This window comes from Pseudomonas sp. SCB32 (assembly GCF_009189165.1).
Taxonomy (GTDB): Bacteria; Pseudomonadota; Gammaproteobacteria; order Pseudomonadales; family Pseudomonadaceae; genus Pseudomonas.
In genome coordinates, this window is sequence record NZ_CP045118.1 from 54,822 (window position 1) to 110,494 (window position 55,673).

General features: G+C 64.6%; 53 protein-coding genes and 2 pseudogenes (1 of these 55 only partly in view). 25 read left to right on the forward strand and 30 right to left on the reverse strand.

Going from position 1 to position 55,673, the window contains the following annotated elements; all coding sequences use genetic code 11:
- The first annotated feature begins 21 nt into the window (after positions 1–21).
- Positions 22–309: a DUF2218 domain-containing protein gene (locus tag GA645_RS00270; RefSeq protein ID WP_152218835.1), complete on the forward strand. Its 288-nt coding sequence runs from the start codon at positions 22–24 to the stop codon at positions 307–309.
- A gap of 244 nt (positions 310–553) precedes the next feature.
- Here the strand turns inward: GA645_RS00270 and GA645_RS00275 are convergent, their stop codons facing one another.
- Entirely contained in the window at positions 554–835 is a 282-nt protein-coding gene (locus tag GA645_RS00275; RefSeq protein ID WP_152218837.1) for a type II toxin-antitoxin system RelE/ParE family toxin, read from the reverse strand.
- Complete coding sequence (locus GA645_RS00280; RefSeq protein ID WP_152218839.1) at positions 832–1,059, reverse strand: CopG family ribbon-helix-helix protein; 228 nt, start codon at positions 1,057–1,059, stop codon at positions 832–834. The genes GA645_RS00275 and GA645_RS00280 overlap by 4 nt, the downstream gene beginning before the upstream one ends.
- A gap of 262 nt (positions 1,060–1,321) precedes the next feature.
- Here GA645_RS00280 and GA645_RS00285 point away from each other — a divergent pair, with 262 nt between their 5' ends.
- The 5 genes and pseudogenes from GA645_RS00285 to GA645_RS00305 all read left to right on the forward strand — a co-directional run bounded on the left by GA645_RS00285 (position 1,322) and on the right by GA645_RS00305 (position 5,825).
- Positions 1,322–2,707, forward strand: coding sequence for a sodium:solute symporter (locus tag GA645_RS00285; RefSeq protein WP_152218840.1), 1,386 nt, complete (start codon positions 1,322–1,324; stop codon positions 2,705–2,707).
- Positions 2,708–2,734: 27 nt separating this feature from the next.
- A complete protein-coding gene (gene speB / locus GA645_RS00290) occupies positions 2,735–3,691 on the forward strand; it encodes an agmatinase (RefSeq protein WP_152218842.1) in 957 nt (318 codons plus the stop codon).
- Between the two features lie 74 nt (positions 3,692–3,765).
- Positions 3,766–4,693 (forward strand): annotated as a pseudogene (locus tag GA645_RS00295) (LysR family transcriptional regulator).
- The gene (locus GA645_RS00300) at positions 4,690–5,409 is read left to right on the forward strand and encodes a phytanoyl-CoA dioxygenase family protein (RefSeq protein WP_152218844.1); all 720 of its coding nucleotides are present in this window, start codon (positions 4,690–4,692) and stop codon (positions 5,407–5,409) included. The pseudogene GA645_RS00295 and the gene GA645_RS00300 overlap by 4 nt, the downstream one beginning before the upstream one ends.
- 14 nt (positions 5,410–5,423) lie before the next feature.
- Complete coding sequence (locus tag GA645_RS00305) at positions 5,424–5,825, forward strand: GFA family protein (protein ID WP_152218846.1); 402 nt, start codon at positions 5,424–5,426, stop codon at positions 5,823–5,825.
- A 346-nt stretch (positions 5,826–6,171) separates the two neighbouring features.
- Here the strand turns inward: GA645_RS00305 and GA645_RS00310 are convergent, their stop codons facing one another.
- From GA645_RS00310 to GA645_RS00330, 5 genes are all read right to left on the reverse strand, one after another.
- Positions 6,172–8,130: a DUF4105 domain-containing protein gene (locus tag GA645_RS00310; RefSeq protein WP_152218848.1), complete on the reverse strand. Its 1,959-nt coding sequence runs from the start codon at positions 8,128–8,130 to the stop codon at positions 6,172–6,174.
- The gene (locus GA645_RS00315) at positions 8,127–8,462 is read right to left on the reverse strand and encodes a DUF2388 domain-containing protein (protein WP_152218850.1); all 336 of its coding nucleotides are present in this window, start codon (positions 8,460–8,462) and stop codon (positions 8,127–8,129) included. The genes GA645_RS00310 and GA645_RS00315 overlap by 4 nt, the downstream gene beginning before the upstream one ends.
- Before the next feature lie 37 nt (positions 8,463–8,499).
- Entirely contained in the window at positions 8,500–8,793 is a 294-nt protein-coding gene (locus GA645_RS00320) for a DUF2388 domain-containing protein (protein ID WP_152218851.1), read from the reverse strand.
- Positions 8,794–8,893: 100 nt separating this feature from the next.
- Positions 8,894–9,214 carry a DUF2388 domain-containing protein gene (locus GA645_RS00325; RefSeq protein ID WP_152218853.1) on the reverse strand — a complete coding sequence of 107 codons (321 nt, stop codon included), beginning with the start codon at positions 9,212–9,214 and terminating at the stop codon, positions 8,894–8,896.
- Between the two features lie 90 nt (positions 9,215–9,304).
- Entirely contained in the window at positions 9,305–9,499 is a 195-nt protein-coding gene (locus GA645_RS00330; protein WP_152218856.1) for a DUF1127 domain-containing protein, read from the reverse strand.
- Between the two features lie 285 nt (positions 9,500–9,784).
- Here GA645_RS00330 and GA645_RS00335 point away from each other — a divergent pair, with 285 nt between their 5' ends.
- The 11 genes and pseudogenes from GA645_RS00335 to GA645_RS28930 form a co-directional block, all read left to right on the forward strand.
- Entirely contained in the window at positions 9,785–11,227 is a 1,443-nt protein-coding gene (locus GA645_RS00335) for a glycosyltransferase (protein WP_152218859.1), read from the forward strand.
- Positions 11,224–12,762: a glycosyltransferase gene (locus GA645_RS00340; protein WP_152218861.1), complete on the forward strand. Its 1,539-nt coding sequence runs from the start codon at positions 11,224–11,226 to the stop codon at positions 12,760–12,762. The genes GA645_RS00335 and GA645_RS00340 overlap by 4 nt, the downstream gene beginning before the upstream one ends.
- A 72-nt stretch (positions 12,763–12,834) precedes the next feature.
- A complete protein-coding gene (locus tag GA645_RS00345; protein ID WP_152218863.1) occupies positions 12,835–13,665 on the forward strand; it encodes a bifunctional 2-polyprenyl-6-hydroxyphenol methylase/3-demethylubiquinol 3-O-methyltransferase UbiG in 831 nt (276 codons plus the stop codon).
- A gap of 85 nt (positions 13,666–13,750) precedes the next feature.
- Positions 13,751–14,905 (forward strand): acyltransferase, encoded by a 1,155-nt coding sequence (locus GA645_RS00350; RefSeq protein WP_152218865.1) that lies wholly within the window; start codon positions 13,751–13,753, stop codon positions 14,903–14,905.
- Between the two features lie 78 nt (positions 14,906–14,983).
- Positions 14,984–16,204, forward strand: coding sequence for an acyltransferase (locus tag GA645_RS00355; protein ID WP_152218867.1), 1,221 nt, complete (start codon positions 14,984–14,986; stop codon positions 16,202–16,204).
- 671 nt (positions 16,205–16,875) lie between these two features.
- Positions 16,876–17,847: a GDP-mannose 4,6-dehydratase gene (locus GA645_RS00360; RefSeq protein WP_152218869.1), complete on the forward strand. Its 972-nt coding sequence runs from the start codon at positions 16,876–16,878 to the stop codon at positions 17,845–17,847.
- A 3-nt stretch (positions 17,848–17,850) separates the two neighbouring features.
- The gene (locus tag GA645_RS00365) at positions 17,851–19,287 is read left to right on the forward strand and encodes a mannose-1-phosphate guanylyltransferase/mannose-6-phosphate isomerase (protein WP_152218872.1); all 1,437 of its coding nucleotides are present in this window, start codon (positions 17,851–17,853) and stop codon (positions 19,285–19,287) included.
- On the forward strand, positions 19,287–20,084 hold the full coding sequence (locus GA645_RS00370; protein ID WP_152218874.1) for an ABC transporter permease: 798 nt from the start codon (positions 19,287–19,289) through the stop codon (positions 20,082–20,084). The genes GA645_RS00365 and GA645_RS00370 overlap by 1 nt, the downstream gene beginning before the upstream one ends.
- Positions 20,084–21,346 carry an ABC transporter ATP-binding protein gene (locus GA645_RS00375; protein ID WP_152218876.1) on the forward strand — a complete coding sequence of 421 codons (1,263 nt, stop codon included), beginning with the start codon at positions 20,084–20,086 and terminating at the stop codon, positions 21,344–21,346. Before GA645_RS00370 ends, GA645_RS00375 begins: the two co-directional genes overlap by 1 nt.
- Positions 21,343–22,713, forward strand: coding sequence for a glycosyltransferase family 1 protein (locus GA645_RS00380; protein WP_178119464.1), 1,371 nt, complete (start codon positions 21,343–21,345; stop codon positions 22,711–22,713). The genes GA645_RS00375 and GA645_RS00380 overlap by 4 nt, the downstream gene beginning before the upstream one ends.
- Before the next feature lie 115 nt (positions 22,714–22,828).
- Positions 22,829–22,960 (forward strand): annotated as a pseudogene (locus GA645_RS28930) (glycosyl transferase family 1); the annotation flags it as partial.
- A 79-nt stretch (positions 22,961–23,039) separates the two neighbouring features.
- Here the strand turns inward: GA645_RS28930 and GA645_RS00390 are convergent.
- The 10 genes from GA645_RS00390 to GA645_RS00435 all read right to left on the reverse strand — a co-directional run bounded on the left by GA645_RS00390 (position 23,040) and on the right by GA645_RS00435 (position 33,023).
- Positions 23,040–23,246: a DUF1127 domain-containing protein gene (locus GA645_RS00390; RefSeq protein ID WP_015474893.1), complete on the reverse strand. Its 207-nt coding sequence runs from the start codon at positions 23,244–23,246 to the stop codon at positions 23,040–23,042.
- A 356-nt stretch (positions 23,247–23,602) separates the two neighbouring features.
- Positions 23,603–25,099, reverse strand: a complete 1,497-nt coding sequence (locus GA645_RS00395; RefSeq protein ID WP_152218880.1) for an acetyl-CoA hydrolase/transferase family protein — start codon at positions 25,097–25,099, stop codon at positions 23,603–23,605.
- A 188-nt stretch (positions 25,100–25,287) separates the two neighbouring features.
- Positions 25,288–26,724, reverse strand: coding sequence for an NAD(P)(+) transhydrogenase (Re/Si-specific) subunit beta (locus tag GA645_RS00400; protein ID WP_152218882.1), 1,437 nt, complete (start codon positions 26,722–26,724; stop codon positions 25,288–25,290).
- Position 26,725: 1 nt separating this feature from the next.
- Positions 26,726–27,040 (reverse strand): NAD(P) transhydrogenase subunit alpha, encoded by a 315-nt coding sequence (locus GA645_RS00405; protein ID WP_015474896.1) that lies wholly within the window; start codon positions 27,038–27,040, stop codon positions 26,726–26,728.
- 68 nt (positions 27,041–27,108) lie between these two features.
- Positions 27,109–28,227, reverse strand: coding sequence for a Re/Si-specific NAD(P)(+) transhydrogenase subunit alpha (locus GA645_RS00410; protein ID WP_152218885.1), 1,119 nt, complete (start codon positions 28,225–28,227; stop codon positions 27,109–27,111).
- A 614-nt stretch (positions 28,228–28,841) separates the two neighbouring features.
- Positions 28,842–29,477 carry an SCO family protein gene (locus tag GA645_RS00415; protein ID WP_152218887.1) on the reverse strand — a complete coding sequence of 212 codons (636 nt, stop codon included), beginning with the start codon at positions 29,475–29,477 and terminating at the stop codon, positions 28,842–28,844.
- A gap of 118 nt (positions 29,478–29,595) precedes the next feature.
- Positions 29,596–30,498 carry a heme o synthase gene (gene cyoE, locus GA645_RS00420; RefSeq protein WP_152218890.1) on the reverse strand — a complete coding sequence of 301 codons (903 nt, stop codon included), beginning with the start codon at positions 30,496–30,498 and terminating at the stop codon, positions 29,596–29,598.
- Positions 30,499–30,566: 68 nt separating this feature from the next.
- Positions 30,567–31,640: a heme A synthase gene (locus GA645_RS00425; RefSeq protein WP_152218892.1), complete on the reverse strand. Its 1,074-nt coding sequence runs from the start codon at positions 31,638–31,640 to the stop codon at positions 30,567–30,569.
- A gap of 71 nt (positions 31,641–31,711) precedes the next feature.
- Positions 31,712–32,278 (reverse strand): hypothetical protein, encoded by a 567-nt coding sequence (locus GA645_RS00430; protein WP_152218894.1) that lies wholly within the window; start codon positions 32,276–32,278, stop codon positions 31,712–31,714.
- Positions 32,253–33,023, reverse strand: coding sequence for an SURF1 family protein (locus GA645_RS00435; RefSeq protein ID WP_152218896.1), 771 nt, complete (start codon positions 33,021–33,023; stop codon positions 32,253–32,255). The genes GA645_RS00430 and GA645_RS00435 overlap by 26 nt, the downstream gene beginning before the upstream one ends.
- Positions 33,024–33,068: 45 nt before the next feature.
- On the opposite strand from GA645_RS00435, the gene GA645_RS00440 reads away from it, so the two are divergent.
- Entirely contained in the window at positions 33,069–33,278 is a 210-nt protein-coding gene (locus GA645_RS00440; RefSeq protein WP_152218898.1) for a twin transmembrane helix small protein, read from the forward strand.
- 102 nt (positions 33,279–33,380) lie between these two features.
- Here the strand turns inward: GA645_RS00440 and GA645_RS00445 are convergent, their stop codons facing one another.
- The 4 genes from GA645_RS00445 to coxB all read right to left on the reverse strand — a co-directional run bounded on the left by GA645_RS00445 (position 33,381) and on the right by coxB (position 37,662).
- On the reverse strand, positions 33,381–34,268 hold the full coding sequence (locus tag GA645_RS00445) for a cytochrome c oxidase subunit 3 (protein ID WP_152218901.1): 888 nt from the start codon (positions 34,266–34,268) through the stop codon (positions 33,381–33,383).
- A 22-nt stretch (positions 34,269–34,290) separates the two neighbouring features.
- Positions 34,291–34,848 carry a cytochrome c oxidase assembly protein gene (locus GA645_RS00450; RefSeq protein ID WP_152218903.1) on the reverse strand — a complete coding sequence of 186 codons (558 nt, stop codon included), beginning with the start codon at positions 34,846–34,848 and terminating at the stop codon, positions 34,291–34,293.
- Between the two features lie 83 nt (positions 34,849–34,931).
- Positions 34,932–36,527, reverse strand: coding sequence for a cytochrome c oxidase subunit I (gene ctaD, locus GA645_RS00455; protein WP_152218905.1), 1,596 nt, complete (start codon positions 36,525–36,527; stop codon positions 34,932–34,934).
- A 10-nt stretch (positions 36,528–36,537) separates the two neighbouring features.
- Positions 36,538–37,662, reverse strand: coding sequence for a cytochrome c oxidase subunit II (gene coxB / locus GA645_RS00460; protein WP_152218907.1), 1,125 nt, complete (start codon positions 37,660–37,662; stop codon positions 36,538–36,540).
- 423 nt (positions 37,663–38,085) lie between these two features.
- On the opposite strand from coxB, the gene GA645_RS00465 reads away from it, so the two are divergent.
- On the forward strand, positions 38,086–38,724 hold the full coding sequence (locus GA645_RS00465; protein ID WP_152218909.1) for a hypothetical protein: 639 nt from the start codon (positions 38,086–38,088) through the stop codon (positions 38,722–38,724).
- 145 nt (positions 38,725–38,869) lie between these two features.
- On the opposite strand, the gene GA645_RS00470 is transcribed toward GA645_RS00465, so the two are convergent.
- From GA645_RS00470 to GA645_RS00485, 4 genes are all read right to left on the reverse strand, one after another.
- Entirely contained in the window at positions 38,870–39,586 is a 717-nt protein-coding gene (locus tag GA645_RS00470) for a carbonic anhydrase (RefSeq protein ID WP_152218912.1), read from the reverse strand.
- A gap of 210 nt (positions 39,587–39,796) precedes the next feature.
- On the reverse strand, positions 39,797–40,855 hold the full coding sequence (locus GA645_RS00475) for a PA0069 family radical SAM protein (protein WP_152218914.1): 1,059 nt from the start codon (positions 40,853–40,855) through the stop codon (positions 39,797–39,799).
- A 346-nt stretch (positions 40,856–41,201) separates the two neighbouring features.
- Positions 41,202–42,794: an inorganic phosphate transporter gene (locus GA645_RS00480; protein ID WP_372239823.1), complete on the reverse strand. Its 1,593-nt coding sequence runs from the start codon at positions 42,792–42,794 to the stop codon at positions 41,202–41,204.
- Between the two features lie 128 nt (positions 42,795–42,922).
- On the reverse strand, positions 42,923–43,993 hold the full coding sequence (locus GA645_RS00485; RefSeq protein ID WP_152218918.1) for a hypothetical protein: 1,071 nt from the start codon (positions 43,991–43,993) through the stop codon (positions 42,923–42,925).
- A 216-nt stretch (positions 43,994–44,209) separates the two neighbouring features.
- On the opposite strand from GA645_RS00485, the gene GA645_RS00490 reads away from it, so the two are divergent.
- Entirely contained in the window at positions 44,210–45,349 is a 1,140-nt protein-coding gene (locus GA645_RS00490) for a hypothetical protein (protein ID WP_152218920.1), read from the forward strand.
- Positions 45,350–45,435: 86 nt separating this feature from the next.
- On the forward strand, positions 45,436–46,080 hold the full coding sequence (locus GA645_RS00495) for an HAD family hydrolase (protein ID WP_152218922.1): 645 nt from the start codon (positions 45,436–45,438) through the stop codon (positions 46,078–46,080).
- 102 nt (positions 46,081–46,182) lie between these two features.
- On the opposite strand, the gene argE is transcribed toward GA645_RS00495, so the two are convergent.
- The 5 genes from argE to GA645_RS00520 form a co-directional block, all read right to left on the reverse strand.
- Positions 46,183–47,334 (reverse strand): acetylornithine deacetylase, encoded by a 1,152-nt coding sequence (gene argE / locus GA645_RS00500; RefSeq protein WP_152218924.1) that lies wholly within the window; start codon positions 47,332–47,334, stop codon positions 46,183–46,185.
- Between the two features lie 145 nt (positions 47,335–47,479).
- On the reverse strand, positions 47,480–48,154 hold the full coding sequence (locus GA645_RS00505; protein WP_152218926.1) for a DUF1028 domain-containing protein: 675 nt from the start codon (positions 48,152–48,154) through the stop codon (positions 47,480–47,482).
- 205 nt (positions 48,155–48,359) lie between these two features.
- Positions 48,360–48,770, reverse strand: a complete 411-nt coding sequence (locus tag GA645_RS00510; RefSeq protein WP_152218928.1) for a RidA family protein — start codon at positions 48,768–48,770, stop codon at positions 48,360–48,362.
- 3 nt (positions 48,771–48,773) lie between these two features.
- Positions 48,774–50,102 carry an NAD(P)/FAD-dependent oxidoreductase gene (locus GA645_RS00515; protein WP_152218930.1) on the reverse strand — a complete coding sequence of 443 codons (1,329 nt, stop codon included), beginning with the start codon at positions 50,100–50,102 and terminating at the stop codon, positions 48,774–48,776.
- Positions 50,103–50,493: 391 nt separating this feature from the next.
- Positions 50,494–51,414 (reverse strand): LysR family transcriptional regulator, encoded by a 921-nt coding sequence (locus GA645_RS00520; protein WP_152218932.1) that lies wholly within the window; start codon positions 51,412–51,414, stop codon positions 50,494–50,496.
- 137 nt (positions 51,415–51,551) lie between these two features.
- On the opposite strand from GA645_RS00520, the gene GA645_RS00525 reads away from it, so the two are divergent.
- From GA645_RS00525 to GA645_RS00540, 4 genes are all read left to right on the forward strand, one after another.
- Positions 51,552–52,898, forward strand: coding sequence for an aspartate aminotransferase family protein (locus tag GA645_RS00525; RefSeq protein ID WP_152218934.1), 1,347 nt, complete (start codon positions 51,552–51,554; stop codon positions 52,896–52,898).
- A complete protein-coding gene (locus tag GA645_RS00530) occupies positions 52,899–53,207 on the forward strand; it encodes a cupin domain-containing protein (protein ID WP_152218936.1) in 309 nt (102 codons plus the stop codon).
- Between the two features lie 173 nt (positions 53,208–53,380).
- Positions 53,381–54,877, forward strand: a complete 1,497-nt coding sequence (locus GA645_RS00535; protein WP_152218938.1) for a CoA-acylating methylmalonate-semialdehyde dehydrogenase — start codon at positions 53,381–53,383, stop codon at positions 54,875–54,877.
- A 206-nt stretch (positions 54,878–55,083) separates the two neighbouring features.
- Positions 55,084–55,673 carry the 5' portion of an ABC transporter substrate-binding protein gene (locus GA645_RS00540; protein ID WP_152218940.1) on the forward strand. 448 nt of this gene lie beyond the right edge of the window, so the window shows 590 of its 1,038 coding nt (coding positions 1–590); its start codon is at positions 55,084–55,086; its stop codon lies off the right edge, out of view.

The following is a 55,673-nucleotide window of genomic DNA, read 5'->3' on the forward strand; positions in this document are numbered from 1 at the left end:
CCGAAAAAGGAGACGAGAACGATGCCGCTAAGCCGTGCCACTGTCGCTACACCTGATGCCGCGCGCTACCTCAAGCGCCTGTGCAACCACTTCGCGCACAAGCTCGCTGTCGAACTGACCGAGGATCGCGGCGTGCTGCGCTTCGATTTCGGCACCTGCCGTCTGCACGCGACCCCCGATGCCCTGCTGATGGACGCCGAAGCAGCCGATGCACAGGCGCTGGAGCGCCTGCAGAACGTGGTGGTCAGCCACCTCGACCGTTTCGCCTGGAAAGAAGGGCAGCTGCCGGTCGATTGGCAGGCTGTCTGACCCGCTTTCGAAAATAAGCTCGAAAAAACCAAAAACCCGGCCTAGGCCGGGTTTTTTGTTGCCTGGAAAAAGTCAGTCGTCGCTCAAGATGAATGACTGATCAGGCACAAGTTGTTTGTGTTCTGTTCAACAAAGACTCATATGAACCAAAGGTGACCATAAGCGCGATTTCAATTATTTGTACGCTTTTTAATCAAATTAAAAAGTCAATACTTTGAAATATTTTGTAACCGTGTGGCCACTTTTACCCCGAGTTATCCACACGATCGATGCGCAAAATCTGTACAGAACGCCCCTTTACCCGGTAGGCGGCGTGGTACGGCCAGCGCTCGACCGGCAATTCCCTGACGCCGGGCACTTCGCTGGGCACGCCGCTGCTGCTCTGGTCGAGGTTCGCCAGCGGGCGGACCTGCTCGACGATGTCCTGGATGGCGCGTAGCGCCTTCTCCGGGCCGATCAGCACGACGTAGTGGTCGTAGATGGCGTCCAGGTCGGTCGCGGCCTTGTGCGTCCACTGGAGGCTCATGCCAGCCCCCACTTGGCTTCGATGGCGGCGTGCTCCAGCAGGAGTCCGGCATCGGCATCGGCCACGCCTTCATCGATGGCTGCCACGTGCCAGCTCTGGCGTTCCAGGTATTGCGTCAGGGCCTGGCGCAGGTGGTACGGCCTGTCCCGGTGGGTGGCGCGGGCCAGCTGGTCCAGGGCCGCGACGAGGGCGTCATCGGCGCGGAAGGAGACAACGGTGGTCACTTTTTGAACAGCTCCGTTTACGCTGTATACAGTGTTTACAACGATAACATACGTATACGAATCAAGCACTTGGCGGGGGCAAAGTTTTTTCTCGAAAGGAGCGGGAAGAGGGGATCAAGCCCGACTGGCACGGGCCGAAGCGGCACTTTCGCGGTGGCGAAAGTTGGCTTCAGGCATTGGGGATTTGCTGGGAGAAGGTGGCGGATCAGGCTTTCGGGGCGCCGGCCTGAATCCCACACAACAACAACAGGAGCCTCCCGCAATGCTGCTCGATTACCTGATCATGCTGGTCTACGCCCTGGGCATGCTCGCCCTGGGCTGGTACGGAATGCGCAAGGCGCGCAACCAGAACGACTTCCTCGTGGCGGGGCGCCGTCTCGGCCCCGGCCTCTACCTGGGCACCATGGCCGCCGTGGTGCTGGGCGGCGCATCCACCATCGGCACGGTGAAGCTCGGCTACCTCTACGGGCTGTCCGGCCTATGGCTGGTGTTCATGCTGGGCCTGGGGATCATCGTCCTCAGCCTGGTGTTCTCGCGGCAGATCGCGAAGCTGAAGGTCTTCACCGTCACGCAGATCCTCGAGCAGCGCTACCAGGCGTCCTCGCGACTGATCGGCGGCATCGTGATGGTGGCCTACGACCTGATGGTGGCGGTCACCGCGACCATCGCCATCGGCTCGGTGACCGAAGTCGTCTTCGAGATCCCGCGCATCCCGGCGATTCTCTGCGGCGGCGGCATCGTCATCGTCTATTCGGTGATCGGCGGCATGTGGTCGCTGACCCTGACCGACATCATCCAGTTCGTGATCAAGACCCTCGGCATCTTTGCCGTGCTGCTGCCCTTGTCGATCCACCAGGCGGGCGGCCTGTCGCACATGCAGGAAGTGCTGCCGGCGGGCTTCTTCGACCTCGGTCACATCGGCCTGGACACCATCCTCACCTACTTCCTGCTGTACTTCTTCGGCGCGCTGATCGGCCAGGACATCTGGCAGCGCGTGTTCACCGCGCGCAGCGAGAAGGTGGTGCGCTACGCCGGTCTCGGCGCGGGCATCTACTGCATGCTCTATGGCCTGGCCTGCGCCTTGATCGGCGCCGCCGCCCACGTGCTGATCCCGAACCTTGCGGTACCGGAGAACGCCTACGCCGAGATCACTCGCCAGGTGCTCGAACCCGGACTGCGCGGGCTGGTGGTCGCGGCGGCGCTGTCGGCCATCATGTCCACCGCCTCCGGCTGCCTGCTGGCCGCTGCCACGGTGCTGCAGGAGGACGTCTACGCGCGCTTCCTGCGCCCCGGCGCGCCCAACGGCCTGCGTGAGAGCCGCCTGTTCACCCTGCTGATGGGGGTGGTGATGTTGGCCCTGGCGTGCCTGGTCAACGACGTTATCGGTGCCCTGAGCATCGCCTACAACCTGCTGGTGGGTGGCCTGCTGGTGCCGATCCTCGGTGCCTTGCTTTGGCGCCGCGCCTCCGCTCGCGGAGCCATGGCCAGCATCGTGGTCGGCTGCCTGGTGGTGGTCGTTTTCATGGTCATCGACGGCGTTCTCGCCAACACCCCCATCGCCTACGGCCTGCTTGCCAGCCTGGTCGCCTTCGTAGTGGTCAGCCTCGCCGGCGAGCCGGCCGCCAGCCTCCAGGCGCAGGCCGACTGACACCCTTCACTCATCAGGAGACACCCCATGTCCCATGAATTCCCGCAACCTCTGGACGCCGCTGAGATTCCCCGCTTCGCCGGCATCCCCAGCTTCATGCGCCTGCCGATCTTCGAGGACCCGGCGCAACTGGACATCGCACTGCTCGGCGTGCCGTGGGACGGCGGCACCACCAACCGTGCTGGCGCCCGCCACGGCCCGCGCGAGGTGCGCAACCAGTCGAGCCTGATGCGCAAGGTGCACCATGTCAGCCACATCGCCCCCTATGACCTGGTGCGCGTCGGCGACATCGGCGATGCGCCGGTGAACCCCATCGACCTGCTGGATTCGCTCAAGCGCATCGAGGGCTTCTACCGCCGTATCCATGCGGCGGGGGCGATCCCCCTGTCGGTGGGAGGCGACCATCTGGTGACCCTGCCAATCTTCCGCGCGCTGGCCGCCGAGCGGCCCGTCGGCATGGTGCACTTCGATGCCCATTCCGACACCAACGATCGCTACTTCGGCGACAACCCCTACACCCACGGCACGCCGTTCCGCCGCGCCATCGAGGAAGGTCTGCTGGACCCGAAACGTACGGTGCAGATCGGCATCCGCGGTTCGATCTACGACGCGGACGACGAAGCATTCGCCCACGAGCAAGGCATCCGTGTGATCCACATGGAAGAGTTCGCCGACCTGGGTGTAGAGGCCACGCTCGCCGAAGTGCGCCGCGTGGTGGGGCAGGAGCCGACCTACGTCACCTTCGATGTCGACGTGCTCGACCCGGCCTTCGCGCCCGGCACCGGCACGCCAGAGATCGGTGGCATGACCACCCTGCAGGCGCAGCACATGATCCGTGGCCTGCAGGGGCTGAACCTGATCGGCGCCGACGTGGTGGAAGTCTCGCCGCCATTCGACCAGGGCGGGGCGACCGCCCTGGTGGGCGCCACCATGATGTTCGAGCTGCTCTGCGTGCTGGCCGACTCGATCGCCGCGCGCCGCTGACCGCCATGGGGGTTCACGGGGCGGCGTCCTCGGCGCTATAACGAAAGGCCTGCGTCGCCGCCGCGAGAACTCCCATGCTGGGTAATCTTTCCGATATCGACCTGCGCCTGCTGCGCACCTTCTGCACCATCGTCGAGGCGGGTGGCTTCACCGCCGCCCAGGTGCGCCTGAACACCAGCCTGTCGCGATTGAGCGTACTGGTGCGCGACCTCGAACTGCGCCTGGGCTATTCACTGTGCCGGCGCGGCAGCAGCGGCTTCCAGCTGACCGAGGAGGGGGAGCAGCTCTACGAGGCAGCACTCGGATTGTTCGTTGACATCGAGCGCTTCCGCGAGCAGGTGACGGGACTGGGTGGCCGCGACCGCGAGGTCCTGCTCCTGGGCTGCGTCGACGGCGTGCTCGGCCAGCAGTGCTGGCCGCTGCCGCTGGCGATCCGGCTGTTCCGCGAGGGCAATCCGCGAGTGCGCCTGAACCTGCACACCCAACGCCCGGACGAGCTGGAAAACGCCGTGCTGGAAGAGCGCCTGCAGCTGGCCATCGGTGCCTTTCACCATCGACTGTCCGGGCTCCGCTACCAGTTGCTGTTCCGCGAAGAGCAGAACCTGTATTGCGCCCGCGAGCATCCGTTCTTCGACCGCGCGCAGGACGAACCGTCGCTGGAGCACATCTGCGCCGCCGAGTACGTCGGCCGCGGCTATATGGCCGAGAGCCGGCGTCCGCACGGCCTGGTGTTCAGCCGCTGCACCAATGCCTACAGCATGGAAGCCATCGCCAACCTGGTGTTCAGCGGGACCTACATCGGCTACCTGCCGACCCACTACGCCAGCGAGTGGGTGGCCGAGGGACGCCTGCGGGCGATTCGTCCGGCGCAGCTGGCCTACGTCTCCGAGTTCCACTGCGTGACCCGCCAGGGGGGCGGACTCGGGCGAGGCACTGGGGGCGTTCCTCGATGCGCTGGCGCGCGCCCAGTCCGAGCTGGGAAGCGGAGTGTGTGCACCATGAGCCCTTTGCAGGCCTTGCACGAGGATGGCTTCGTCCTGCTGCGCGGCCTGCTGGATGCCGCTCAGGTGGCCGAAGTACGTGGACTGATCGACGGCCTGCGGCCGTTCCACTGGGACTATGAAGGCCTGGTGGATCACTACAAGTGTGTGTTCAACCGCTCGCCGCGCTGGCTGCCGTATCTCGACCCGCCGGGGCTGATCGAGCTGGCGGAAGCGACGCTGGGTGCGGATTGCCATGTAATCGGCCAGACGGCCTGGCGCTGTCATCCCGGCTTCATTGGCGCCCAGATGCACCAGGACTACCTGCCCGTCGCGCTGCCGACGCCGGGGGGCGACCTGCCGATCTTCATCGCGACCGCGCAGATCTACCTCGACGACATCGACGAGGCGCTGTGCCCGACCTGGGTGATTCCCGGCAGCCATCGCGCCGGTCGCGCACCGGCACCCGATGAGCGCGAATGGCGGGGCAGGGTGGCCGAGCCAGTGTTCTGCCGCGCCGGAGATTGCCTGTTGTTTCGCAGCGACCTGTGGCACGCCGGCAGCCGCAACCTGAGCCAGCGCACGCGCTACCTGCTGCAGGTGCACTATGGCCGGCGCATGGTTGCGCAGAAGTTCTCGCCCTACCTGGACTGGACCTTCAACCCCGAGGTGCTGGCCGCCTGCACGCCGCGTCAGCGGAGGCTGCTGGGCGACCACGAGGCCGCCGAATACGACTGAGTCAGGAGATCCCCATGAGTGCTACACACGCCGGTGGCTGCCATTGCGGACAGGTGCGCTATGAATGCGACGCCGGGCTGGAAGACGTTGCCCACTGCCACTGTTCGATCTGCCGACGTACCACCGGCGGCATTGTCACCACCTGGGTCACGGTGCCGCTGGGCAGCGTCCGCTGGACCCTTGGCAGGCCCGCCGAGTACCGCTCCTCGGCGTCCTGTGTGCGCTACTTCTGCGCCCACTGCGGGGCGCACCTGGCGTTGTTCACCGACCTGGCGCCGGACACCCTGGATCTCACCATCGCGACGCTGGATGACGTGGCCGAGGTGGCGCCCAACCGGCACATCTGGGTGAACAGCCGGCTGCCATGGATTCATCTGGATGAGCAGTTGCCGGAGGAGTGGGAGGAGACGCTCTAGCTTTAAGTGCGAGCTTTGTTCGCGAGCAAGCTCGCTCCTACGTAGAGCCTGGCGGCGTGATGGCTACTGCTCGTGAATGGCGTTGTCTGATGCGCGCGGACTGCGCACGAACGTACGGCGTCTGACGTTCGACGTTATACGCCGTTTGACCTCGATCCCAGAGCGCTCCGAGCCCAGTCTCGGCACCCGCGACGGGTGCTGTGCACCGGCGTACAACCGTGAACGGTTGTACGCCCTACGATGATGCGTCTTGCGTAGGAGCGGGCCATGCCCGCGATCCGGCCGCAGGCCGGCCAGAAGAGCATCGCGGACGGAGTCCGCTCCTACGAGTCCTGATAGATCACAGTCAGGGCAGCTCGAACCCGCCCGCCGCCTTGTGCAGCGCCCGCAGGTGCGCACTGATCTGCTTGGTATTGGCCTCCAGCGCGGCAAGTTCCTCGCGTCGTTCCGGAGTGAGCAGCGCGCGCACTTCGCGGTCGAGGTTGTCGCTGAGCTGGCGCAGGCGCTTCTGTCGCTGCTGCGTCTGCTGTTCGAGGGTGGCGGTCTCCTTCGCCTGGGGCAGCCCGTAGCCGCCGTCGAGCAGCTCCGCCGGGCGGCTGAGGAAGCCGCTGTCGTCGAGGATCTGCTGCAGCGTCTTGCCGGCGGTGGCCAGGCGGGTGTCGGCGCTGAGGTCGTCGCGGTTGCTCAAGTAGAGCTGCTTGAGCTCGTCCTGGGCCAGCAGCAGCTGACGGCGCAGCGCGGCCTGTTCGAGCAGGAGCAGGGCGGCGCTGGCGCGCAGGTCGGCCTTGTCGAACCACGGGCGGCGTTCGGTGGCGGGCAACGCGAGCCAGTCCTCGACCTTGTCCTGGCGGATGTCCAGGTGCTTCTTCAGTACCTCGAACATGGCCTGGTAGCGGTCGCGGAACGAGTCGAAGCGATAACCCAGGCGCAGGGCTTCCTTGGGATTGTCCAGCACGCTTGGGTCGGCGATTCCGCGGTTTTCCAGCAGGCCGAGCACGCCGTAGGGGGTGATGCTGTCCATGCTCTGCAGGCTTTGCCGCTGGATGCCGCTGCGCAGCAGCTTCAGGGTTTCCACGGCGCAGTTGTTGGACAGGAAGTAGTAGTTGCCGTCGTAGCTCCAGTGGCTCTGCGCGGAGCGCTCCACCAGGCTTTTGATCTCGTCGCGGCTCAGGCGCAGCGGGATCGAGGCGAGGCTGCGCAGCTCGATCTTGGTGTACTCCTCGATCACCTGCGATAGCGGCAGCACGAACAGCCGCGATGGGTAGGCGCCGGTCAGGCCGTCCCAGCTCGAAAGCTGCAGGTCGCCGACGAAGGCGCGGTAGGACAGCACCAGGTGCTGGTCGAGGTCCAGGCGGCAGTCCGGCCCGCGCGGGCGGCCGGGAGCGCAGACCACCAGGCGCAGCATGGTGTGCCCCCAGCGACTGGCGATGTCGTTGTTGGCCTCGGCGATGAAGTAATCGACCTCGTAGATCCGCTCCGGATCGAGGTAGCCCAGCGGCTGCTGGCCGAAGTCGCGGCCGGCGTTGAGGTAGGCGTAGCTGCCGGCGCATGCGTCGTGCGGGCGCTCGCCGAAGCGCGAGGCGTAGTAGCGGTACAGCGCGGGGCGGCGGCAGGCGTAGCTCGGGTCGAGGAGGAAGTACTCCATGTTCACCGCGACGTACTCGCGCGGATTGGTCAGCTCGTAGCTGTCCGGGCTGCGCAGGACGAAGCGATTGTGCTGCTCGCGCTCGCCATGCTTGCCGGCGTACTGCGGCCAGCCGGCCAGGTCGAGCAGGCGCGGATCGTCGCTTAAGGTGAAGCGGCGGCCGGTCTGGCCGCGACATTCGTCCGGCGCGCCGACGTGGCCGAGGCTCTTGTCGCGCATTGTGCAGCGGCGGATGACGCGGGCTTCGTCGGCATCCCACAGCTGGGCGCGGTCGTAGAGGTGGGTGAGCTCGTGGAGCAGGGTCGCCAGCAGTTCGCGACGCAGCGTGCCGTGGGTGCGACCGGTCTGCTGCGTGGCGGCGCTGCCGTCGGTGAGCGCGGCGAGGTAGCGGGTACTGAGGGCGATGGCGTCGGGACGCAGGGCGCGACCCATGCCGTTCTCGGCAAGGTCATCGCGCCACTGCACCTCGACCTTGCGGTCCAGACGCTCGACGACGGTGGCCGGCAGCGTCTGCAGGGCTTCGTCCAGCAGTTGCTGGCTGGCCTGGCGCTGGGCGCCGGTCAGTCCGTCAGTGTCGAGCTCCAGGCGGAGCGAGGCGTGGCTGCTGGCGGTGACTATCAGTGCAAGGGCCGCCAGCCAGCGGCCAGCCCGGAGTTTCACAGAGCGAGGATGGCTTCGGCCAGGGCCTGGTCGGAGGCGTCACGCGCCTGCGGCACGTCTTCGCGCAGGACCTTGAAGGCGGCTTCCAGCTGGGCGCCACGGATCGCACCGTCGCTGCCGACGAAGCTGGCGGCGTCGTCGCGGGCTTCCTGCACGAGCTTCATGTCGCGAATGGAAGTGGTGGTGTCCGAGGTGAAGTCGATGCTGCGGGCGGAAGCGTTGGTGGTGATGTTGAACACGCGAATCACCGAGTGCGCTTGGGCGCCGGAAGCGCAGGCAGCGAGCAGCAGACCAAGGATCAGGGGGCTCTTGGGGATCGAGCAGAGGCGCATGGGTGTCTCCGAAAGGGCAGCGGGAGCTGCTCACGACTTATTGGGCAAGAATCGCTTCGGCCAGTTCCCGATCATTTGCCGCGAGCGCCGGATGGTGCTGGCGCAGCCAATGCAGTGCCGCTTCGAGGCGGGCGCCGCGCAGCTCGCCACCGGTGGCGATGAACCCTGCCGCGTCGTCACGGGCGCTGTGCAGCAGCTTGTTCTCGAACGGCGTGCTGGTCAGTTTGCTGGTGACATAGCTGGTCCCTACCGGGAACTGGGTCGTCTGGTCGAATGCCTGGGCGGGCAGGGCACAGAACGACATCGGTAGCAGGAGCAGTAGAGGGCGCATGGGCGGAGATGATCGGAAAAGCACGACCGCCAAGGCTAACGGAATGCGCGGGCAAGGGCCAGCGCGGCGCGCCGGGCGGAGTGCCCGGCGCGGGGAGGCATCAGATGGTCAGGATGGCCTGTGCCAGCTGCTGGTCGTTGGCGGCCAGCTCCGGCATCTTGGTGCGGATGTGACGCAGGGCGGCTTCCAGGTGGGCGCCACGGATATCGCCTTGGCTGGCGACGAAGGTGGCGGCGTCGTCCTTGGCTTCGAGAACGATCTTGTCGTCCTTGAAGGAGTCGCTGATGTTGGACGTGGCGTCGGAGGTGGCGCCAGTGGCACGCACCGACAGGTCGGTGGTGTAGACGAAGCTGGTGGCGAAGGCGCCGGTGGCGCAGCCGAGCAGCGCGGCTGCGGCGATCAGTTGAAGGCTTTTCTTCATGGAGTGGCTCCGGATAAGACAAAAACAGGTGGCCGGGCGGCCACTCTACCGGAACAGAGACTATCCAAGACTGATGGGTGTCACCATAGGTCAGCGCCAGAACGGCTTCGAAATTTCGCCCACGCGTTCGCTCGGGCTGACGCCGATATCGGCCAGTTCCCGGCTGTCCAGTTCGGCCAGTTGACGGCGGGTGCGAGCGTTCTGTAGCCATTGCCCGAGCAGGCGCCAGGCATTTATCGGGGCGGATAGGCGTGGGGCGGTAGGGGCGAGAAGGGTGCGTTCCATGGCGAGGTCCTCCAGCTCAGTGGGAAGCGAGTGGCATGGAGGTCATGATTTCGCACTGAGGGCCTGACTCTCCAGTCACAGCGGAGGACGATTGTTCTGGGTCAGTTTCAGGATGTTCGCAACTGTATCGCTCGGTTATCGCCCCATCTGTACTCAGGTTGGAATGGCTCTTGCCAGCTCGGCGAAGAACTGGTGCTATGCACCCCCTCTTCAGAAATTTCGCAGTAGCGGCACCGGCTGCATCGATAATAAGAACTGCGCAGGAGCGGGGCCTGCGGTTGCATCATGATGGATACGCTCATTCTCATTGGCTCGAAAATCAGCCAGGACACCATCCACAGCTCCCTGGGCAAGCCGGAGTACAGCTACTACTTCCTGATGAAGGAGTTCGTACCCGCGTTGCAGCGCCTGGGGAGTGTCATCGAGGTCAAGAGCCTCGATGAGGTCGATGCGCTCTACGACCAGCACAGCGCCCAGGGCCGGAAGGTGGTCTTCCTCAGTTTCAGTCCGCCGCAGCAGACGCCCCAGGGATTGCGCTGCCCGACCATCCCGGTGTTCGCCTGGGAGTTCGACAGCATTCCAACCGAAGCCTGGGGCGACGAGCTGTGCAACGACTGGCGACATGTCTTCGCCGAATCCGGCGCTGCGGTGACCCTCAGTCGCGAAGCGGCGGATGCGGTAACGGCGGTAATGGGCGATGGCTATCCCATCATCGCGCTGCCGGCGCCGGTGTGGGACCGCTTCCAGGACGAGGGTATGGCTGACGCGCGCCGCCTGAATCTCTCGGAAAGAATGCTGCGCTTCACCGGCCATGTGATCGACAGCCCGCAACTGGGCTTGTCGGCCGACTGCCTGGTGTTGCCGCCGCAGCCTGCGCCACTGCCGGCGCCGGTCGCACCCTTGTCGTCCCAAGTCCGCTGGCTGACCACCAGGGCTCTGTTCAAGGGCTGGTGGAGCGAGGCGGTGGCGCCCTTCCTGTCGACCCGGCGCAAGGCCGTAGAGGCCGAGCAGGCAGCGCCGCAGCCCGCGAAAGCGGAGCCTCGGCAGGTGGAGCTGCGCGGAGTGGTCTATACGACGGTGCTCAACCCCGGCGATCACCGCAAGAACTGGATCGACATGATCAGCGCCTTCTGCTGGGCATTCCACGACGTGGCCGACGCGACCCTGGTGGTGAAGATGACCCACCACGACCTGGAGAGCTACCGCGTGATGCTGATGACGCTGCTCTCGCGCCTGGCGCCGTTCCAGTGCCGGATCGTGGTGATCCATGGCTTCCTTGCGGACGAGGAGTATCGCGACCTGGTCCGCCATTCGACCTATTACGTGAACACTTCGGTGTGCGAGGGCCTGTGCCTGCCGCTGATGGAGTTCCTCAGCTGCGGCAAGCCCGCGATCGGCCCGCGCCATACCGCGATGCTCGACTACCTCGACGAGGACGTCGCGTTCATCGTCGGCAGCGCCCCGCAGCCCGCCAGCTGGCCCCATGACTCGCGCGCCCTGCTGCGTGCCTACCTGCACCGCCTGAACTGGGAATCGTTGGTCACCGCCTACCGCGAAAGCTATGCGACCGCCAAGCGTCCCGTGGACTATCGGCGGATGTCTGAGGCGGCGGAGCGCAGGATGCGTGAGTACTGTTCGGTGGCGCAGGTCAGTGGACGCCTGGGCGAGTTCCTTGACGATCAATTGGTGTCTGCCCCGGGCACCGCAAAGAGGAGCCTGGCGCTATGAGGTTCCTGATCTATTCGGAAGTCAACGCGTCGAACATCGCCACCAGCCTCGGCCGGCCGGAGTACAGCTACTACTTCGTGCTCAAGGAGTTCATGCCGGTACTCCGGCAGCTCGGCGAGATCATCGTGGTGCAGGACCCGCAACGCGAGGTCGATCCGCTGTTCCACCAGGCGCTGGCCGAAGGTGAGCGCTGCGTGTTCCTGTCGTTCTCACCTCCACACAAGACCGTTCGCGGGCTGGTCTGCCCGACGATTCCGGTGTTTGCCTGGGAGTTCGATACCATTCCCGATGAAACCTGGCATGGCCAGCCGGAGCAGGACTGGCGTTTTGTCCTCAAAGGGCTGGGACGTGCCGTGGTGCATTCAAACCAGACGGTACGCGCCATTCACCGCGCGGTGCGCGACGACTTTCCGGTGACATCCATTCCGGCACCGGTCTGGGATCGCCTGGAAGGCCTGCGGCAGATGCTTGCTCAACCGCGCCCGGCCAACGCCGAGCACCGTATCAAGGTGCCGCGCGGCGTGGTGGTGGATACCCGTACGCTGGACCTTGGGCCGTACCGTCCCGGACCCAATGCACTGGAAGAATTCATCGCCGCTGGCCAGCCCAAGCCTGTGGTCGGCCCGGCGGTGGCGCCGGAAGCGAGCCGCAGACCGGGCCCCCTGCAGGTGGCTCACACCACGGTTCGCTATCTGCTGGAGTGGTATCGCCTGGTCTGGCGCGACCTCATGCCCGCGCCGCTCAGTGGCGCACTGGCTACCGTCAAGCGCTGGGTCCGTCCGGCCAGACCGCTACCCGCCGGCCTGCCGGTGGAGTCGGTTCCAGCCGCCAGTCCTGATCCGGTGGAGACCGGTTGGTGGGTTCCCGCAAGCCATGAGCTAGTGCTCGACGGGGTGGTCTTCACCTCGATCCTGAATCCCTACGATGGCCGCAAGAACTGGACCGACATTCTCACGGCGTTCTGCACCGCGTTCCGCGATGAACCCGATGCGACCCTGCTGTTCAAGCTGACGCACCAGGAATACCGCTCCGCCGTCGAGGCCATGCTGACCACCCTGGCGCGCCTGCCGGAATTTCGCTGCCGCATCGTGCTGGTGCATGGCTTCCTCGAACAGAGCGACTTCAACGCCTTCATCGAAGCCAGCGACTTCGTGGTCAACGCTTCCCACGGCGAGGGTCAGTGCCTGCCGCTGATGGAAATGCTGTCCTGCGGGATTCCCGCGCTGGCCCCGCGCAACTCGGCGATGCTGGACTACATGGATACCGAAGTCGGCTTCGTGGTGAACAGTTGGGAGGATGGCACCGCCTGGCCGCACGACCCGCGCCTGGCCTACCGCACCTGCCGCCATCAGTTGGACTGGGCGTCGCTGCGCGATGGCTATCTCGCCGCATATCGCTGCTACCTCGATGCGCCGGAGCGTTATCGCCAACTGTCGGCCAATGCCATTGAGCGCATGCGTGGTCATTGCTCCCAGGCTGTGGCTCGGCAGCGACTGTGTCAATTGCTGGGGATCGAGGAGGAGGCGTGCGTTTGAGCCGCGCCTGCCCTGAAGCGTTTCTGGCCGCAGGCGTTGCCGCGGCATACACCCGTCATAGCTGGAGCTGACATGCTGGAGTTCATCAAGGGCCTGGGCCGCAAGCCGGCGCCGGCCGCCGAGCCCGAACGCACCCCCGATCTGGTGGTCGCACCGGCCGAAAACCTGTCGACGCTCAAAGATACCTACTTGAGTGGCTGGTTCCACCAGGAGACCGATGAGCTGTTCGAGGGTTTCCCGATCAGTGCAGACGACTCGGTGCTCGACATCGGCTGTGGCGACGGACCCTTCGTGCAGTTCTGCGCCCAGCGCGGTGCGGAAGTCATCTTCGCGGATATCGACGCCGACAAGGTCGCTGGCGTCGAGCGCGCGCTGCAGGGCTCCAATGCCCGCGCGATGCTGCCGCTGGTGACCGATGCCAACCCCATTCCTTTGCCGGATGCGCGCGTCAACAAGGTCGTGGCGATGGAGGTCCTGGAGCATGTGGAGGATCCCGCGCAGTTCATGAGCGAGCTGGTCCGGGTCGGCAAGCCTGGCGCGCTCTACTTGATCACGGTGCCCGACCCGCTGGGCGAGAGCGTGCAAAAGGACCTGGCTCCGGACTCCTATTTCCAGCGCCCGAACCACATTCGCGTGTTCGAGCGCGAAGCCTTCGAACAACTGATCCGCGACGCCGGCCTGGTCATCGAGCGCCAGGCGCACTACGGCTTCTACTGGTCGGTGTGGTGGTTCTTCTTCTGGGCCTGCAAGCAGGACCTGTCGCCGCCGTGGCATCCGCTGCTGGATAGCTGGACGCGCACCTGGAACATGATGCTGGAGACCGAAGACGGGCCGCGCATCAAGAAGGCGCTGGACCGGGCGATGCCCAAGAGCCAGGCCATCATTGCGCGCAAGCCTGCTTGAGCCGGGAGCCAATTGGTGTGTCGCGGCTGATTCGTGCCCAATGGACGTCCGTGCATGCGGGCCGTGGACTGCCCGGAGCTGAGGCATGAGCAAGGGCCGGATCGCCGACATCGAGATTCTGCGGGGCTTTGCCGTGCTCTTCGTGGTGTTGCACCACGCCCACGGCAACCTGATTACCTGGGTCTCGCCGCGCTTCGACTACCTGACCGCGCACTTTTCCGGCGGTTTTGGCGTCGACCTGTTCCTGACGATTTCCGGTTTCGTCATTGCCCGTGACCTGCTGCCGCGCCTGGGCGCCGCAGCCGAACGGGGCGGGGCCTGGCGCTGCATCCTGGCGTTCTGGGTGCGACGCGCCTGGCGCTTGTTGCCCTCTGCCTGGCTTTGGCTGATGGTGGTGCTGGCAGCAGTGCTCTGGTTCAACGACTCCGGCGTGTTCGGCACCTGGCATGCCAACCTGGATGCGACCTACGCCGCACTGCTGCAGATCGCCAACTGGCGCTTTGTGGAAACCTTCATGCGCAGTGAATACGGGGCCAGTTTCGTGTACTGGAGCCTGTCGCTGGAGGAACAGTTCTATGTGCTGCTGCCCCTGTTGGCCCTGCTGTCGCGACGCTGGCTTCCTCATGTACTGGTCGCGCTGGTCCTGTACCAGCTCTTCGCTTCCCGCGGCCTGCTGATGGTGATGTTCCGCAGCGATGCGCTGATGCTTGGGGTGCTGCTGGCCATCTGGAGCCGGACGCCACTCTACGCCCGCCTGCGCGTTGCCTTGCCGACCCGGCTGAGGGTCGGCCCCCTGCTGTTGGCGGGGCTGAGCCTGCTGATGGGCGCATTTTGGGCGGACCTCATCAATGTTGGCGTCTACAAGTTCAGCCTGGTGGCACTGGGGGCCAGCGCACTGGTGTGGGTCGCGTCCTATGACGCCGACGTGTTGCTCCCCAAGGGCGTGGTGCGGCGCCTGATGATCTGGGTCGGATCACGTTCCTACGCCATCTACCTGATCCACGTCCCGGCTTTCTTCGCAGTCCGGGAGGCGTTTGCGCGCCTGTACCCGTCGGTGACTGCCGATGAGCGTTATTTCTACCCCTTTGTGCTGTGCGCAACGGCGTTGATCGTGCTCCTCAGTGAGTTGAATTTCCGCCTGGTGGAAACGCCTCTGCGGCGCAAGGGTGTGCTCGTGTCCCGGCGCCTGGCCGGGGAGCCGGCATTGCCGGTAATGGTCGATTCCCGGGTTGGCGGCTGAGGAACGGAGAGTGATGCGAATGATGTTTGTCCACGCGGCGACCCGAATGTCGCCTCCAAGGGCCGGAGAGGGAAGCGCATGAGTCAGGGCAAGAACCTGGAGATCGAGTATCTGCGGGGAGCCGCCATCGGCCTGACCCTGCTCTGCCATGTACCGGTGCTGCTGCCGTACTACGAGGCGTTCTTCCTCAAGTTCTTTGGCGTTTACATGCCCTGGACCGGTGTGGATCTGTTCTTCTGCATCTCCGGCTATGTGGTGAGCAAGAGTTACCTGGATTACTTCGACCGGCATCGTCAGCAGGGCCATTTTGCCATCGCCGCGCAGAGCTTCTGGTTGCGCCGGGTCTATCGTCTGCTGCCGACGGCCTGGCTGTGGGTGCTGATCCCGTTGGGCCTGTCAGTGGTGTTCAACCAGAGCGGTGCCTTCGGCTCCTGGTTCGATAACCTGCGCAGCTTCACCGCAGTGGCGACCTTCAGCGCCAACCTGGCCAACCAGTATGGGAATCTGTTGGGCCCCAACAGCGTGTACTGGAGTCTGGCCCTGGAGGAACAGTTCTACTTCATCTTCCCGTTGTTCCTGCTGTGCGTGACGGCCTACCGCTGGCGGGTGGGCCTCCTGCTGGGGCTGATCGCCCTGCAGTTCGGTCTGGATCGCAACATGTTCGGCACGCCCACCAGCGCGCTCCTCAACTCCTTCCGCCTGGACGCCATGATGTGGGGTGTGCTGCTCTGCCTGGCCGGCCGCACCCCGCTGCTGCGCCAGTTCGAACCGACCTTCCTGGGCGATAGCGTCTGGCTTCGGCTGGCCTTGCCGCTGATGCTGTTCTACCTGCTGGGAGCGATCCCCGCACAGTTGATCGCGATGCCGGTGGCGGTGGGCCTGGTGGCCATCGTCTCGCTGGTACTGGTGTGGATCGCCAGCTACCAGAAGGGCTATCTGTATTGCCCGGCACCGCTCTCCAGGCTGCTGCTTTGGCTGGGGTCGCGCTCCTATGCGCTTTATGTGATCCATGTGTGCGCCTACCACTTCAGTCGCGAGCTGTGGCATCGCTATGCCGCGGCGCAGGGTGTGACGCTGGACGCATCCTTCACTGTGGAACTGGTGGTGACCGCGCTGCTGTTCGCTGTAATCGCCGCCGAATTGAATTACCGTTTCATCGAGCAGCCTCTGCGTCGAAAAGGCGCCGAGATCGCTCGCCGACGTCTGCAGCGCTTCACTTCGGAGTCTCCGGCTGCCGTTTCCGGCGCTGCTCCGGCAGTGGATTCGGCGTTGGCGGCGGGCTATCGGCAGGCCGAGTAGGTAGCGCTCTGTCCGGCTGACTAACCGGTCAGCCGTTACCGGTTTCTTTGCTGCAGAACAATTGGAGACACTGGTTGCCGGATGGACGGCTTCCCACTCTGGTGGCACCGCGGTGATGTTGCGTCAGCAGTGGAGCTTCACCTGGTCGTGGCGCATGATGGCGCCACGCCCGTTCAACCCCGTGACTGTGGGCCGCATGGCAACGGGTGCGTGTCCGGCAATGCATTCATACCCCCCGTATCGAGGTGGGGGCTATTGAGATTTCCCGTGATTTCCTCAATGTCCGGGATCTGCCGGTAGCCCTGGCGTTTGGGCGTGTGGAAAAGCGAGGTTTCCGTGGCCAGCCATGCCGGGCTGCCACGGGAAACAGGATGGTAGCCAGCGATCAGCCAGGACCCTGTACCCAGGGATATTCTGGCGGACCGGGATGTCAGGGTAATGCAGGAGTAAATCTGTGGGTTTGCGGCGAGGGTTTGGATATCCCTGCCCGGCGACTGCCAATCGCCAGAGAGTTCGGACGCTGCAACGTCACGAGCCTGCGCCGACCCGACTGTAATGTCGCTTTACCCGGAGACTGTGGATGGCTTGACCTGCCGGCATCGGCAAAATCCGGAAGAACTAGAATTAGCTCGTAGGCCACGTGACCACGAGACATCACGGATGCTAGAAGAATGACAAAAAGTGCATTGATCACCGGTATTACGGGTCAGGACGGTGCTTATCTCGCCAGGCTCTTGCTGGATAAGGGCTATCGGGTACACGGGCTCGTCGCCCGCCGCAGTTCCGATACGCGGTGGCGTTTGCGCGAGCTGGGTATCGAGTCTGACGTGGTCTATCTCGAAGGCGACCTGGCGGATGCCTGTTCCGTTCAGCGCGCGGTCATCAGGGCCATGCCCGACGAGCTGTACAACCTGGGTGCGCAAAGCTTTGTCGGCAGCTCCTGGGATCAGCCCGTCACCACCGGTGTCGTCGATGGCCTGGGGGTGACCCATCTGCTGGAAGCCGTTCGCCAATTCAGCCCGCAAACACGCTTCTACCAAGCCTCCACCAGTGAAATGTTCGGCCTGATCCAGGCCGAGCGGCAGGACGAAGATACCCCCTTCTATCCGCGCAGCCCCTACGGCGTGGCTAAGCTCTACGGTCACTGGATGACGGTGAACTACCGCGAGAGTTTCAAGCTGCACGCCTCCAGCGGCATCCTTTTCAACCACGAGTCCCCGCTGCGCGGTATCGAGTTCGTGACGCGCAAGGTCACCGATGCGGTAGCTCGTATCAAGCTCGGCAAGCAGAGCGAGCTGCGCCTGGGCAACATTGACGCCAGGCGCGACTGGGGCTTCGCCGGTGATTATGTGGAAGCCATGTGGCTGATGCTGCAGCAGGACCGACCGGACGATTATGTGGTAGCCACTGGCGTGACCACCACCGTACGCGAGATGTGCCGAATCGCCTTCGATCGTGTCGGCCTGCAATACCAGGACTACGTGGTGATCGATCCCGCCTTCTTCCGCCCCGCGGAAGTGGATGTACTGCTGGGCAATCCGGCGAAGGCCGGGCGCGTCTTGGGCTGGCGCCCGAAGACCAGCCTGGAATCGCTTATTCACATGATGGTCGATGCCGATTTGCGTCGTGTCGACAAGGAGTAAGCCATGCTCATTCCAGTCATTCTTTCAGGTGGTGCCGGTACGCGGTTGTGGCCGGTTTCCCGCGAAGGTCAACCCAAGCCCTTCATGACCATGCCTGATGGGCAGTCCCTGCTGAACAAGACCTATCGGCGCGCGGCCGGCCTGCTGGCGGACGATGGCAGCATCGTCACGGTGACCAACCGTGACTACTACTTCCAGAGCAAGGACCATTTCCAGGCGGCCAAGCTGCGCCAGCGCGGCCACTTCATCCTCGAGCCCACCGGGCGCAACACGGCGCCGGCGATCGCCGTCGCCGCGCTGGCGCTGCGTGCGCTGCACGGCGATGACGTGACCATGGTGGTGATGCCCGCGGACCATCTGATCCGCGATGTCGAGTCGTTTACCCGCGCGGTGGGGCATGCCGCCGAACTGGCTGCCCAGGGGCGCCTGGTGACCTTCGGCGTGGTGCCTGCCACGCCGGAAACCGGCTTCGGCTACATTGAGACCGGGGATGTGCTGGACACCAGCGGCGGCAGTACGGTGAAGCGCTTCGTTGAGAAGCCCGATCTGGATACCGCCAAGCAGTTCCTCAAGGCTGGCACCTTCCTGTGGAATTCGGGGATGTTCTGCTTCACCGTCGGCACCCTCATCCGCGAGCTGGAAAAACATGCGCCGCAGCTGCTGGCGCAGGCCGCTGACTGCCAACAGGCGAGCCAGCCGCAGGAGCTGGGCAATGTGCTCCAACAGGAGTTGCCGCACGAGCACTTCTGTGGCCTGGAGGACATCTCCATCGACTACGCGCTGATGGAGCGCTCCGACTGCGTCGCCGTCGTGCCGGCGGCCTTCGACTGGAGCGATATCGGCTCCTGGAGCGCCATGAGCGCCCTGGTCGAAGCCGACGGGGACAACAACCGATCCGCCGGCAACGCGATCTTTGTCGACAGCCGGGACAACTACGTGCAGAGCGAGGGCCGCCTCGTTGCCACCCTGGGCATCGAGGGCCTGATCGTGGTCGAGACCGCCGACGCCGTCCTGGTGGCGCGGGCCGATCGGGCCCAGGACGTGCGCATGGTGGTCAAGCAGCTCAAGGAAAGCGAGAACGAGGCCTATCGACTGCATCGGACCGTCAGCCGGCCCTGGGGTACCTACACGGTGCTGGAAGAGGGAGAGCGCTTCAAGATCAAGCGCATTGTGGTCAAGGCTGGGGCCGCCCTGTCGCTGCAGATGCATCATCATCGCAGCGAGCATTGGGTCGTCGTACAGGGCATGGCCAAAGTCACCAACGGCGAGATCGTTCGCCTGGTGAACAGTAACGAGTCCACCTACATTCCCGCGGGGCACCGTCATCGTCTGGAGAACCCCGGCGTGATCGATCTGGTGATGATCGAGGTGCAGAGCGGCGAGTATCTGGGGGAGGACGATATCGTCCGTTTCGAGGATATCTACGGCAGGGTTGTTTGATGTCGCTGAGCAGTTTGAGAAGTACCTGGCAGTATCGTGGTTTTATCGTGGGCAGTGTGCGTCGGGAGTTCGAGTCGCGTTATCGCGGGTCGTTGCTGGGTGCGGCGTGGACCATCCTCAATCCGCTGGCGATGATCCTGGTGTACACGGTGATCTTCTCCGAAGTGATGCGGGCACGTCTGCCTGGCGTGGACGACAAGATGGCGTACAGCGTGTTCCTGTGCGCAGGCCTGCTGACCTGGGGCTTGTTCTCCGAAGTGGTCAGCCGTTGCCTGAACATGTTCCTGGAAAACGCCAACCTGATGAAGAAACTGAGCTTCCCGCGCCTCTGCCTGCCGGTGGTGAGCGTGTGCAATGCCCTGCTCAATTTCGCCATCATCTTTGCCCTGTTCATTGGCTTCCTGCTCATCACCGGCCGCCTGCCCGGCGTGGCGTTGCTGGTGTTCCCCCTGCTGTTGGCGCTGCAACTGCTGTTCGCCGTCGGCCTGGGCATGCTGGTGGGTGTGCTGAACGTGTTCTTCCGCGACGTCGGGCAGCTGTTCGGGATCCTCCTGCAGTTCTGGTTCTGGTTTACCCCCATCGTCTATCCCCTGAGTCTGCTGCCGCCGCCCTTTGGCCGGTTGGTGCAGCTCAATCCGATGACTGGCCTGATGCAGGCCTACCAGAACCTGTTCCTTCAGGGCCAGCTGCCGCAGTTGACTCAACTGCTGCCGATCCTGGTTTGCGGCGTGCTGCTGTGCATGTTGGCGATGGCGTTGTACCGCGCGCGCGCGGGTGAAATGGTGGACGAACTCTGATGGGCCATATCCGAATCCAACAACTGGGCAAGGCCTATCGTCAGTACCCCAAGCGCTGGTCGCGTCTGCTCGAATGGACCACACCCGGCGGCAAGTCACGTCATCGACAACACTGGGTCCTGCAGAACATTTCCCTGGAGATCGAGCCGGGCGAGGCGGTGGGCATCGTTGGCTCCAATGGAGCGGGCAAGAGCACGCTGTTGAAGATCATCACCGGCACCACCCAACCCACCACGGGCACCTGCGAGGTGGGCGGCAAGGTCTCCGCACTGCTCGAGTTGGGCATGGGCTTCCACCCGGAGTTCACCGGCCGCCAGAACGTCTATATGGCCGCGCAACTCCTGGGCTTGCAGCGGGAGGAGATTGACGAACTGCTGCCGGAAATCGAAGCCTTTGCCGAAATTGGCGACGCCATCGACCAGCCGGTGCGTACCTACTCCAGTGGCATGCAGATGCGCCTGGCCTTCAGCGTCGCCACCGCCCGCCGCCCGGATGTGCTGATCATCGATGAAGCACTGTCGGTGGGTGACTCGTATTTCCAGCACAAGAGCTTCGAGCGCATTCGCAGCTTCCGCCGCGCCGGCACCACGCTGCTGATCGTCTCCCACGACCGTTTCTCCATCCAGTCCATCTGCGATCGCGCAGTGCTGCTGGAGTTCGGGCAAGTGGCGATGCAGGGTGACCCGGAGATGGTCATGGACTATTACCACGCGCGGATGGGGGAAGGGCTCAATCAGATCGTGCGCCAGGAAATGCTGGCCAATGGCAAGGCGCGGACCATATCCGGTACCGGCGAGGCTGAGATTGAATCGGTACGGCTGCTGGACAGCGGCGGCCGGGAGATCGATCTGGTCGAGGTTGGCCACGAGGTGGTGCTGGAGGTGGGCGTCCGGGTTTGCCGGGACCTCGAGCGGTTGGTGCTCGGCTTCATGCTCAAGGACCGCCTGGGACAGGCCATGTATGGCATCAATTCGCATCGCCTCAAGCAGGTTGAGACAGGGCTGAAGGCGGGGGATCGGCTGACGTTCCGCTATGCCTTCGCCATGCGCCTGGGCCCGGGAAACTATTCGGTATCCCTGAGCCTGTCGCGGCAGGACTCCCACCTGGACGGAAACTACGAATGGCGCGACTGCGCGATGATCTTCCATGTGGTCAACAGCACGCGGGAGAACTTCATCGGCTACTCATGGCTGGATGCGCGCGCGACTATCGAGCGCCAGACCAGTGATTCACGGACCGAAAGCAGTGGAGAGCCTCGTTGATGCGCTTGCTCGTCGAATGTACCTATGTCTTCGAACATCCCCATATGAACTCCGGCATCCAGCGCGTGGTGCGCAATGTCATCGGTCATCTGGAAAGCGTGAACAGCGATGCGGAATGCATTCCCGTGGTCTTCTTCCGCGGGCGCATGTACCGGGTGTTGCACCTGGCGCCGCCCCACGGCACGAAGGAGCCGTGGCATAGCCGCATGAAGACCGTCCTGGAGCGGATGCGCAATTACTACTGGCTGAAGCACTCGCGGCTGGAGCGGCGCTGGCCGATGAGCCACTCGCACAATGCCCGGCGCGCACTCTATGTGCTTGCCAAGCTGGCGGGCCTGGCAATCAGTGTGCCACTGCGGGCGGTCATGTACGCCTCGCGCAACTACGTAGTTCCCGATCGCATGGAACCGCTGGACGTATTGCCGGGCGACCAGCTGCTGTTGCTCGACTCTTCCTGGCACGCGGACTTCTTCCCGGTGGCGGAGCGTCTCAAGGCGCAAGGGGTGGGGTTGATCTCGGTGATCTACGACCTGATTCCCTGCACCCACCCGCAATTTTGCGATGCCAGCCTGGTGAAGGTATTCGACGTCTGGTTCGACTGGATCGCCGAAAAGGCCGATGGATTCATCTGCATCTCCACCACCATTCGTGACCAGGTGCGCGCCGAGATCGTGCGACGCCGGGGCGAGCATGCTGCCCGCCAACTGTGGTTCGAGCACTTCTATCTCGGCTCCGAATTGGATCTGGTGCACGACCGCTCCGCGCTGGACGGCGCACTGGTGCGGATGTTCGACGAGGGTGATCCGGTCTACCTGATGGTCAGCACCATCGAACCGCGGAAGAATCACGCCTACCTGCTGGATGCTTTCGAGCGGCTCTGGGCCCAGGGCTCCCAGGCCAGGCTGTGCATCATCGGCCGGATCGGATGGAAGTGCGATGCGCTGATCGAGCGGATTCAAAGCCACCCGCAGCTCAACCAGCGACTGTTCATGTTCAACAAGCTCAATGATCGGGGGCTGGAGTACGCCTACGCGCATGCCCGTGCGCTGGTCTTCCCGTCATTCGTCGAAGGCTTCGGCCTGCCCCTGGTCGAAGCTATGCAGCGTCAGTTGCCGGTCATGGCCAGCGACATTCCGGTGTTCCGCGAGGTAGGCGGCGACTTCGTCGCGTACTTTGACCTCAAGCGCCCGGAAACCCTTGCTGCCCTGGTACAGGAATACGAGTCTACTGGCCGCTTCCCGGCGGCTCGCAGCGTGGCTGACTGGCGCTGGCTCGGCTGGCGCGATGCCAGCCAGCAGTTGGTGAGCCGGGTGCTGCATGCCCTGAAACGGCGCCGCGAGGTGTCGCGCGAAGTGGAAATGAGCTGACGTCAACGCGGCGCGCCGAATCGCTATTGGGTAGGACGCGGGCATTGCCTGTTGGGTGACTGCTGGTTGCCTGTTCGGCAGAGTGCGTGAGCGTGTCCGGAGAGTTCCGAGGCTGCAGGCGGAGGCTCGCTATCGCGAACTGTTCACCGCGGATGCAATGGGGCGTGTCTGGGCAGATCTGTATCGCAATCTGCTGGACGAAAAAGCGGAGAGGGAGATTCTGCTGCCCGAAGGCCGCTCTGGCTGAGCGGCCGGGGCAACAAACTTACAAACTACCAGTACAGTTACGGCGAGCCTGGAGAGAGTGGCTCAGTTGTACTGTTGAATCAGCGCCAGAACGGCTTGTTCAGCTCGGCGTAACGCTGGGCTTCGCTGATGCCGGCGTCGGCCAGCAGGCGGGAGTCCAGGCGGGCCAGCTGACGGCGGCTTTCCATGCGGCGCTGCCACAGGCGAACGGTGCCGACGAGGCCACGATGGGCGCTGGAGGTGCTACGGGTGGTGCTCAGGGCTGCGGAACCGAGGGTACGTTCCATGGTGGTCATCCTTCTCGCTTGTGACGAGAGTCAGTTGCTGAATTGATTGAGCATATGATCTGACTTTTTAGTCAGGGATGACAGGTACAGTTGCACAGTATTGCTGGTGGTCAGGCGATTGTTATTTTGAACTGTAATGGTGTTTTTCGGGGCAAACTGTACCGTTGCGCTCCATTCTGGTGCGCAATTGGTAGGCATCTGAGGTATTTCGAGGTTGCCGGCCGGGGAGGCGGCGGGGGGAGCTGAACAGTTGAGGCGGGATAAAAATCTGTTCAGGAGTGTTTTTACGTGGTTTTTTTTCGGCTGTAAACCCTCGCGGGCCATTCATTGCTGAATGGCCCGCAAAAGGCTCCGGATCAGCTCGCCGCCAGCATGTGGCCGCGCTCTTCCAGATTGATGTGCCACTCCAGGGCCTCGCGCAGGATGTGCGGGGTGTGGCCGCCGCGCTCGCAGGCGGCATCGAAGTAACTGTTCAGGGCGTCGCGGTAGGACGGGTGCACACAGTTGTCGATGATCACCCGGGCGCGCTCGCGCGGCGCCAGGCCACGCAGGTCGGCCAGTCCGACTTCGGTGACGAGGATGTCCACGTCGTGCTCAGTGTGGTCGACGTGGCTGACCATCGGCACCACGCTGGAGATGTTGCCGCCCTTGGCGATGGACTTGGTGACGAAGATGGCCAGGTGCGCGTTGCGGGCGAAGTCGCCCGAGCCGCCGATGCCGTTCATCATCTTGGTGCCGCCGACGTGGGTGGAGTTCACGTTGCCGTAGATGTCGAACTCCAGCGCGGTGTTGATGCCGATGATGCCGAGGCGACGGACCACTTCAGGGTGGTTGGAGATCTCCTGCGGACGCAGCACCAGCTTGTCCTTGTAGCGCTCCAGGTTGCCGAACACATCGGCGTTGCGGCGGGTCGACAGGGTGATGGAGCTGCCCGAGGCGAAGCGCAGTTTGCCGGCGTCGATCAGGTCGAAGGTCGAGTCCTGCAGTACTTCGGAGTACATGGTCAGGTTCTCGAAGGGCGACTCGATCAGGCCGCACATCACCGCGTTGGCGATGCTGCCGATGCCGGCCTGCAGCGGGCCGAGGCTGTTGCTCATGCGCCCGGCGTCCACTTCACGCTTGAAGAAGTCGATCAGGTGGTTGGCGATGCCCTGGGTCTCGTCGTCCGGCGGCAGCACGGTGGACGGGGAGTCTGCCTGGTCGTTGACGACGATGGCGACGATCTTTTCCGCCGGGATCGGGATGGCGGTGCTGCCGATGCGGTCGTCGACCTTGGTCAGCGGGATCGGCGTGCGGGTCGGGCGGTAGGTCGGGATATAGATGTCGTGCAGGCCTTCCAGGTTGGTGTTGTGCGCGACGTTGATCTCGACGATCACCTGCTTGGCGAAGATTGCGAAGCTGGCCGAGTTGCCCACCGAGGTAGTCGGCACGATGTGGCCTTCCTCGGTGATGGCCACGGCTTCGATGACGGCAATGTCCGGCAGCTTGAGCTGGTGGTTGCGCAGCTGTTCGACGGTCTCGGAGAGGTGCTGGTCGATGAACATCACTTCGCCGGCGTTGATCGCCTTGCGCAGGGTGCTGTCGACCTGGAAGGGCATGCGGCGGGCCAGCACACCGGCTTCGGTGAGCTGCTTGTCGAGGTCATTGCCCAGGCTGGCGCCGGTCATCAGGCTGATGCGCAGCGGCTCCTGCTTGGCGCGCTCGGCGAGGGCCTTGGGTACGGCCTTGGCTTCGCCGGCGCGGGTGAAGCCGCTCATGCCGACGGTCATGCCGTCCTGAATCAGGGCCGCGGCCTGGTCGGCAGTCATCACCTTGTCCAGCAGGGAGGACATACGCACGCGATCACGGAACATGGGGGAAACCTCGGGCAGTAGGGAGTGCAAGGCCGCCAGTCTAGGGACTCGGCGATTTTTGGCTCTTATACCAAGGTCGAAAAATCGCCCGGCCGGTCGCCTTCTTACTACCAAAGTCCAGAGGATTTCCCATTGCCGGAAAGCAAGACACCGGCGCGAGGCCGGTGTCTTGTGGATCGACGGTCGTCTTAGTCGACGGCCTTGACCATGTCTTCGATGACTTTCTTGGCGTCGCCGAAGACCATCATGGTCTTGTCCAGGTAGAACAGTTCGTTGTCCAGGCCGGCGTAGCCGCTGGCCATCGAGCGCTTGTTGACGATCACGGTCTTGGCTTTGTAGGCCTCGAGGATCGGCATGCCGGCGATCGGCGACTTCGGATCGTTCTTCGCGGCCGGGTTCACCACGTCGTTGGCGCCCAGTACCAGCACCACGTCGGTCTGGCCGAACTCGGAGTTGATGTCTTCCATCTCGAACACCTGCTCGTAAGGCACTTCGGCCTCGGCCAGCAGGACGTTCATATGACCCGGCATACGGCCGGCAACCGGGTGGATGGCGAACTTCACGGTGACGCCGCGATGGGTCAGCTTCTCAGCCAGTTCCATCAGCGCGTGCTGGGCACGGGCCACCGCCAGGCCGTAGCCGGGGACGATGATCACGCTGTCGGCGTTGGTCAGCAGGAACGAGGCATCGTCGGACGAGCCGGACTTCACCGGGCGGGCTTCCTTGGCACCAGCCGGGCCGCCAGCGTCCGCTTCGGCGCCGAAGCCACCGAGGATGACGTTGAAGAACGAGCGGTTCATCGCCTTGCACATGATGTAGGAGAGGATCGCGCCCGAAGAGCCCACCAGCGAACCGGCGATGATCAGCATCGAGTTGTTCAGCGAAAAGCCGATACCTGCCGCGGCCCAGCCGGAGTAGGAGTTCAGCATCGAGACAACCACCGGCATGTCCGCGCCACCGATCGGGATGATGATCAGCACGCCGAGGATGAAGGCCAGGGCCAGCATCACGACGAAGGCGGTCAGGTTGCCGGTGAACATGAACAGCAGGCCCAGGCCCAGGGTGGTCAGGCCCAGCACCAGGTTCAGCATGTGCTGGCCGGTGAACTGTACCGGGGCGCCCTGGAACAGGCGGAACTTGTACTTGCCCGACAGCTTGCCGAAGGCGATCACCGAGCCGGAGAAGGTGATGGCACCGATGGCGGCGCCGAGGAACAGCTCCAGACGATTACCGGCCGGGATGGTGTCGCCCAGGTTTTGCACGATGCCCAGGGACTGCGGCTCGACCACGGCGGCGATGGCGATGAATACGGCAGCCAAGCCGATCATGCTGTGCATGAAGGCGACCAGCTCCGGCATCTTGGTCATCTCGACGCGCTTGGCCATGATCGAACCGGCGGTGCCGCCGATCAGCAGGCCGACGACCACATAGACGATACCGGTGGTGGCAATTTCGCTGCTGATCTTGAACACCAGGGCCACGGTGGTCAGCGCGGCGATGGCCATGCCGACCATGCCGAACAGGTTGCCGCGACGCGACGAGGTCGGGTGCGACAGGCCTTTCAGGGCCTGGATGAAGCAGACCGAGGCGATGAGGTAGAGGAGGGTGACGAGGTTCATGCTCATGTCAGTGCTTCTCCGCCTTCGGCGCTTTCTTCTTGAACATTTCCAGCATGCGGCGGGTGACCAGGAAGCCACCGAACACATTCACTGCAGCCAGGGCCACGGCCAGGGTGCCCATGGCCTTGCCCAGCGGGGTGACGGTCAGGGCGGCGGCCAGCATGGCGCCGACGATCACGATTGCCGAAATGGCGTTGGTCACCGCCATCAGCGGGGTGTGCAGGGCAGGGGTTACGTTCCATACCACGTGGTAGCCGACGTAGATGGCCAGCACGAAGATGATCAGGTTGTAGATGCCGTGGGAGATCAGCATGTCTTCCATAGTTTCTCACCGGTCTTCAGGGCCGGGCATACACCCGGCGCGTTCTTATATAAGAAGGGCGATCGCTCTTAGCCGTTCTTGCGCACGATCTGGCCGTCACGGCACATCAGGCACGCGGCGACGATGTCGTCTTCCAGGTTCACCGTGAAGCCTTCGGCGGTCAGGGTGAGCTTGAGGAAGTCGAGCAGGTTGCGTGCGTAGAGTGCGGAGGCGTCCGCCGGTACCAGCGCGGCCAGGTTGCTCAGGCCGACGATGGTCACGCCGTGCTTGATCACGACCTGGTCGGCTTCGGTCAGCGGGCAGTTGCCGCCTTGCGATGCCGCGAGGTCGATGACCACCGAGCCCGGCTTCATTTCGGCGACGGTCGCCTCGTGCAGCAGGGTCGGCGCCTTGCGGCCCGGAATCAGCGCGGTGGTGATGACGATGTCCGACTGCTTGGCGCGTTCGTGCACGGCCTTGGCCTGACGCTCCATCCACGAGGCCGGCATCGGGCGGGCGTAACCGCCGACGCCTTCGGCGCACTCGCGCTCTTCGTCGGTCTCGTAGGGCACGTCGACGAACTTGGCGCCCAGGGACTCGATCTGTTCCTTCACCGCCGGGCGCACGTCCGACGCCTCGATCACCGCACCCAGGCGCTTGGCGGTGGCGATGGCCTGCAGGCCGGCAACGCCAGCGCCGAGGATCAGCACGCGGGCGGCCTTAACGGTGCCGGCGGCGGTCATCAGCATGGGCATGAAGCGCGGGTAGTGGTTGGCGGCGAGCATCACGGCCTTGTAGCCGGCGATGTTGGCCTGGGAGGAGAGCACGTCCAGGCTCTGCGCGCGGGAAGTACGCGGCGCGGCCTCGAGGGCGAAGGCGGTGACGCCGCGTTCGGCCATGCGGGCGATGTTCTCGTTGTTGAACGGGTTGAGCATGCCGATCAGCACGGTACCTGGCTTCATCTGCGCCAGTTCGCTTTCGCTGGGCGCGACGACCTTGAGGACCAATTCGGCGCCCAAGGCATCGGCGGCAGTGCCGATCTTCGCACCAACGGCTTCGTAAGCGGCATCCGGCTGGCTGGCGCTGACGCCCGCACCGCTCTGAATGACGACCTGATGGCCTTGCCCGATCAGTTTCTTGACCGTCTCCGGCGTTGCTGCGACCCGCGTCTCACCGGCTTGGGTCTCGAGGGGTACACCGATCTGCACTCGCAAATCTCCTGCGTGATCCTGGGATTGTCCGGGCTACTACGTTGGCGACCCGGGTTATCGAACTGGCAACGGTCTTGTTGTTCTAGTGGCCGGGTTGGTGACCCGGTGGCCGCGGCATTCTGCAATCGAACCTGGAAGGCTACAAGGAGTTCTGGAGTGGTACTAAGCGATAACTACAAGTCACGTTTCGACCCGTAGTTTTCCGGTTTCCACCGAAGCCGCGCGGGCCTTGGTGTCTAGCCTAATTGCCTATTGTGACCGGACGGAAATGTCATCCTCGCCGTGAATGACCACCCATCAGAGGCTCCCCTACCCGCCGAAAGGCCCATTAATCCTGCAACAGGCTCAGGCATAGGTGTTAATTAATGTTTCTAATATGGAGTATGAGTCATTACTGATATCTGACTTTCTGTAGCAGATATTTTACATTGACTACGAGGTCAGGAAATACCTTGGAAGGCTTCAAGTCCGCGCATTGCACCGGATCAGAGCCTAAGGATGAGGTTTAGCAGAAAGTTCGCGGTTGTCTTGCCGGGGTGGGAATGACACGGAAAAAACAACGGCCACCGTTATCGGGTGGCCGTCGGGGGTGAGGCGTAGTGTCGCGGGGATCAGTTGTTCGCGCTGATCACGCTGGGCAACTGGGCTGCCAGCTTGTCGTTGTGCAGCGGGGCGCGGATGAATCCGTGCTGGGTGCCGTCCGGGCCGATGATGACCAGGTTGCCGCTGTGGTCGACGGTGTAGTTGGGCTTGCTGGTGTCCGCCGGGATGTAGGGGATGCTCATGGCGTTGGCCAGCTTCTGCACGTTCTCTTCCGAGCCGGTGATGCCCTTGAAGCCGGCGTTGAAGAAGCCGAGGTATTCCTTGAGGCGCGGTGCGGTGTCGCGGTGCGGGTCGACGCTGACGAACACCACCTGCAGATTCTTCTGTGCTTCCGGTGGCAGCTTGGTTTGCAGCTCGCGCAGCTGCGCCAGGGTGGTGGGGCAGACGTCCGGGCAGAAGGTGTAGCCGAAGAACAGCAGGGACCATTTGCCCTTCAGGCTGGAGGTCTGGAACGGCTGGCTGTCCTGATCCTGGAAGCTAAGGTCGGGTACGTTGCGGGTCTGCGGCAGGATCACGATGCCGGCGTCGAGCAGCACGGTCGGGTCGAGCTGGTGGCGCTGGGTGATCACCTTGTGGATGGTGAGGCCGAGGATCAGGGCGACGATGGCGACGAGGATGAAGACGGTCTTGTTGACTCGGGACATGGGGTTCTCGTGGGTCAGAGGAGCGCTCAGCGTAGGATGGGTAGAGCGAAGCGAAACCCATGCTGTCGGTGCATGGAGTCGATGGGTTTCGCTGCGCTCTACGCCATCCTACGAAGCCTCAGTAGTTCACGTGCAGCGGCAGGTAATGGTCCACCAGCAGCGCGATGAACAGCAGGAACAGGTAGGCGATAGAGTACTTGAAGGTCTTGATCGCCGCATGGGGCCGGCTGCCGCAGTAGAGCGCCCAGGCCCAGTCGAGGAAGCGCGCGCCGAGGGCCAGCGCGGCGAGCAGGTAGACCAGCCCGGCCATGTGGATGGCGAAGGGCATCAGGGTCACGGCGAACAGCACCAGGGTGTAGAGCAGGATGTGCAGCTTGGTGTAGTGCTCGCCGTGGGTCACCGGCAGCATCGGGATGTCCGCCTTGGCGTACTCGTCCTTGCGGTGCAGGCACAGCGCCCAGAAGTGCGGCGGGGTCCAGGCGAAGATGATCAGCACCAGCAGCAGGGGCTCGGCGGACACCTGCCCGGTTACCGCCACCCAGCCCAGCAGCGGCGGGGCGGCGCCGGCGAGGCCGCCGATGACGATGTTCTGCGGCGTGGCGCGCTTGAGGAAGCCGGTGTAGAGGGCCGCGTAGCCCAGCAGCGAGGCCAGCGTCAGCCAGGCCGTCAGCTCGTTGGTGAACACCAGCAGCACCGCCATCCCGGCCACCGACAGCAGCATGGCGAAGCCCAGCGCGATGGGCGGGGAGACGCGGCCCTCGGCCAGCGGGCGCTTGTGGGTACGCGCCATGATCGAGTCGATGCGCCTGTCCACCACGTGGTTCACCGCGGCCGCGCCGCCGGCGCACAGGCCGATGCCGAGGTTGCCGAACACCAGCACCTGCCAGGGCACGCCGGCCTTGGTGGCGAGCAGCATGCCGATCAGCGAGGTGATCAGCATGAGCAGGACCACCTTGGGTTTGGTCAGTTCGAGCAGGTCGCGCCAGCTGGCTTGGCTGGAAGTGCTGATGACGCTGGCCATGGTCATTTCTCCGTGTTCGTGCTGACTGGGTGAATGGGGCCGGCACACCTCGGTGCCGGCCGTCGTGCTCAACCTTGAGAGGGATAGGCCACCGGGCGCTCCAGGGCGTCCAGGGTGATCGGGCTGATGGCGGGCAGCTCGACGCGCCGGGTCGCCGGTGCGCGCACCCGGTAGTTCACCAGTACCAGCATCAGCAGCAGGAAGGCGCCGCCGCCATTGTGGGTCACCGCCACCGGCAGCGGCAGGTGCAGCAGGACGTTGCTGATGCCCAGGCCGATCTGTATCGACAGCCCCAGCAGCATCAGCGCGGTGATGCCGATAAGGCCGTGGCGCTGGAGGTTCCAGGCCAGCAGCAGGATCACCGCGGTCACGCACAATGCGCCCATGCGGTGGGTCATGTGGATCGCCGTGCGGGCGTCGCTGTCGAGCTGGCCACCGAGGTAGTTCGGGCCGATGTGCTGGGTGAGGTGGAAGCCGTTGGCGAAGTCCATGTCCGGCCACCACTGGCCGTGGCACATCGGCAGGTCGACGCAGGCCACCGCCGCATAGTTGCTGCTGACCCAGCCGCCGAGGGCGATCTGCCCGATCACCAGCAGCAGGGCGAAGGCGGCGAGGGCGCGCAGGCGCGAGGGCAGTTGCAGCGGGGCGAAGGCACCGGACAGGCGCAGGCTGAGCAGGAACAGCAGCGACAGCGTGGTAAAGCCGCCCAGCAGGTGCGCGGTGACCACCTGCGGCCAGAGCTTGAGGGTGACGGTCCACATGCCGAACGCCGCTTGGGCGATCACCACGCCGAGCAGCAGCAGCGGCAGGCGCAGCGGCTGGCCGTCACGCCCGCGACGGACCAGCGCATGGATCGCCAGGCCGAGGATCAGCAGGCCGAGGCTGCCAGCGAAGTAGCGGTGGATCATCTCGTTCCAGCCCTTCTGCGCTTCCACTGGCGCGTCGGGGAAACGCATCTCGGCGTGGGCCAGCTGTGCCTCGCTGGTCGGCACATGGACGAAGCCGTAGCAGCCGGGCCAGTCCGGGCAGCCGAGGCCGGCGTGGGTCAGGCGGGTATAGGCGCCCAGCAGGATCACCACGAAGGCCAGTGCTGTCGCCAGGACAGCCACGTAGAAGGCGGGTTTGCGTGTTGCCTGGATCATGCGTCGCTCCCGATCTTGTTGTTATGGGGGCTGGCGATGGTTCGGCCGGCTATGTTTCAACCGGCAATGTCTCAACCGATATTGGAAATCTTCAGCAGCAGCTGCAGGTCCTTGAGGATCGACTTGCCGTCGGTCCCGGCGTCGTAGCGCAGCACCAGGTTGCCGTGGGGATCGACAATCCACAGCTGCGGCTTGGCGCCAGTGTGCTGGGTCGGTGTTAGGCCCAGGCGTTGCAGGCGCGGGTAATCCTTGTCGAGCAGGCCGGTGAAGTCGGCCGGCAGCGGCTTGGCGAAGGCGAACACATGTTCGGCGCGGCTGGCCTCGCGGCCCAGGCCGATGTTGATCTGGCGGGCAAGGTAGACCAGTTGCTGGCAGTCGCTGGCGCAGGTCTCCGGGGCGGTGACCAGCAGTTGCCAGCGCTCGCTCGCCTTGTCGGCCTGCACACCGAGGTCGGCCGGGGTCTGTCCGGTGGCGATCAGGTCGCCGTGGTAGCTGCGGCCTTGCGGCACCCAGAACTGCAGCTTGTACATGGCGGTGGCGAGGATCATCGGGCCGAGGGTCACGCAGAGGATCAGGATCAGCTGCAGACGGCCACGGCGGCGGGCTGGCTGCTCATTCAGAGTCATGCTGGCGGTCATTATCGAGGGTCTCCCGTGCGCGACGGATGCCGAGGTAGAGGTAGAGGCCGGTCAATGCGAAAGCCAGGGCGAACCACTGCACGGCGTAGCCGACGTGGCGCTCCGGGGGCATGGCGACGATCGGCCAGTCAGTGTCGAAAGCGGCGTCGCCCGGTTCCAGGCGGACCTCCTGCGGCAGCCCTTCGCGGCCGAGTTGGTCCCACAGGGCGGGGGCGTCCACCTGGGTGACCAGGCGTGGCCAGCCGGCGACTGCCGCGGTGTTTTTCGGGGCGGCCAGGGGAACGTACGTCCAGGCATCCAGCAGCAGGTCGTGGCTGGGGGTGTCGATCTGCGGCGACGTGCGACGATCCGTCCAGAACACCCAGCCGCGATTGACCAGCAGCCACTGGTGGCCCACGCGGTCATAGAAGGGTTGCAGCACCTCGACGCCGGCGTGGCCGTCGCGGGTGCGGTTATCCAGCAGCACGGTGTGTTCGGCGTCGAGCTGGCCCTGCAGGCGTACACGCACATAGCTGCGCGGCGGCTGGCGTGCGAGGTCGGCGACGGAGACCGGGTCCTGCTGGCGCTGGGTGTCGGCTGCGGCGAGCAGGAGGCGTTTTTCGGTGGCGCGGGAGAGTTGCCAGCAGCCCAGGCCGATCAGCACCGGCAGCAGCGCGAGCACCACCAGGGTCGGCGCAATGCCGGGCCGGAAGGCGCGCGTGGCGCGACCCGGTCGGTGCTGGGTAGCGTGCTGGCTATAATGCAAGACATCCCCCTTAACCCCAGTCCCCCTGCGGACAGGAGGCCGGTAATGCTCAAAGCTGCGATCGTCCTGTTGTTGCTGGCGACCGTCGTCAGTCTGTTCAGCGGTCTGTTCTTTCTGGTCAAGGACGAGGGACATGGTTCGCGAGTGGTCAATGCCCTGACCGTTCGTGTCGTCCTTGCTGCCCTGACCATCGCCCTCATCGCCTGGGGCTTCTTCAGCGGTCAACTGACCAGCCCCGCTCCCTGGCATTTCTGATACCGCTTTTTTGTAGGAGCGAGCTTGCTCGCGAATCTTTCTCCCTGAAGCAGAAGCATCAGGCGGTTCGCGAGCAAGCTCGCTCCTACAGGGTGTGCGCGCTCAAAGCACGTAAACGAAGGTGAACAGCCCGACCCACACCACGTCGACGAAGTGCCAGTACCAGCTGGCCGCCTCGAAGCCGAAGTGTTTGTCGGCGTCGAAGTGCCCGCGCAGGATGCGGATCAGCATGATGCTCAGCATGATCGCGCCGATGGTCACGTGGGCGCCGTGGAAGCCGGTGAGCATGAAGAATGTCGCGCCGTAGATGCCCGAGCCCAGGGTCAGGCCCAGTTCGGTGTAGGCCTCGTGGTACTCGTAGGCCTGCAGGACCAGGAAGCAGGCACCCAGCGCCACGGTCAGCGCCAGCCACATCTTCAGCGGGCCGCGATGGTTCTTCTTCAGCGCATGGTGGGCGAAGGTCACGGTGAAGCTGGAGCTGACCAGCAGCAGGGTGTTGATCAGCGGCAGCTTCCACGGATCGATCACTTCCTTGGGCGGCGGGAACAGCTTGTTGTCCGGGTTGTTCAACTGCGGCCAGCCGGTCTCGAACTGCGGCCAGAGCATGTGCGAGATGCCGTGGTGGCCCTCGCCGCCCAGCCACGGGTTGACGAAGTGGCGCACGTAGAACAGCGCGCCGAAGAAGGCGGCGAAGAACATCACCTCGGAGAAGATGAACCAGCTCATGCCCCAGCGGAACGAGCGGTCCATCTGCGGGCTGTACAGGCCGCCGCGGCTTTCCCGGATGACGTTGCCGAACCAGCCGAACAGCATGTACGCCAGGATCAGGCCGCCAGCGAAGAAGATCCACGGGCCGTGGGACTGCGCCTTGCCGGCGCTCATGTCGTTCATCCAGGTGCCGACGCCGGACATCGTCACCAGCATGCCGATGGTGGCGATGATCGGCCACTTGCTCTGCGCGGGGACGTAATAGGGATCGTGGGTTGCCATCTCTCTTGTTCTCCTTTGCCCTTCAGCGCGTGTTGCTGGCCACAGGTGGCTTGCGGGCAGTGATGTCGAACAGCGTGTAAGCAAGGGTCAGGTGACGCACATCCTTGGGCAGGTCGCGGTCGACGATGAAGCGCACCGGCATCTCGATGCGCTCACCCGGCTGCAGCACCTGCTGGGTGAAGCAGAAGCATTCGGTCTTGTGGAAGTAGGTGGCCGCCACTGACGGCGCGATGCTCGGGATCGCCTGGGCGGTCATCGGCTTGTCGGTGGGGTTGTGGGCGACGAACAGCATCTGGTTCACCGCGCCCGGATGCACCACCAGTTGCTCGGCCTCGGGGTGGAACTCCCAGACCATGTCGATGTTGTTGTTGGCGACGAACTGGATCTTCACTTCGCGCGACTGATCGACCACCTGGCTGTCGCCCTGGTAGGCGCTGCCGGATGTCTTGCCGTTGATGCCCAGTGCCTTGCACATCACGTCGTACAGCGGCACCAGGGCGAAGCCGAAGGCGAACATGGCGACCACGGCGATGATCAGCCGGGTCACCAGCTTGCGCGTTTCGATATTGCCGTCGCTCATCTCGTCATCCTCCTTTCGCAGGGGCGGGCTCCGTGCATGGCGGGAGCCGATCGCGGACGGAGTCCGCTCCTACGCAAGACTCGTCATTTCACCTCGGGCGGCGTGGCGAAGGTGTGGTACGGCGCTGGCGACGGGATGGTCCACTCCAGCCCTTCGGCGCCGTCCCACGGCTTGGCCGGAGCCGGCTTGCCGCCGCGGATGCACTTGATGACGATGAACAGGAACAGCAGCTGCGTGGTGCCGAACATGAAGGCGCCGATGGACGAAACCATGTTGAAGTCGGCGAACTGCAGGTTGTAGTCCGGGATACGCCGCGGCATGCCGGCCAGGCCCACGAAGTGCATCGGGAAGAAGGCCATGTTCATGCCGATGAAGCTCATCCAGAAGTGCAGCTTGGCCAGCGTCTCGTCGTACATGTGCCCGGTCCACTTGGGGATCCAGTAGTACACCGAGGCGAAGATGCCGAAGATCGCGCCGGGCACCAGCACGTAGTGGAAGTGCGCCACCACGAAGTAGGTGTCCTGGTACTGGAAGTCCGCCGGGGCGATGGCCAGCATCAGGCCGGAGAAGCCACCGATGGTGAACAGGATGACGAAGGCCACGGCGAACAGCATCGGCGCCTCGAAGGTCAGCGAACCCTGCCACATGGTCGACGCCCAGTTGAACACCTTCACCCCGGTGGGCACGGCGATCAGCATGGTCGCGTACATGAAGAACAGCTCGCCCACCAGCGGGATGCCGACCACGAACATGTGGTGCGCCCAGACGATGAAGGAGAGGAAGGCAATCGATGCGGTGGCGTAGACCATCGAGGTGTAGCCGAACAGCGGCTTGCGACTGAAGGCCGGGATGATCGAGCTGACGGCGCCGAAGGCCGGCAGAATCATGATGTACACCTCGGGGTGGCCGAAGAACCAGAACACGTGCTGGAACAGCACCGGGTCGCCGCCGCCGGCCGCGCTGAAGAAGCTGGTGCCGAAGTGGATGTCCATCAGCATCATCGTCACGCAGCCCGCCAGCACCGGCATCACGGCGATCAGCAGGAACGCGGTGATCAGCCAGGTCCAGACGAACAGCGGCATCTTCATCAGGGTCATGCCCGGTGCGCGCAGGTTGAGGATGGTGGCGATCACGTTGATCGCGCCCATGATCGAACTCATGCCCATCAGGTGGATGGCGAAGATGAAGAAGGTCACGCTGTGCGGCGCGAAGGTGGTGGAGAGCGGCGCGTAGAAGGTCCAGCCGAAGTTCGGGCCGCCGCCGGGCATGAACAGGGTGCTCACCAGCAGGCCGAAGGCCGCCGGCAGCAGCCAGAAGCTGAAGTTGTTCATGCGCGGCAGGGCCATGTCCGGCGCGCCGATCATCAGCGGCACCATCCAGTTGGCCAGGCCCACGAACGCCGGCATCACCGCACCGAAGACCATCACCAGGCCATGCATGGTGGTCATCTGGTTGAAGAACGCCGGCTCGACGATCTGCAGGCCCGGCTGGAACAGTTCGGCGCGGATCACCATGGCGAACGAGCCGCCGAGCAGGAAGGCGCAGAAGGCGAACCACAGGTACAGGGTGCCGATGTCCTTGTGGTTGGTGGTCAGGACCCAGCGCATCAGGCCCTTGGCGGGGCCGTGGTGGTGGTCGCCGGCGTGAGAATGGTCGGGGTGATCGATCACAGCACTCATCGCGGCCTCCTTATTTTTGCTTCTGCTTGTAGGCGACCACTTCTTGCGGGGTCACCATGTCGCCGTCGTTGTTGCCCCAGCTGTTGCGCTCGTAGGTGATCACCGCAGCGATGTCCACTTCCGAGAGCTGCTTGCCGAAGGCCGCCATGGCCGTGCCCTGGACGCCGTTGAACACGGTCTCCAGGTGGTGCTCCTTGGGCCCGGTGACGATCTTCGAACCCTTGAGCGCCGGGAACATCGGAGGCATGCCCTGGCCTTCGGGCTGGTGACAGGCCGCGCAAATGGTGTGGTAGACCTTGTCGCCACGGGCGATCAGCTCGTCCTTGGTCCACTCCTTGCTGGTCAGCTCCTTGGCCTTGGCGGCTTCTTCCTTGCGCTCGGCCAGCCACTTGTCGAAGTCGGGCTTGGATTTCACGTCGACCACGATGGGCATGAAGCCGTGGTCCTTGCCGCACAGCTCGGCGCACTGGCCGCGGTAGATGCCGGGCTTGTCGACCTTGGTCCAGGCCTCGTTGACGAAGCCGGGAATGGCGTCGCGCTTGACCGCGAAGGCCGGTACCCACCAGGAGTGGATCACGTCGCTGGAGGTCACCAGGAAGCGCACCTTGACCCCCGCCGGCAGCACCAGCGGATTGTCCACCTCGAGCAGGTAGTGCTCGTCCTTGTCGGCCTTGTTGTGGATCTGGTCCTGGCTGGTGGCCAGGTTGGAGAAGAACTCCACGTCCTGGCCCAGGTACTTGTACTGCCACTTCCACTGGTAGCCCGTGACCTGCACGTCCAGCTCGGGCTCCGAGGTGTCGTACATGTGGATCAGGGTCTTGGTGGCCGGAACGGCCATCACCACCAGGATCAGGAAGGGAATGATGGTCCAGAGGATTTCCACCGTAGTGCTTTCGTGGAAATGCGCGGGCTGCTGCCCGGTGGACCGGCGGTGGACGATCATCGACCAGAACATCGCACCGAAGACGATGATGCCGATGACCACGCAGATCCAGAAGATGGTCATGTGCAAGTCGAAGACATTACGGCTGACTTCCGTCGCACCGGGGGCCATGTTGACCGTCCAGGCGGCGTTTGCCTGACTAAAAGCCAAGAGCAAAAGGAAGCCCATCCAGACTCGTGGATGTCGCAGCATTCGGGTTCCCCTTATCGTTGTTTTTATCCCGCCGGCATTGCGCTCTTGCGGCTAACCCCCATTCCAGAGGGATTGCGCGCCTGAACTCGCCAACGGCCAAGGGAGGGACCGCCAAGACAACTTACTTTGACCGTCTTACCTCGGCAGCACGCAGGGCAGGCCGGGTCCATCAGGTTCTTTCGTGTGTCGAGTCGGAGTATAGACAGGGGGCGCGACATAACAATGCAGAGTAAAAAACCTTCTCTAAAGACCGAAGAGTGATCTCAAAGCCACGGCCTGCGCGGCTTTGGAGTACCATGATGGCGGGGTGATATACCAGGACGGCATAAACACTTCACGATTATGACAATCGCGTCTTAGCTGCAGCCGGACGCCGGCTAAGGTCTTTCTTCATTTTCCAAACCCCGTTGTCTTGGAGTTGTCATGAATACCGCTGCGCTGCGTGAGCTGATCCAGAACGCCCATCTTCTCGAGTCCCGCCACGGTCATCTGGCCCGCCTGATCCAGTCCCAGCTCGAAGGCCTGCACCCGAGCATCGCCCTGGCCGGAGAAGACCCCAGCGGCACCCTCACCCGTTTCGTGCATGCCTATATCGAGCAGGTGCCGGACTTCCTCGATGCTGCCGCCAGCGTGGCGCGCGAGGCCGGCATCGAGGAGCGGATCAAGCCGGTCCTGAAGCTGGCCGAACAGTTCTTCCTCACCCCGCCGGCGCTGCTCAACGGCCACGACGGCCTCGACGCCCTGCTGGACGAGGCGTACCTCGCCCACCGCCTGGTGGAAGAGGTGAACGATCGCTACATCGCCCACTTCAACCAGCCGCTGATCCCGCTGGATACCACGGTGGCCAACCTGGTGGCACACCAGCTGATCGGCGAACCCTTTGCCAACCAGCTGGACGAGGCCGTACACCACGCGGTCGACGGCATGCTCGATGAAGGCACCTTCAGCTCGGATGCGGCACGGGGTTACCGCGCGCGTCTGAACGACCCGCAGGTGGTGATGGCCTGGCAGCAGTGGCCGTGCCTGTCCCGGCAGTTCGGCGTGGAACTGCGCCTGCGCTAGAGCGGCGACTGCGGAAAACAGGGAAGCAACTCCGGCATTACCGGAGTCGGGGCGGGTGAGCGGAGCGCCTTGTAGGGCTGCACGCCACCGCAATGCCTGAGCCGGGGCGACCGCTCATGCGCAGCCGGCCGCCCCGCAAGGGCCGTCAGCGCGGCAGGTAGCGCGGGCGCGGCGTGGCCATGGGGATCGGGCCTTCGCCATCGATCGGGCGGAAACGACCCTGCTCGGCGTCGTAGCCTTTGATCTCGCTGGTCTCGATGTCGTACACCCAGCCGTGGATGAACAGCTGGCCGCTGGCCAGGCGAGCGGCTACGGACGGGTGGGTCTTCAGGTGGTCGAGCTGGGCCACCACGTTCTCTTCGGTGAGTATGCCCAGGTGCTCATGGGTCGCGCAGCCGCAGGTTTGCGCCACCACGGTGCGGGCGACTTCCGCATGGCGCAGCCAGGCCTTCACCGTCGGCATGCTTTCCAGGGTCTGCGGGTCCAGCACCGCCTTCATCGCGCCGCAGTCGGAATGGCCGCAGACGATGATGTGCTGCACGCCCAGCGCCATGACCGCGAACTCGATGGCCGTCGACACGCCGCCGTTCATCTGGCCGTAGGGCGGTACCACGTTGCCCACGTTGCGGGTGACGAACAGGTCGCCCGGCGAGCTCTGGGTGATCAGCTCCGGGACGATGCGCGAGTCGGCACAGGTAATGAACATCGCGCGAGGATTCTGTGCGTGGGCCAGCTTCTTGAACAACGCTTCCTGTTGCGGGAACACTTCCTGGCGGAAGTGCTGGAAGCCATCGACGATTCGCTGCAGCGCCTCGTCCGCGCTCTCGTGGGCCTGCCCTTCACCGTGCGTTTTATCGTTCATGTATGAGCCTCGAAGAGTGACGACGAATTTTTTCCCATGCTTGCCGACGATCTCCCATAGGCGAAAAGGCACAACCTGACGGAAAAATCCTCTGGAGTTGCCTCCCGGAAGTCTGTCGGAATCCCATGGGACAAAGCGTAAAGCAAAACCCTGCCAGCGCTTCGTGACGGTTTTTTGCACGATGCTTCATCCGGGCTCATGCACGGGGAGTCAGAACAGGCTCATCTGGCTGCGCGGAGGCGCGAAGGCCGTGCAATCCAGGCTCAGGCTGCTGCGCTGTTCCAGCCCCAGGCGGCGCAGGGCGACATCGAAGCGCTTGGCCAGCAGCTGGGCGAATGGCCCCTCACCACGGAAGCGATGGCCGAAGCGGCTGTCGTAGATGTCCCCGCCGCGCACCTGGCGGATCAGGCTCATCACATGATTGGCGCGCTGCGGGTAGTGTGCCGCCAGCCATTCCTCGAACAACGGCCCGACCTCGCGCGGCAGGCGCAGCAGAATGTAGTTGGCGCTCTGCGCGCCGGCATCGTGCGCCGCTTCCAGCAAGGCTTCCAGCTCGTGGTCGTTGATCATCGGGATCATCGGCGCGCACAGCACTCCCACCGGAATGCCCTGTTCGCGCAGCACGCGGATCGCCCGCAGGCGCGCGGACGGCGCGGCGGCGCGGGGTTCGAGGATGCGTTTGAGTTCATCGTCCAGGGTGGTGAGGCTGATCAACACCCGGACCAGGTTCTGCTTCGCCAGCTCGCTGAGCAGATCGAGGTCGCGCAGGATCAGCGAACCCTTGGTGACGATGGTCAGCGGATGGCGGAAGCGCAGCAGCACTTCGAGGATCTGCCGGGTCAGCCGCTGCTGGCGCTCGATGGGCTGGTACGGGTCGGTGTTGGCGCCCAGGTTGATCGGCGCGCAGACGTAACCCTTCTTGTTGAGCTCTTCTTCCAGCACCTCGGCAGCGTTGGTCTTGGCGATCAGCTTCGTCTCGAAATCCAGCCCCGGCGACAGGTCCCAGTAGGCATGGCTGGGTCGCGCGTAGCAGTAGATGCAGCCGTGCTCGCAGCCGCGATAGGGGTTGATCGAGCGGTCGAAGGGCAGGTCCGGCGACTGGTTGCGGGAGATCACCGACTTCGCCAGTTCGGTGCGGATCTCGGTCACCTGGGGCTTGGGGACCTCATCGAACCAATCGTTATCCACAGGCACCGAAGTGGTCGGCGCGAAGCGGTTGTGCGGATTGCTGGCAGTGCCACGGCCGCGGGGTGGGAGCGTGGAGGTCATGTGGGATAGCTCCGAAGGAATGCTGTATATAAATACAGTAATCCACGGAGTTTTCCACAGCCAGCGCGAACTGCCGGATGGTTGGGGCCCGCCGCAGGATAAATTCGTGCCTGTGCCCTCACCCTCTCCCTAAGGGAGAGGGTGAGGGCAGAGCTTCATGTAGGAGCAACTGTCTTTTGGGCTATTCGCTACGCTCACCCTTCGGGCCGCACTGAAGTGCGTTCAGCGCAAGCGCTGTCCCGCGTTCGCGGGAGTGACGATGTCATGCACCGCGCTCCGCAATCGTCTTCCCCGCGAACGCGGGGATCCAAAATCAATGTAGAGGCAGACTCCGTCTGCATGTGGCTCACAGCACCCGCGCGAACACCCAGTACAGCCCCGCCGCCAGCCCGATGGCCGCCGGCAGGGTGAGCACCCAGGCCAGCAGCATGTTGCGGATGGTCGGCCACTGCAGGCCGCTGCCATTGGCGGACATGGTGCCCGCCACACCGGAAGACAGCACGTGGGTGGTCGACACCGGCAGGCCGAAGCCGTCCGCCGCGCCGATGGTGAGCATCGCCACTAGTTGCGCAGCGGCGCCCTGGGCGTAGGTCAGCGGCGTCTTGCCGATGCCTTCGCCCACGGTGGTGACGATACGCCGCCAGCCCACCAGGGTGCCCAGGCCCAGCGCCAGGGCGACGGCCACTTTCACCCACACGGGGATGAAGCGAATCGTCTGCTCGCCCTCGGTACGCAGGGCTTGCAGCGTGCTCCAGGTTTCCAGCTCGATCTGTTGTTCGCTGTCGTCGAGCAGGCGGATGGTCTCCAGGCTCAGGTACAGGTCGTTGCGCAGGTCCTGCACCTCGTCGCCGGGGATCTTCGCCATCTCGCCATAGCGTTCCAGGCGCGTGGCGACATCGCCGATGACGATGCCCAGCGACGGCAGCAGGTCCGGCCCGACGCGTGGGTCCTGCTGGTAGGCCAGCAGCACCTGGCGCGGATCGCCGCTGACCGCGCTGCCGGCATGCTGCAGCTGCGCCTGGCTGGCCTGGGCCAGGCTCAGCAGCTGGCGGGTCTGTTCGGGGCTGTGGGCGCGATCCACCGCGAAGGCCAGGGGAACGGTGGCGATCAGGATCAGCATGATCAGGCCGATGCCCTTCTGCCCGTCGTTCGATCCGTGGGCGAAGGAAACCCCGGTGCAGGTGACGATGAGTAATCCGCGAATCCACCAGGGCGGCGGCGTGCGCCCTTCGGGTGAGTGGAACAGCGCGCGATTGCGGATACTCGCGCTCATCGCCCGCAGCAGCATGAAGGCGCTGACGAAGCCGACCACTGGCGACAACAGCAGCGCATAACCCACCGTCAGCAGTTGCGACCAGGCGCTGCCGGACAGGCCCAGGTGCCCGGCCATCGCGCCGTGGGCCAGGCCGATGCCGACGATGGAGCCGATCAGCGTGTGCGACGAGGACACTGGCAGCCCCAGCCACCAGGTGCCGAGGTTCCACAGGATCGAGGCGATCAGCAGGGCGAAGATCATCGCCAGGCCCGCGCTGCTATCCACTTTCAGCAGCAGGTTCAGTGGCAGCAGTGAGACGATGGCGAAGGCCACGGCACCGCTGGAGAACAGCACGCCGAGGAAATTCCACACCCCCGACCAGGCTACCGCGAAGCGCGGCGGCAGGGCGTTGGTGTAGATCACCGTGGCCACCGCGTTGGCGGTGTCGTGGAAGCCGTTGATGAACTCGAAGCCCAGCGCCACCAGCAGGGTGACGACCAGCACCAGCATCGGCCAGCCCGGCTGCAGCGAGGTGCCGCTGGCGCGGATGTCCTGGTCGAGGCTGACGAAGGTGAACAACAGGGCGCCGGCCAGCAGCAGGAAGAAGCTCAGGCGTCCCTTGAGGCCATGGGTTTCGCGCAGTACGGGGCTGATCGGGAACTGGGTCAGGCGCGAGGCACGCATCACTTCCAGCAGGCCAAAGCGGTCAAGCACGGCAGTGGCGCTCCATCCGGGGCATGGGTGGGGTGTCGGTCATGGCGGACTCCTTGTGACGATGCGCTACAGACTAGCCGCCGCGCGGGCGGCCGGGGTCAACGCAGGTCAATCGGCAGCGCCTGCTTGCCGTCCTGCTGCCAGGTGCCGGACAGTCCGGCGCCGCTCGGGCTGAGCACGAAGGTGGCGGGCGGCGGGCCGGACTCGCGCAATTGCAGGCCACCCTGCGCGTCCCGCTGGCCATCGAGTTCGATGTAGCGGGCGTACTTGTCGTAGAAGTAGCTGCCACTCACGCTGCCGTCGGACTCCTCGCGCTCCAGCACCAGGGTGATCGGGAAGCGGCCGTCGAGGCTGCCACGCCATATGCCGGCCGATGGCGGTGCGCCATCGCGCGCGCAGTCGGTGCGCTGGTCGATCAGCAGGCAACGGCCATAGTTGCTGAGCTGCCCGCCCAGGCTGTCATAGCGCCATGCATTGCTGTGGTCCCAGAGGTCGTCCAGTGCCTGGGACACATGGGGTGCGCAGTGCACACCGACCAGGGTCAGGCTGTCCTTTCCCAGCTGCACCTCGTTGTGGGCCAGATCGTCCTTGCGCACGTAGGGCAGGCATTCCTGGTAGATCTGCTGCTGCGCCTGGGCTTCTTCCGGGTCGCTGCGCAGATGGATGTCCTTGCCCACCGTCTTGCCCGCGAGGAAATCCTCGATGCGTTGCGTACGCTGCTGGCTGGCCTGCTGGCGCAACCACTGCAGGCCGTCGGCGCTGAACAGGTCGCGCAGAAGGATCGGCTGGCCGCTGCGGGCATCGAAGTTGTAGCTCTGGGTGTTCTGCGACGGATAGGCGGCCATGTACTCGGAGCCGATGCTCAGGCTGAGGAATCCCGGCTCGTTGCTGGTGACGGTGTAGTCCAGGCTGGTGATGCCCTGCCAGCCGTCATCCTCCTGTGGCCAGATGTCCTCGAAGGCCACCTTCCGGTAGTGCCCGGGCAACTTCTGCAGGCTGGTCGCCTGCAGCCAGGTGTTGATGTTCTGCGCGGCGGGTGTCGGGTCGGTGAGCCGCGGGAAGCTGTACTGGGAACCGTTGGGATGGGTCGCCTTGATCGGCTCGATGTGGAACGCTGCGCCAGCGGGGGCGGCGGCGAGCAACAGGCAGGGGAGCAGCAGGGATTTCATCGACCGTCCTTGTCGGGTCGCTGGAGAGAGAGGCAATTTAAGCATTTCCGCCCGTCCAGCGGGTGGCGCGGCGTTTGCCGGCAACCGCTGGACGGCCCGCTGACGCGAGCCCGCAGCCGTATACTGAATGTTGGGCGACCGGACGCCAACGTGTGCCCGGCCGGGGTCGTGAGCGGGCGGCAGGTCCTTCGGACGCCGTCGAGCCGGCGAGTGGCCATGAACAGTCTGCGTTTCTCCAGCGCCATCTGGTCGCCCTGGCGGCGGGGTGGTGTCATCGCGCTGGTCCTGCTGGCGCTGGCCGGTTGTTCCCATCGCCAGCCCGAGCCTGTAGTCCCCGTCAGCCAGAGCACCTGGCAGCAGGTGGATGCCGACATCGGCGCCGCCTCTCTTTCCGCCACCTCCCAGGCCCGCACCTACGCCGAAGGCGCCATGGAGCACTGGATGGACCTGGTCTACCAGCGCACCGACAGCAAGTTCCTCCCCTGGTTTTCCAGCTACTGGACGCAGCAATGGCTGAGCATGAAGGTCGCCTGGTACAAGATGGGCTCCGAGGGCAATCTCGATCCCACGGTGGACCGGTTGGCGGCCTACCTGCAGGAGGAATACCACCAGCAGGTGCTGGTGCCGGTGGCGAAGGAACTCGATCCCGACTCCATCATGGAAACGGCCGCCCGGCGTTATGTCGGGGCGCTGGCGGAGGGGCTCAACGCGATTCCCCAGCGCCATGGTGTGCCGCAGAAGGCCTTCGACGAGCACCTGAAGGGCATTCCGGCGATCTCCCTCGGTCCGCCATCGAGCCGCGACGCTTCGCTCTATGACGTGGTGCGCGCCAAGGACGTCGGCAAGCTGCCGGCCTTCGCCGCGCTGATGCAGGCCATTCGCGCGGCGGCGGGCAAGGCGGGCGCCGGCACCAAGGTCAGCGGGGTGTCCCCGGTGGCCGAGCGCACCAGTGCCAAGCTGGTATCCGAGCTGAGGGACCGCAGCATCGCCGGGGTGGTCGCCAGCGCTGCCGGCAAGGTCGCGGGTTCGATCATCTCGGTGGCCTTCACCCTGTTCAGCCTCAACAGCAATGACCATGACCGGCCCGAGGTGGAAACCCAGTTGCGCAAGGAGATCAACGCCGCTTTCGACGAACAGTGGCTGGCGCTGATGCGCGACCCGCAGGGTGGGGTGATGGCGGGTGCCAATTACCTCGGTGCCCGGGTCGAGCAAAGCCTGACGGGCAGGCTGTCGCAACCGGTGGAGGAGCAGAGCGGTAGCGAAGAGGTGCAGTCCTTCGGCGCTACGCCGCCCCCGCCGATCGATGCTGGTGCAGGCACCCGTGTACTGCGCCAGGGCCAGGGTTACGCGCCCTGAGGATGACGTTCGGCGCCCGAGGCTTCGCCCAGGCGACCATGCACAGTATCCTTGCCGCCCGACTTTCGCGGCCGGACGCTGATCCCATGCATTACCAGAATATCCTCTTCGACCTCGACGGCACCCTCACCGACCCGCGTGAAGGCATCACCCGTTCGATCCAGTACGCCCTCGCCCAACTGGGCATCGACGAGCCCGACCTGAGCCAGTTGGAACACTTCATCGGCCCGCCGCTGCTGCAGTGCTTCATGAGCACCTACGACTTCGACGAGGCGCGCGCCTGGGAAGCGGTGAACCACTACCGCGTGCGCTTCAAGGACACCGGGCTGTACGAGAACAAGGTGTTCGACGGCGTTGGCGAGCTGCTGCAACTGCTCGGTGGCCAGGGCCGCACGCTGTACATCTGCACCAGCAAGCCGACCGTGTTCGCGGCGGAGATCGCCCGCCACTTCGACTTCGCCAGGCATTTCAAGGTGATCTACGGCAGCGAGCTGGATGGCACCCGCACCAACAAGGTCGAGCTGATCGAGCACCTGCTGGGCATCGAGAAGCTGGACCTTGAGCAGACGCTGATGATCGGCGACCGCAAGCACGACCTGATCGGCGCCCACCGCAATGGGTTGTCCGCTGCCGGTGTCGGCTATGGCTTCGGCAGCCGCGAAGAGCTGCTGGCGGAAAGCCCGGCACATTACTTTGCGAGCATGGACGAGTTGCGGGCGGCGTTTGCCTGAGGTTTCTTTGCAGGGATTGTAGGATGGGTAGAGCGAAGCGAAACCCATGCGGTCACGGCGCATGGGCTCGATGGGTTTCGTTGCACTCTACCCATCCTACGGTCAGCTACGCAGCCACTCCGCCAGCCGCCCCATCATTTCATCGCACTTGGCCAACTGCTCCAGGCTGACGAACTCGTCCGGCTTGTGCCCCTGGTCCATGCTGCCCGGTCCGCAGACCACAGTGGGAATGCCAACCTGGTCGAACAGCCCGCCCTCGGTGCCGTAGGCCACGGTGGAGAACTCGCGGGAGCCGCTGAGCAGGGCGATCAGGTCGGCCGCCTCGGTCTGCGGGTCGGTGGCCAGCGCCGGGTAGGCGGACAGCGGGGTGAAGCGGATGTCCGCCTCGGCCTTCACTGCGCGCATCTTCGGCAGCAGCTCCGCCTCGGCGTACTCGCGCAGGTCATCGGCGACCTGCTGCGGGTCATCGCTGGGCAGCGCGCGTACTTCGAAATCGAACTGGCATTCGGCGGGCACGATGTTCAGCGCGCGGCCGCCGTTGATCACGCCGGTCTGCACGGTGGAGTAGGGTGGATCGAAGCGCGGGTCGTGGCGCGCAGGCTCGGCCAGTTGGCTGCCGATCTCGCCGAGGCGACCGATCAGCTTCGCCGCGTACTCGATGGCATTCACGCCTTGCGGCGCGTAGGCCGAGTGGCAGGCGGCGCCATGTACGTTGCAGCGCATCGCCAGCTTGCCCTTGTGGCCGAGCACCGGCTTGAGTTCGGTGGGTTCGCCGATGATGCAGACCATCGGCTTGTGCTCACGCTGCTCCAGCGCGGCGATCAGCGAGCGCACGCCCAGGCAGCCGACTTCCTCGTCGTAGGAGAAGGCCAGGTGCACCGGTAGGCGCAGTGGTTGGGCAAGGAAGGCCGGCACCGCCGCCAGCACGCTGGCGATGTAGCCCTTCATGTCCGCCGTGCCACGACCGTAGAGGCGGCCGTCGCGCTCGGTCAGCTCGAACGGCGGGACCGTCCAGGCCTGGCCGTCCACCGGCACCACGTCGGTATGCCCGGACAGGCACACGCCGCCACGATCCTTGGGACCGAGGGTGGCGTAGAGGTTGGCCTTGCCACCTTCGGCATCGAAGAACAGCTCGCTCTCGACGCCCAGATAGGCGAGGTAGTCGCGGATGTATTCGATCAGCGCCAGGTTGGGGTTGCGGCTGACGGTGTCGAAGGCGATCAGCTTGGCGAGGATTTCACGGCTGGAAGACATGGTCGGGTCCTGCAAATAAGTGGTGGATTACCCGACCGGGTGATCCACCCTGGATTGTATCTGCTGGGCTCCCGCGTTCGCGGGAGTGACGGGGGCGTTGAAATTCCGTGTCATTCCCGCGAACGCGGGGACCCATTGAACCGCGTTACTCGTCGCCCGGCACGCCGTAGCTCGGTGCCTTGGTCGGGTCGAGGGCGCGGGTGAGGTAGTCCTGCAGCTGCGGCTTGTAGGCGACCCAGAGCTTCTCCAGCTCATCGATCGGCGCCTCGTCAGCCCAGTCTACGCGCAGGTCGACGATCGGCCATACCAGATCGCCAACCACCTTCATGGCCGCCGAATGCACCGGGCCGGCTTCGCCGCCAGCGGCCATCGCCGCCTGCATGGCCGCCAGCAGGCGCTCGGCGAGGCAACCATCGGCCTGCTCGAAGGCGCGGGTCATGGCTTCCATGATCGACGTGGAGGACAACAGGTTGCCCGCCGCCACACAGTTCTCGCCGGCCACCGCGTGGTTCACGCCCAGCGCTTCGCTGCCGGTGAACAGCGCGACCTTGCCGTGCTGGTCGATCACCGTCACCTGGCGGTACTGGCTGTAGCCGTTGCTCGACAGCGCCTTGTCCAGCGCCGCGCTCGGCTCCAGGCCGGTCTCCAGCAGGTCGAGGATCTGCGGGCCGAGGGCCGGCAGGGTGACGTTCTGTGTGGCGACCGCGCCGACGCCGGCGCGAACCCAGGGGCAACGGGCGCCCACGGCAATGCTCGAGGAGCTGATGGCGATACCCAGCTGGCCGGTTTCGGCGCAGCGTCCAACGATGGAAAAGGTCATGGGAGCTCCTTAATCAATCTTGCGTCGTAAACGACAAAACGGCGAGGCGGGGAATTCCCCGCGTCGCCGCTTCATCGCGGTGCTGCGAAAGCGTTACGAGCGACGGCCAGGCAAGGCGGGGATGGACGGGAAGAGCGGAGTTTGCTGTAGCAAATGAGCATTTTCCCGGCCACTCCCAACGCAGTCTGGCCTAGCGCAGTAGCTTTCAGTCCGGAATGACCGCGATGACGTCGATCTCCATCAGCCACTGCGGCTGGCCCAGGGCCGAAACCACCAGGCCGGTGGAGATCGGGAACACGCCCTTCAGCCACTTGCCCACTTCCTGGTACACCGGCTCGCGGTAGCGCGGGTCGATGAGGTAGGTGGTGGTCTTGACGATGTGCGACAGGTCGCTGCCGGCTTCTTCAAGCAGCTGTTTGACGTTCTTCATCGCCTGCTCGGCCTGGGCGCGCGCGTCGCCCAGCCCTACCAGGTTGCCCTCGAAGTCCGTACCAACCTGGCCGCGTACGTACACGGTGTTGCCGGCGCGCACGGCCTGGCAGAGGTCGTTGTCCAGGGTCTGGTTCGGGTAGGTGTCCTTGGTGTTGAACATGCGGATGCGAGTATGGGTAGGCATCTCTTACTCCCAGGAAGCGGCTTTTTGAACGGAGGCTTCGCGCTGCGAAGCGTCCTGGTATTCGACATATTTACGCTGGGTGGCGATGTGGCCGGCCACGTGTTTGGCGTCGTGCCACACACCCCAGATGAAGGAGGAACCACGGCGCGACAGCCACGGCAGACCGACGAAGTACACGCCCGGCTCGCGGGATACACCGCGCTGGTGCTTGGGTTTGCCCTTGTCATCGAAGGCATCGACCTGCAGCCAGTTGAAGTCGACGGCGTAGCCGGTGGCCCAGATGATCGAGGTGATGCCGGCTTCAGCGAGGCCCAGCTCCATGATCGGGTTGCGTACGCATTCGGCGTCCGGATAGACCTTGCGGGCTTCCGGCTCTTCCGGCAGGTCCAGGCCGTTGCGCTCGATGTAGGCATCGGCGGCATCCAGCAGGCCCAGGTAGTTCTCGTCGCCAGCCTTGAGGTTCTTCAGCAGGTCGTCCTGGAAGGTCACCTTGCCATCGGCAAAGGCCTTGGTCAGGCCGACCAGGGTGATGCCCTCGTTGGCCAGGCGGCGGAAATCGATGGTCTCGCCACCACGGGCACCGCTCACGGCGATGGTCACGTGCTCGCGGCCCGGCTGCACTTCCTCGGCATCCCACAGGCCGAGCACACCCAGCCACCAGACGAAGTCACGGTTGCGGTAGGCGCGCGGCGGACGGTCATGGGCGCCCACGGAGAGGAAGACTTTCTTGCCGGCGCGGTTCAGCTCGTCGGCGATCTGTACGCCGGAGGAGCCGGCGCCCACCACCAGCACGGCGCCTTCAGGCAGCTGCTGCGGGTTGTAGTACTGGGCCGAGTGGATCTGCTGCAGGCTTTCGGTCTTCGGCGCGATGGCGGGGATCACCGGGCGCTGGAACGGGCCGGTGGCGGACACGATGCGCAGGGCCTGGATAGTGCCTTCGGAGGTTTCCACGGTGAAGCCGGGACGGCCGTTGTTGCGGGTCACCTTCTTCACTTCCACGCCGGTGTGGATCGGCGCGTTGAATTGCTTGGCGTAGGCGACGAAGTAGTCGGCTACTTGTTCCTTGGCCGGGAACTCATCCGGGCCGACCGAGAATTCCATGCTCGGGAAGCGGTCGTGCCAGGCCGGGCCGTTGGCGACCAGGGAGTCCCAGCGGCCGGTGCGCCAGGCTTCGGCGATGCGGCTCTTCTCCAGCACGACGTGCGGTACGCCCAGGCTGGTCAGGTGCTCGCTCATGGCCACGCCGGCCTGACCGGCGCCAACGACCAGCGTATCGATTTCCAGGTTGTCGAGCGACTTCTTGGCGAAGGCGTTCGGATTCAGGTCGGTCATGGCTTGCTTCCTCTGACTCAGATCTCGTTGTTCTGCTTATTGCGGCTAGTAGCGAGGTGCTTGGGCGCATTCTGTTCAGAGACTGGCAATAGCGAAATTATGTTTTTTGTAGTCGCAGCCTAGGGAAAAGCTGTCGGCCCGCAAGCCACGGGGCATGCGGGCCGAAAGGGCGGGGGTATAGGATTTTTGGTGGCTGGGGTGACAAATTGGTTAGGCAGGGTGTGGCTTGCGCAGCAAAGCTTTGCCTTTCGTGGGGTCGCCCCGCACAGACTGAGCCGGCGTGCATCTGTGTAGGATGGGTAGAGCGCAGCGAAACCCATGCTGCCCCGGAGCGCTGAATCGATGGGTTTCGCGCTGCTCTACCCATCCTACGGTGCCAGAGGGGGCGGGATCAGCGACTCTCCGCCACCGCCTCCAGGAACCGCTCCAGCACCAGGTTCGGCCGGCGCCCCTTGCGGGTCACCACGGTCAGCGGGATGTCGTAGTGGAATCGTTCCGGCCGCAGCGCGCGCATCCGGCCCTGGGCCACCCAGTCGGCGGCGTAGTGGTCGGGCAGGTAGCCTATATAACTGCCGGTGAGGATCAGGAAGGCCATGCCCTCGCGGTCGGACGCACTGGCGCCGCCGCGCAGCTCCTGGTGCCGCTCCTGCGCCTCGGCCGGGATGCGGTAGCTTGGCGCCACGGCGTCGCAGGCGTGGACCTCCTCCACCGTGATGCTCCCGTCGTCGCGCTCGAACAGCGGGTGTTCGCGGCTGCAGAACAGCAGCGAGCGCTCCTCGTACAGCGCCGAATACTCCAGCCCCGACAGCGGACTGATCAGCGGCACCACGCCCACATGCAGCCGTCCGTCGAGCACACCCAGCTCGATCTCGTTGGGCGTGGTCATGCCGATATTGATCCGCACTCCCGGCCCGCTGGCCTTCAGCGCACGCAGGGCGTGGGTGATGCGCATCTGCGGCAGGGTCACCAGGTTGTTGATGATGCCGATGTTCAAGGCGCCGCGCAGGTGCTGGTGCAGCTCGTTGACCTCCGCGCGGAAGCCCTCCAGCGCCGCCAGCAGCGACTGGGTGGCGCGGTACACCTCGCGGCCCTCGTCGGTCATGGCGAAGCCGGCGCGGCCGCGCTGGCACAGGCGCATGCCCAGGCGTTTTTCCAGGTCGCCCATGTGCAGGCTGATGGCCGAGCGGCTGATGCCCAGCGTGCTTTCCGCGGCCGAGAAGCTGCCGCACTCGACTATGGTTTTGAAGATGCGCAGCAGACGGATCTCGAAGTCGCTGACCTGGCCCAGGGATGGGGCGCGGGGTTTTGCCATTTTAGTTTTACCAATTCGAAACTGAGCGTGAGAAGAATAGGCTTTAACTCACGTTTAGTCAGGCTCAATCTTGAACCATCGCAGCAGGCCCGACGCGGCCTGCGCGCCCAACAAGACTGTCGTCGAGGACAAGCTCCATGAACCAGCACCTGAACGTCACCCCGTCGGTGGCCAGCGACCTGAACCTGAAGGCCCACTGGATGCCCTTCAGCGCCAACCGCAACTTCCACAAGGACCCGCGCATCATCGTCGGCGCCGAAGGCAGCTACCTGGTCGACGACAAGGGCCGCAAGATCTACGACAGCCTCTCCGGCCTGTGGACCTGCGGTGCCGGCCACTCCCGCAAGGAAATCGCCGACGCGGTCGCCAAGCAGCTGACCACCCTCGACTACTCCCCGGCCTTCCAGTACGGCCACCCGCTGTCCTTCCAGCTGGCCGAGAAAATCACCCAGCTGACCCCGGCCGGCCTGGACCACGTGTTCTTCACCGGCTCGGGCTCCGAGTGCGCCGACACCTCGATCAAGATGGCCCGTGCCTACTGGCGCATCAAAGGCCAGTCGCAGAAGACCAAGCTGATCGGCCGCGCCCGTGGCTATCATGGCGTGAACGTCGCCGGCACCGCCCTGGGCGGCATCGGCGGCAACCGCAAGATGTTCGGCCAGCTGATGGACGTCGACCACCTGCCGCACACCCTGCAGCCGGGCCTGGCCTTCACCAAGGGCATGGCTGAAACCGGCGGCGTGGAGCTGGCCAACGAGCTGCTCAAGCTGATCGAACTGCATGACGCCTCCAACATCGCCGCCGTCATTGTCGAGCCAATGTCCGGTTCCGCCGGCGTCCTGGTTCCGCCGAAGGGCTACCTGCAGCGCCTGCGCGAAATCTGCGACCAGCACAACATCCTGCTGATCTTCGACGAAGTGATCACCGCCTTCGGCCGTATGGGCAAGGCCACTGGCGCCGAGTACTTCGGCGTGACCCCGGACATCATGAACGTCGCCAAGCAGGTCACCAACGGCGCCATCCCCATGGGCGCGGTGATCGCCAGCAGCGAAATCTACGACACCTTCATGGGCCAGAACCTGCCGGAATACGCCGTCGAGTTCGGCCATGGCTACACCTACTCCGCGCACCCGGTCGCCTGTGCCGCCGGCATCGCCGCGCTGGACCTGCTGCAGAAGGAAAACCTGATCCAGCAGTCCCTGGAGCTGGCACCGTACTTCGAGAAGGCCATCCACGGCCTGAAGGGCGCGAAGAACGTCATCGACATTCGCAACTGCGGCCTGGCCGGTGCGATCCAGATCGCCGGTCGTGACGGCGACGCCATCGTGCGTCCGTTCGAAGCCAGCATGAAGCTGTGGAAAGAAGGCTTCTACGTACGCTTCGGCGGCGACACCCTGCAGTTCGGCCCGACCTTCAACGCCAAGCCCGAAGACCTGGACCGCCTGTTCAGCGCCGTCGGCGACGCCCTGAACGGGGTGGCCTAAGTGAGCGAGCGCCCGAAGGCCGTCCCGACGGTACAGATCGACAACGACAAGGTCCTGGTCACCGAGTGGCGCTTCGCCCCCGGTGCCGAGACCGGCTGGCACCGCCACGGCATGGAATACGTCGTGGTCCCGGTGACGGGCGGCGAGCTGCTGCTGGAAACTCCCGAGGGCGAGCGGCGCGCGCCGCTGGTCCTGGGCCAGAGCTACACCCGCCAGATCGGTACCGAACACAACGTGATCAACCCCTGCGATCACGAAGTGGCCTTCATCGAGATCGAGCTCAAGCAAGACCACTCGCACGACCACTGAGCGCGCGGGCACGCAAGCAGGCAGCGCCGGACGAGTCGCCTTAGAGTGGCGGCCGGCGGGGCCTGCTGCCCACGCCATCGACAGAACAACTCCCCGCTCCTTCGGGTGCGGGTCAGGGTGAGGGACGCTTGAAAGCGTCCCGCCCCACACTTTCAGCGAGATAGAGACAGCCCATGACCATCGTCAAGCACCTGATCGGCGGCGAGATGATCGCCGACACCGGCCGTACCGCCGACGTCTTCAACCCGTCCACCGGCGAAGCCGTGCGCAAGGTCCCGCTGGCCAGCCGCGAAACCGTCCAGCAGGCCATCGACGCCGCCAAGGCCGCCTTCCCGGCCTGGCGCAACACCCCGCCGGCCAAGCGCGCCCAGGTCCTGTTCCGCTTCAAGCAACTGCTCGAAGCCAACGAGCAGCGCATCGTCCAGCTGATCAGCGAAGAACACGGCAAGACCATCGAAGACGCCGCCGGTGAGCTCAAGCGCGGCATCGAGAACGTCGAGTACGCCAGCGCCGCCCCGGAAATCCTCAAGGGCGAGTACAGCCGCAATGTCGGCCCGAACATCGACGCCTGGAGCGACTTCCAGCCGATCGGCGTGGTCGCCGGCATCACCCCGTTCAACTTCCCGGCCATGGTGCCCCTGTGGATGTACCCGCTGGCCATCGCCTGCGGCAACACCTTCATCCTCAAGCCGTCCGAGCGTGACCCGAGCTCCACCCTGCTGATCGCCGAACTCTTCGAAGAAGCCGGCCTGCCCAAGGGCGTGCTGAACGTGGTGCACGGCGACAAGACCGCCGTGGACGCGCTGATCGAGGCCCCGGAAGTCAAAGCCCTGAGCTTCGTCGGCTCGACCCCGATCGCCGAGTACATCTATTCCGAAGGCACCAAGCGCGGCAAGCGCGTACAGGCCCTGGGCGGCGCCAAGAACCACGCGGTTCTGATGCCCGATTGCGACCTGGACAACGCCGTCAGCGCCCTGATGGGTGCGGCCTACGGCTCCTGCGGCGAGCGCTGCATGGCCATCTCGGTGGCCGTTTGCGTGGGCGACCAGATCGGCGACGCGCTGGTCGAGAAGATCGTTCCGCAGATCAAGGCCCTGAAGATCGGCGCCGGCACCTCCTGCGGCCTGGACATGGGTCCGCTGGTCACCGGCGCTGCCCAGCAGAAAGTCACCGGCTACATCGACGCAGGCGTCGAGCAGGGCGCCCAGCTGCTGGTCGACGGCCGCAACTTCAAGGTTGCCGGTCACGAGAACGGCTTCTTCGTCGGCGGCACCCTGTTCGACAAGGTGACTCCGGACATGACCATCTACCAGGAAGAAATCTTCGGCCCGGTGCTCTGCATCGTGCGCGTGAACAGCCTGGAAGACGCCATGCAGCTGATCAACGACCACGAATACGGCAACGGCACCTGCATCTTCACCCGCGACGGTGAAGCGGCCCGCCTGTTCTGCGACGAGATCGAAGTCGGCATGGTCGGCGTCAACGTACCGCTGCCGGTACCGGTGGCCTACCACAGCTTCGGCGGTTGGAAGCGTTCGCTGTTCGGCGACCTCCACGCCTACGGCCCGGACGGCGTGCGCTTCTACACCAAGCGCAAGGCCATCACCCAGCGCTGGCCGCAGCGCAAGTCGCACGAAGCGGCGCAGTTCGCCTTCCCCAGCAACGGCTGAGGCTGACGAAAAAGGCATGGTCGATACCGACCATGCCTTTTTTCTTTCTACCCCCTGAACACCGCACATACGGCGATCCACGCATCGCCGGGGCCCTGGTCGCGCCCACGACAAGCAAGCGACCAACCACTGTAGGCATCGAGCGCCGGTCCGCCGGTACCCCGAATGTAATGGACGTAACACCCTGCAACGTGGAGACAACAATAATGACCAAGATCCTCAAGCTCACCTCCCTGGCGATTGCCCTCGCCGCCACCAGCCAGTCGTTCGCTGGCGACCTCACTGTCGTATCCTTCGGCGGCGCCAACAAGGACGCCCAGGTCAAGGCCTTCTACAAGCCCTGGGAGCACAGCAGCGGCAACCGCCTGGTGTCCGGCGAATACAACGGTGAAATGGCCAAGATCAAGGCGATGGTCGATACCGGCAGCGTCGCCTGGAACGTCGTCGAAGTGGAGGGTGCCGAACTGGCCCGTGGCTGCGACGAGGGCATGTTCGAAGAGCTCGACCCGGCGCAGCTCGGCCTCAAGAAAGAGGACTTCGTGCCCGGCGCGATCCAGCCCTGCGGCGTTGGGTTCCTTGTCTACTCCACCGTACTTGCCTACAACCGCAACAAGCTCGCCAGCGCGCCGACCAGCTGGAGCGATTTCTGGGACATCGAGAAATTCCCCGGCAAGCGCGGCCTGCGCAAGCTGGCCAAGTCCACCCTGGAATTCGCTCTGCTCGCCGACGGCGTGAAGCCCACAGAGGTCTACCAGGTGCTCGCCACCCCGCAGGGGCAGGACCGCGCCTTCGCCAA

What these genes read in the sequence shown, in the direction of transcription:
- GA645_RS00330 (WP_152218856.1), bottom strand. Translation starts at nt 9,499, where the DNA reads ATGGAACGCACCCTTCTCGCCCCTACCGCCCCACGCCTATCCGCCCCG.
- GA645_RS00395 (WP_152218880.1), bottom strand. Translation starts at nt 25,099, where the DNA reads ATGTTCCGTGATCGCGTGCGTATGTCCTCCCTGCTGGACAAGGTGATG.
- GA645_RS00490 (WP_152218920.1), top strand. Translation starts at nt 44,210, where the DNA reads ATGAACAGTCTGCGTTTCTCCAGCGCCATCTGGTCGCCCTGGCGGCGG.
- GA645_RS00285 (WP_152218840.1), top strand. Translation starts at nt 1,322, where the DNA reads ATGCTGCTCGATTACCTGATCATGCTGGTCTACGCCCTGGGCATGCTC.
- GA645_RS00535 (WP_152218938.1), top strand. Translation starts at nt 53,381, where the DNA reads ATGACCATCGTCAAGCACCTGATCGGCGGCGAGATGATCGCCGACACC.
- GA645_RS00515 (WP_152218930.1), bottom strand. Translation starts at nt 50,102, where the DNA reads ATGACCGACCTGAATCCGAACGCCTTCGCCAAGAAGTCGCTCGACAAC.
- GA645_RS00525 (WP_152218934.1), top strand. Translation starts at nt 51,552, where the DNA reads ATGAACCAGCACCTGAACGTCACCCCGTCGGTGGCCAGCGACCTGAAC.
- speB (WP_152218842.1), top strand. Translation starts at nt 2,735, where the DNA reads ATGTCCCATGAATTCCCGCAACCTCTGGACGCCGCTGAGATTCCCCGC.
- GA645_RS00430 (WP_152218894.1), bottom strand. Translation starts at nt 32,278, where the DNA reads ATGACCGCCAGCATGACTCTGAATGAGCAGCCAGCCCGCCGCCGTGGC.
- GA645_RS00275 (WP_152218837.1), bottom strand. Translation starts at nt 835, where the DNA reads ATGAGCCTCCAGTGGACGCACAAGGCCGCGACCGACCTGGACGCCATC.
- GA645_RS00480 (WP_372239823.1), bottom strand. Translation starts at nt 42,794, where the DNA reads ATGCGTGCCTCGCGCCTGACCCAGTTCCCGATCAGCCCCGTACTGCGC.
- GA645_RS00425 (WP_152218892.1), bottom strand. Translation starts at nt 31,640, where the DNA reads ATGATCCAGGCAACACGCAAACCCGCCTTCTACGTGGCTGTCCTGGCG.
- GA645_RS00465 (WP_152218909.1), top strand. Translation starts at nt 38,086, where the DNA reads ATGAATACCGCTGCGCTGCGTGAGCTGATCCAGAACGCCCATCTTCTC.
- GA645_RS00335 (WP_152218859.1), top strand. Translation starts at nt 9,785, where the DNA reads ATGATGGATACGCTCATTCTCATTGGCTCGAAAATCAGCCAGGACACC.
- GA645_RS00270 (WP_152218835.1), top strand. Translation starts at nt 22, where the DNA reads ATGCCGCTAAGCCGTGCCACTGTCGCTACACCTGATGCCGCGCGCTAC.
- GA645_RS00355 (WP_152218867.1), top strand. Translation starts at nt 14,984, where the DNA reads ATGAGTCAGGGCAAGAACCTGGAGATCGAGTATCTGCGGGGAGCCGCC.
- GA645_RS00345 (WP_152218863.1), top strand. Translation starts at nt 12,835, where the DNA reads ATGCTGGAGTTCATCAAGGGCCTGGGCCGCAAGCCGGCGCCGGCCGCC.
- GA645_RS00485 (WP_152218918.1), bottom strand. Translation starts at nt 43,993, where the DNA reads ATGAAATCCCTGCTGCTCCCCTGCCTGTTGCTCGCCGCCGCCCCCGCT.
- GA645_RS00405 (WP_015474896.1), bottom strand. Translation starts at nt 27,040, where the DNA reads ATGGAAGACATGCTGATCTCCCACGGCATCTACAACCTGATCATCTTC.
- GA645_RS00450 (WP_152218903.1), bottom strand. Translation starts at nt 34,848, where the DNA reads ATGAGCGACGGCAATATCGAAACGCGCAAGCTGGTGACCCGGCTGATC.
- GA645_RS00305 (WP_152218846.1), top strand. Translation starts at nt 5,424, where the DNA reads ATGAGTGCTACACACGCCGGTGGCTGCCATTGCGGACAGGTGCGCTAT.
- GA645_RS00390 (WP_015474893.1), bottom strand. Translation starts at nt 23,246, where the DNA reads ATGGAACGTACCCTCGGTTCCGCAGCCCTGAGCACCACCCGTAGCACC.
- GA645_RS00325 (WP_152218853.1), bottom strand. Translation starts at nt 9,214, where the DNA reads ATGAAGAAAAGCCTTCAACTGATCGCCGCAGCCGCGCTGCTCGGCTGC.
- cyoE (WP_152218890.1), bottom strand. Translation starts at nt 30,498, where the DNA reads ATGGCCAGCGTCATCAGCACTTCCAGCCAAGCCAGCTGGCGCGACCTG.
- coxB (WP_152218907.1), bottom strand. Translation starts at nt 37,662, where the DNA reads ATGCTGCGACATCCACGAGTCTGGATGGGCTTCCTTTTGCTCTTGGCT.
- GA645_RS00375 (WP_152218876.1), top strand. Translation starts at nt 20,084, where the DNA reads ATGGGCCATATCCGAATCCAACAACTGGGCAAGGCCTATCGTCAGTAC.
- GA645_RS00370 (WP_152218874.1), top strand. Translation starts at nt 19,287, where the DNA reads ATGTCGCTGAGCAGTTTGAGAAGTACCTGGCAGTATCGTGGTTTTATC.
- GA645_RS00440 (WP_152218898.1), top strand. Translation starts at nt 33,069, where the DNA reads ATGCTCAAAGCTGCGATCGTCCTGTTGTTGCTGGCGACCGTCGTCAGT.
- GA645_RS00415 (WP_152218887.1), bottom strand. Translation starts at nt 29,477, where the DNA reads ATGTCCCGAGTCAACAAGACCGTCTTCATCCTCGTCGCCATCGTCGCC.
- GA645_RS00400 (WP_152218882.1), bottom strand. Translation starts at nt 26,724, where the DNA reads ATGAGCATGAACCTCGTCACCCTCCTCTACCTCATCGCCTCGGTCTGC.
- GA645_RS00360 (WP_152218869.1), top strand. Translation starts at nt 16,876, where the DNA reads ATGACAAAAAGTGCATTGATCACCGGTATTACGGGTCAGGACGGTGCT.
- GA645_RS00505 (WP_152218926.1), bottom strand. Translation starts at nt 48,154, where the DNA reads ATGACCTTTTCCATCGTTGGACGCTGCGCCGAAACCGGCCAGCTGGGT.
- GA645_RS00520 (WP_152218932.1), bottom strand. Translation starts at nt 51,414, where the DNA reads ATGGCAAAACCCCGCGCCCCATCCCTGGGCCAGGTCAGCGACTTCGAG.
- GA645_RS00320 (WP_152218851.1), bottom strand. Translation starts at nt 8,793, where the DNA reads ATGCGCCCTCTACTGCTCCTGCTACCGATGTCGTTCTGTGCCCTGCCC.
- GA645_RS00495 (WP_152218922.1), top strand. Translation starts at nt 45,436, where the DNA reads ATGCATTACCAGAATATCCTCTTCGACCTCGACGGCACCCTCACCGAC.
- ctaD (WP_152218905.1), bottom strand. Translation starts at nt 36,527, where the DNA reads ATGAGTGCTGTGATCGATCACCCCGACCATTCTCACGCCGGCGACCAC.
- GA645_RS00510 (WP_152218928.1), bottom strand. Translation starts at nt 48,770, where the DNA reads ATGCCTACCCATACTCGCATCCGCATGTTCAACACCAAGGACACCTAC.
- GA645_RS00445 (WP_152218901.1), bottom strand. Translation starts at nt 34,268, where the DNA reads ATGGCAACCCACGATCCCTATTACGTCCCCGCGCAGAGCAAGTGGCCG.
- GA645_RS00300 (WP_152218844.1), top strand. Translation starts at nt 4,690, where the DNA reads ATGAGCCCTTTGCAGGCCTTGCACGAGGATGGCTTCGTCCTGCTGCGC.
- GA645_RS00470 (WP_152218912.1), bottom strand. Translation starts at nt 39,586, where the DNA reads ATGAACGATAAAACGCACGGTGAAGGGCAGGCCCACGAGAGCGCGGAC.
- GA645_RS00365 (WP_152218872.1), top strand. Translation starts at nt 17,851, where the DNA reads ATGCTCATTCCAGTCATTCTTTCAGGTGGTGCCGGTACGCGGTTGTGG.
- argE (WP_152218924.1), bottom strand. Translation starts at nt 47,334, where the DNA reads ATGTCTTCCAGCCGTGAAATCCTCGCCAAGCTGATCGCCTTCGACACC.
- GA645_RS00315 (WP_152218850.1), bottom strand. Translation starts at nt 8,462, where the DNA reads ATGCGCCTCTGCTCGATCCCCAAGAGCCCCCTGATCCTTGGTCTGCTG.
- GA645_RS00340 (WP_152218861.1), top strand. Translation starts at nt 11,224, where the DNA reads ATGAGGTTCCTGATCTATTCGGAAGTCAACGCGTCGAACATCGCCACC.
- GA645_RS00475 (WP_152218914.1), bottom strand. Translation starts at nt 40,855, where the DNA reads ATGACCTCCACGCTCCCACCCCGCGGCCGTGGCACTGCCAGCAATCCG.
- GA645_RS00350 (WP_152218865.1), top strand. Translation starts at nt 13,751, where the DNA reads ATGAGCAAGGGCCGGATCGCCGACATCGAGATTCTGCGGGGCTTTGCC.